47 protein-coding genes (1 of these 47 only partly in view) are annotated in these 57,243 nt (G+C 67.8%); 26 read left to right on the forward strand and 21 right to left on the reverse strand.

The features are described 5' to 3' along the window. The 5 genes from AC3WUT_RS24260 to AC3WUT_RS24280 form a co-directional block, all read left to right on the forward strand. A protein-coding gene (locus AC3WUT_RS24260; protein ID WP_492349625.1) for an indolepyruvate ferredoxin oxidoreductase family protein crosses the window boundary here: on the forward strand, nt 1–1,058 show its 3' end. It extends 2,551 nt beyond the left edge of the window; 1,058 of the gene's 3,609 nt are visible here — the last part of the coding sequence; the start codon falls outside the window, past its left edge; its stop codon occupies nt 1,056–1,058. A 117-nt stretch (nt 1,059–1,175) separates the two neighbouring features. Next, complete coding sequence (dinD, locus tag AC3WUT_RS24265; RefSeq protein WP_492349626.1) at nt 1,176–2,027, forward strand: DNA damage-inducible protein D; 852 nt, start codon at nt 1,176–1,178, stop codon at nt 2,025–2,027. A 121-nt stretch (nt 2,028–2,148) separates the two neighbouring features. After that, entirely contained in the window at nt 2,149–3,276 is a 1,128-nt protein-coding gene (locus AC3WUT_RS24270; protein ID WP_492349627.1) for a CaiB/BaiF CoA transferase family protein, read from the forward strand. Then, the gene (locus AC3WUT_RS24275; RefSeq protein ID WP_492349628.1) at nt 3,269–4,063 is read left to right on the forward strand and encodes an enoyl-CoA hydratase/isomerase family protein; all 795 of its coding nucleotides are present in this window, start codon (nt 3,269–3,271) and stop codon (nt 4,061–4,063) included. Before AC3WUT_RS24270 ends, AC3WUT_RS24275 begins: the two co-directional genes overlap by 8 nt. Before the next feature lie 30 nt (nt 4,064–4,093). Then, complete coding sequence (locus AC3WUT_RS24280; RefSeq protein WP_492349629.1) at nt 4,094–4,996, forward strand: SDR family oxidoreductase; 903 nt, start codon at nt 4,094–4,096, stop codon at nt 4,994–4,996. Between the two features lie 16 nt (nt 4,997–5,012). Here AC3WUT_RS24280 and AC3WUT_RS24285 read toward each other — a convergent pair whose 3' ends face one another. After that, nucleotides 5,013–7,730, reverse strand: coding sequence for a winged helix-turn-helix domain-containing protein (locus AC3WUT_RS24285; RefSeq protein ID WP_492349630.1), 2,718 nt, complete (start codon nt 7,728–7,730; stop codon nt 5,013–5,015). 185 nt (nt 7,731–7,915) lie between these two features. Here AC3WUT_RS24285 and AC3WUT_RS24290 point away from each other — a divergent pair, with 185 nt between their 5' ends. From AC3WUT_RS24290 to AC3WUT_RS24320, 7 genes are all read left to right on the forward strand, one after another. Further along, nucleotides 7,916–8,698, forward strand: coding sequence for an SDR family NAD(P)-dependent oxidoreductase (locus AC3WUT_RS24290; protein WP_492349631.1), 783 nt, complete (start codon nt 7,916–7,918; stop codon nt 8,696–8,698). A 102-nt stretch (nt 8,699–8,800) separates the two neighbouring features. Beyond that, nucleotides 8,801–9,991 (forward strand): acetyl-CoA C-acetyltransferase, encoded by a 1,191-nt coding sequence (locus AC3WUT_RS24295; protein WP_492349632.1) that lies wholly within the window; start codon nt 8,801–8,803, stop codon nt 9,989–9,991. 7 nt (nt 9,992–9,998) lie between these two features. After that, a complete protein-coding gene (locus AC3WUT_RS24300) occupies nt 9,999–10,799 on the forward strand; it encodes an ABC transporter ATP-binding protein (RefSeq protein WP_492349633.1) in 801 nt (266 codons plus the stop codon). Next, nucleotides 10,796–11,545: an ABC transporter ATP-binding protein gene (locus tag AC3WUT_RS24305; protein ID WP_492349634.1), complete on the forward strand. Its 750-nt coding sequence runs from the start codon at nt 10,796–10,798 to the stop codon at nt 11,543–11,545. Before AC3WUT_RS24300 ends, AC3WUT_RS24305 begins: the two co-directional genes overlap by 4 nt. A gap of 13 nt (nt 11,546–11,558) precedes the next feature. Next, nucleotides 11,559–12,431 (forward strand): branched-chain amino acid ABC transporter permease, encoded by an 873-nt coding sequence (locus tag AC3WUT_RS24310; RefSeq protein ID WP_492349635.1) that lies wholly within the window; start codon nt 11,559–11,561, stop codon nt 12,429–12,431. Between the two features lie 38 nt (nt 12,432–12,469). Then, nucleotides 12,470–13,444, forward strand: coding sequence for a branched-chain amino acid ABC transporter permease (locus tag AC3WUT_RS24315; RefSeq protein ID WP_492349636.1), 975 nt, complete (start codon nt 12,470–12,472; stop codon nt 13,442–13,444). A 28-nt stretch (nt 13,445–13,472) separates the two neighbouring features. Further along, nucleotides 13,473–14,282, forward strand: coding sequence for an enoyl-CoA hydratase-related protein (locus AC3WUT_RS24320; protein ID WP_492349637.1), 810 nt, complete (start codon nt 13,473–13,475; stop codon nt 14,280–14,282). Between the two features lie 14 nt (nt 14,283–14,296). Here the strand turns inward: AC3WUT_RS24320 and kdpE are convergent, their stop codons facing one another. The 6 genes from kdpE to kdpF form a co-directional block, all read right to left on the reverse strand. Beyond that, entirely contained in the window at nt 14,297–15,010 is a 714-nt protein-coding gene (gene kdpE, locus AC3WUT_RS24325; protein ID WP_492349638.1) for a two-component system response regulator KdpE, read from the reverse strand. Nucleotides 15,011–15,020: 10 nt separating this feature from the next. Beyond that, entirely contained in the window at nt 15,021–17,726 is a 2,706-nt protein-coding gene (locus tag AC3WUT_RS24330) for a DUF4118 domain-containing protein (protein WP_492349639.1), read from the reverse strand. Between the two features lie 119 nt (nt 17,727–17,845). Further along, the gene (kdpC, locus tag AC3WUT_RS24335) at nt 17,846–18,418 is read right to left on the reverse strand and encodes a potassium-transporting ATPase subunit KdpC (RefSeq protein WP_492349710.1); all 573 of its coding nucleotides are present in this window, start codon (nt 18,416–18,418) and stop codon (nt 17,846–17,848) included. Nucleotides 18,419–18,460: 42 nt separating this feature from the next. Beyond that, the gene (kdpB, locus tag AC3WUT_RS24340; protein WP_492349640.1) at nt 18,461–20,551 is read right to left on the reverse strand and encodes a potassium-transporting ATPase subunit KdpB; all 2,091 of its coding nucleotides are present in this window, start codon (nt 20,549–20,551) and stop codon (nt 18,461–18,463) included. 25 nt (nt 20,552–20,576) lie between these two features. Continuing rightward, nucleotides 20,577–22,376 (reverse strand): potassium-transporting ATPase subunit KdpA, encoded by a 1,800-nt coding sequence (gene kdpA / locus AC3WUT_RS24345; protein WP_492349641.1) that lies wholly within the window; start codon nt 22,374–22,376, stop codon nt 20,577–20,579. Between the two features lie 6 nt (nt 22,377–22,382). Further along, on the reverse strand, nt 22,383–22,481 hold the full coding sequence (gene kdpF, locus AC3WUT_RS24350; protein ID WP_492349642.1) for a K(+)-transporting ATPase subunit F: 99 nt from the start codon (nt 22,479–22,481) through the stop codon (nt 22,383–22,385). 384 nt (nt 22,482–22,865) lie between these two features. Here kdpF and AC3WUT_RS24355 point away from each other — a divergent pair, with 384 nt between their 5' ends. Further along, nucleotides 22,866–24,056: a GGDEF domain-containing protein gene (locus AC3WUT_RS24355; protein ID WP_492349643.1), complete on the forward strand. Its 1,191-nt coding sequence runs from the start codon at nt 22,866–22,868 to the stop codon at nt 24,054–24,056. A 99-nt stretch (nt 24,057–24,155) separates the two neighbouring features. Here the strand turns inward: AC3WUT_RS24355 and AC3WUT_RS24360 are convergent, their stop codons facing one another. Continuing rightward, on the reverse strand, nt 24,156–25,742 hold the full coding sequence (locus tag AC3WUT_RS24360; protein ID WP_492349644.1) for an MFS transporter: 1,587 nt from the start codon (nt 25,740–25,742) through the stop codon (nt 24,156–24,158). A 210-nt stretch (nt 25,743–25,952) separates the two neighbouring features. On the opposite strand from AC3WUT_RS24360, the gene AC3WUT_RS24365 reads away from it, so the two are divergent. Further along, on the forward strand, nt 25,953–27,182 hold the full coding sequence (locus AC3WUT_RS24365) for an ABC transporter substrate-binding protein (protein WP_492349645.1): 1,230 nt from the start codon (nt 25,953–25,955) through the stop codon (nt 27,180–27,182). A gap of 25 nt (nt 27,183–27,207) precedes the next feature. Next, nucleotides 27,208–28,845: a 3-(methylthio)propionyl-CoA ligase gene (locus AC3WUT_RS24370; protein WP_492349646.1), complete on the forward strand. Its 1,638-nt coding sequence runs from the start codon at nt 27,208–27,210 to the stop codon at nt 28,843–28,845. 28 nt (nt 28,846–28,873) lie between these two features. On the opposite strand, the gene AC3WUT_RS24375 is transcribed toward AC3WUT_RS24370, so the two are convergent. Then, nucleotides 28,874–29,557, reverse strand: coding sequence for a nitroreductase (locus tag AC3WUT_RS24375; protein ID WP_492349647.1), 684 nt, complete (start codon nt 29,555–29,557; stop codon nt 28,874–28,876). A gap of 199 nt (nt 29,558–29,756) precedes the next feature. Here AC3WUT_RS24375 and AC3WUT_RS24380 point away from each other — a divergent pair, with 199 nt between their 5' ends. Next, a complete protein-coding gene (locus AC3WUT_RS24380) occupies nt 29,757–30,215 on the forward strand; it encodes a CYTH domain-containing protein (protein ID WP_019575718.1) in 459 nt (152 codons plus the stop codon). A gap of 349 nt (nt 30,216–30,564) precedes the next feature. Here AC3WUT_RS24380 and AC3WUT_RS24385 read toward each other — a convergent pair whose 3' ends face one another. The 6 genes from AC3WUT_RS24385 to AC3WUT_RS24410 form a co-directional block, all read right to left on the reverse strand. Continuing rightward, the gene (locus tag AC3WUT_RS24385) at nt 30,565–30,966 is read right to left on the reverse strand and encodes a VOC family protein (RefSeq protein ID WP_492349648.1); all 402 of its coding nucleotides are present in this window, start codon (nt 30,964–30,966) and stop codon (nt 30,565–30,567) included. Between the two features lie 26 nt (nt 30,967–30,992). Beyond that, nucleotides 30,993–34,058, reverse strand: coding sequence for an EAL domain-containing protein (locus AC3WUT_RS24390; protein ID WP_492349649.1), 3,066 nt, complete (start codon nt 34,056–34,058; stop codon nt 30,993–30,995). Between the two features lie 99 nt (nt 34,059–34,157). Then, complete coding sequence (locus tag AC3WUT_RS24395) at nt 34,158–34,757, reverse strand: MarR family winged helix-turn-helix transcriptional regulator (protein WP_492349650.1); 600 nt, start codon at nt 34,755–34,757, stop codon at nt 34,158–34,160. Nucleotides 34,758–34,891: 134 nt separating this feature from the next. Next, nucleotides 34,892–35,920, reverse strand: coding sequence for a porin (locus AC3WUT_RS24400; protein WP_492349651.1), 1,029 nt, complete (start codon nt 35,918–35,920; stop codon nt 34,892–34,894). A 112-nt stretch (nt 35,921–36,032) separates the two neighbouring features. After that, entirely contained in the window at nt 36,033–37,058 is a 1,026-nt protein-coding gene (locus AC3WUT_RS24405; protein ID WP_492349652.1) for a Bug family tripartite tricarboxylate transporter substrate binding protein, read from the reverse strand. A 63-nt stretch (nt 37,059–37,121) separates the two neighbouring features. After that, nucleotides 37,122–38,135, reverse strand: coding sequence for a Bug family tripartite tricarboxylate transporter substrate binding protein (locus AC3WUT_RS24410; RefSeq protein WP_492349653.1), 1,014 nt, complete (start codon nt 38,133–38,135; stop codon nt 37,122–37,124). Nucleotides 38,136–38,559: 424 nt separating this feature from the next. Between AC3WUT_RS24410 and AC3WUT_RS24415 the strand changes: the two genes are divergently transcribed. The 9 genes from AC3WUT_RS24415 (at nt 38,560) to AC3WUT_RS24455 (ending at nt 47,739) form a co-directional block, all read left to right on the forward strand. Next, complete coding sequence (locus AC3WUT_RS24415) at nt 38,560–39,333, forward strand: SDR family oxidoreductase (protein WP_492349654.1); 774 nt, start codon at nt 38,560–38,562, stop codon at nt 39,331–39,333. A gap of 141 nt (nt 39,334–39,474) precedes the next feature. After that, on the forward strand, nt 39,475–39,984 hold the full coding sequence (locus AC3WUT_RS24420; protein WP_492349711.1) for a cupin domain-containing protein: 510 nt from the start codon (nt 39,475–39,477) through the stop codon (nt 39,982–39,984). 16 nt (nt 39,985–40,000) lie between these two features. Beyond that, the gene (locus tag AC3WUT_RS24425) at nt 40,001–40,819 is read left to right on the forward strand and encodes an alpha/beta fold hydrolase (protein ID WP_492349655.1); all 819 of its coding nucleotides are present in this window, start codon (nt 40,001–40,003) and stop codon (nt 40,817–40,819) included. Nucleotides 40,820–40,850: 31 nt separating this feature from the next. After that, a complete protein-coding gene (locus tag AC3WUT_RS24430; RefSeq protein ID WP_492349656.1) occupies nt 40,851–41,639 on the forward strand; it encodes an IclR family transcriptional regulator in 789 nt (262 codons plus the stop codon). Between the two features lie 28 nt (nt 41,640–41,667). Beyond that, on the forward strand, nt 41,668–43,341 hold the full coding sequence (locus AC3WUT_RS24435) for a thiamine pyrophosphate-binding protein (RefSeq protein ID WP_492349657.1): 1,674 nt from the start codon (nt 41,668–41,670) through the stop codon (nt 43,339–43,341). Beyond that, nucleotides 43,338–44,189 carry an aspartate dehydrogenase gene (locus tag AC3WUT_RS24440; protein ID WP_492349658.1) on the forward strand — a complete coding sequence of 284 codons (852 nt, stop codon included), beginning with the start codon at nt 43,338–43,340 and terminating at the stop codon, nt 44,187–44,189. Before AC3WUT_RS24435 ends, AC3WUT_RS24440 begins: the two co-directional genes overlap by 4 nt. 8 nt (nt 44,190–44,197) lie before the next feature. Beyond that, complete coding sequence (locus tag AC3WUT_RS24445) at nt 44,198–45,670, forward strand: aldehyde dehydrogenase (RefSeq protein ID WP_492349659.1); 1,473 nt, start codon at nt 44,198–44,200, stop codon at nt 45,668–45,670. A 34-nt stretch (nt 45,671–45,704) separates the two neighbouring features. Beyond that, nucleotides 45,705–46,484, forward strand: a complete 780-nt coding sequence (locus AC3WUT_RS24450; RefSeq protein WP_492349660.1) for an SDR family oxidoreductase — start codon at nt 45,705–45,707, stop codon at nt 46,482–46,484. Nucleotides 46,485–46,668: 184 nt separating this feature from the next. Further along, nucleotides 46,669–47,739: a PDDEXK nuclease domain-containing protein gene (locus AC3WUT_RS24455; RefSeq protein WP_492349661.1), complete on the forward strand. Its 1,071-nt coding sequence runs from the start codon at nt 46,669–46,671 to the stop codon at nt 47,737–47,739. Nucleotides 47,740–47,848: 109 nt separating this feature from the next. On the opposite strand, the gene AC3WUT_RS24460 is transcribed toward AC3WUT_RS24455, so the two are convergent. From AC3WUT_RS24460 to AC3WUT_RS24485, 6 genes are all read right to left on the reverse strand, one after another. After that, entirely contained in the window at nt 47,849–48,808 is a 960-nt protein-coding gene (locus AC3WUT_RS24460) for a PDR/VanB family oxidoreductase (protein WP_492349662.1), read from the reverse strand. A 175-nt stretch (nt 48,809–48,983) separates the two neighbouring features. Beyond that, nucleotides 48,984–50,021 (reverse strand): Rieske 2Fe-2S domain-containing protein, encoded by a 1,038-nt coding sequence (locus AC3WUT_RS24465; protein ID WP_492349663.1) that lies wholly within the window; start codon nt 50,019–50,021, stop codon nt 48,984–48,986. A gap of 27 nt (nt 50,022–50,048) precedes the next feature. Further along, complete coding sequence (locus AC3WUT_RS24470) at nt 50,049–50,276, reverse strand: recombinase-like helix-turn-helix domain-containing protein (RefSeq protein ID WP_492349664.1); 228 nt, start codon at nt 50,274–50,276, stop codon at nt 50,049–50,051. Between the two features lie 39 nt (nt 50,277–50,315). Further along, entirely contained in the window at nt 50,316–51,281 is a 966-nt protein-coding gene (locus tag AC3WUT_RS24475; RefSeq protein ID WP_492349665.1) for a VOC family protein, read from the reverse strand. Nucleotides 51,282–51,312: 31 nt separating this feature from the next. Further along, nucleotides 51,313–51,792 carry a cupin domain-containing protein gene (locus AC3WUT_RS24480; RefSeq protein ID WP_492349712.1) on the reverse strand — a complete coding sequence of 160 codons (480 nt, stop codon included), beginning with the start codon at nt 51,790–51,792 and terminating at the stop codon, nt 51,313–51,315. A 263-nt stretch (nt 51,793–52,055) separates the two neighbouring features. Then, entirely contained in the window at nt 52,056–53,066 is a 1,011-nt protein-coding gene (locus AC3WUT_RS24485) for an LLM class flavin-dependent oxidoreductase (protein WP_492349666.1), read from the reverse strand. 138 nt (nt 53,067–53,204) lie between these two features. On the opposite strand from AC3WUT_RS24485, the gene putA reads away from it, so the two are divergent. Beyond that, on the forward strand, nt 53,205–56,990 hold the full coding sequence (putA, locus tag AC3WUT_RS24490; protein ID WP_492349667.1) for a trifunctional transcriptional regulator/proline dehydrogenase/L-glutamate gamma-semialdehyde dehydrogenase: 3,786 nt from the start codon (nt 53,205–53,207) through the stop codon (nt 56,988–56,990). The last annotated feature ends 253 nt before the right edge of the window (nt 56,991–57,243 follow it).

A 57,243-nucleotide genomic window follows, 5' to 3' on the forward strand; every position in this document is an offset into this window, starting at 1 on the left:
CTGTGGCCGAATCCATTCGCAACCCCGACGCCAGCCTGCAGGTCGATCAGCTGATCGACAAGTTGGAGTTTGCGGCTGGTCCGGGCCAGCTCGAAACCTTTGACGCTCAAGCCCTGGCCGAAGATTTTCTGGGCGACACCATCGTCGCCAACATCCTGGCCATGGGCTACGCCTGGCAACGCGGGCTGGTGCCCTTGAGCCTGGCCGCCATGCTGCGCGCCATTGAGCTCAATGGCGTGGCCGTGCCCACCAACCTGCTGGCCTTCTCCCTGGGGCGCCTGGCGGCGGCCCGACCCGAGCTGTGCCAAAGCCTGCTGGAAGCCCCTGCACAGGGTTCGGCCCTGCAGGTGCCGGGCGATCTGGAGGCCTTGCGTCGGCAGGCGGGTGAGCTGCTTGGTGCCTACCAGAATGCAGCCTATGCCCGTCGGCACGATGAACTCGTGCAAGCCGTGCTGGCACGCGAGCAGGCCCTGGGCTTGTCCCCAGGCGGTGCCCTGAGCCAGACGGTGGCACGCAGCGCGCTCAAGCTCATGGCCTACAAAGACGAGTACGAAGTGGCCCGCCTTTACAGTACGCCCGCCTTTCGCGAGGCCCTGGCTCAGCAGTTCGAAGGTGAGCTGCAGCTGGCGTTCCACATGGCTCCGCCGCTGCTGGCGCGGGGGCGCAACGGTCAGCCCCCGGCCAAGCTGCGACTCGGCGCCTGGATGTTGCCCGCCATGCGCCTGCTGGCGCGCGGCAAGGCTTTGCGCGGCACCCCGCTCGACGTGTTCGGGCACACAGCCGAACGCCGCATGGAGCGCGCACTCATCCAGGCCTACGAGGCCCGGGTGCATGAACTGCTGCCCCTGATCAACGCCGAGCGACTGCCCTTGGCGCTGGAGCTGCTCGCCCTGCCGCTGTCCATGCGTGGCTTTGGCCACGTCAAGGCGCGCAACGTTGAGCGCGCCCGCCGGCGCGAGGCCGAACTGCTGCACCGCCTGGATCCACAGCGCTACCCGCGCCCGCAAGGCGGACCGCAGGCCGGCCAGTTCAAAGGCATCGAGGTGCGCGCGGCCTGACCCGCTTGACCCGCCAGCGCCTACGCTCAGCCTGCTGGCCCCGAGGGGCCAGCCGCTGGCGCATCACCATGGGGTTTTCCAAACCGAGGGCACGTGCCCTCATGCCAGGGAGCCCCCATGAAAAAGGAAGTCATTCACCAACTTCACAAGAACTTTGAGGACTGTGCGCGTCGGAAAGACGACGTGGAGTATTGGCTGGCCAGAGAGCTGCAGACCCTGCTTGGCTACAAGGAATGGCGCAATTTCGAGCTCGTGATCGACAAGGCCAAGGTGGCTTCCCAAAACGCTGGACAAGCTGTGTCCGATCATTTTGTTGACGTCAACAAGATGATCGAAGTCGGCAAGACAGCTGAGCGCGAAGTGAGTGACATCGCGCTGACCCGCTATGCCTGCTACCTCATCGCCCAGAATGGCGATCCACGCAAGGATGCTGTCGCCTTTGCCATGACCTACTTTGCGGTACAAACCCGAAAGCAGGAACTGATTGAGGTTCGAATGGCCGAATGGGAACGCCTTCGCGCCCGCGAGAAGCTGACGCTCTCGCAAAAGGAGTTGTCGGGCGTCCTGTTCGAGCGCGGCATCGACAGCCCCGGCTTCAGTCGCATTCTCAGCCGAGGCGATGCGGCCTTGTTCGGCGGCCTGAGTACCCACGACATGAAGCAGCGCTTGGCGGTGCCAGACAGCCGGCCCCTGGCCGATTTTCTCCCTACCATCACCATCAAAGCCAAGGACTTCGCCAACGAAATCACCAACACCCAGGTCAAGCAACAGGACCTGCACGGCGAGTCCGGCATCAGCCGCGAGCACATCAAGAACAACCGCGATGTGCGAAAACTGCTGACCCAGCGCGACATCGTGCCGGAGGACTTGCCGGCCGCTGAAGATGCCAAGAAGCTGGAGCGTCGCCTGAAATCCGAAGCCCAGAAGCTCCCGGGCCTGACCCCTAAGCTGGGTCGCAAGCGCCGTTGAGGCGCTGCTGAACCGCCATCACCGTTGCCGCAGTTTCGTCTGTTCCGACGATGCCAGCGCAACCGTGGCTGAACCATCATGGCGACAACAACAGCCGCCGCTGTGGCGGCAGGAGACGCACATGGCCGGTCCACTGCAAGGGCTCAAGGTGATCGAGATGGCCGGTCTGGGGCCGGGTCCTTTTTGTGCCATGTTGCTGGCCGACATGGGGGCCGAGGTGTTGCGCATCGAGCGCCCGGGCACACCGGATGCGCCGCACGACATCCTGGCCCGAGGCCGCACCCACCTCGCGCTGGATTTGCGCGCCGCTGGGGCGGCAGACCCAGTGCTCAGTCTGATCGAGCGGGCCGATGTGCTGATCGAGGGCTTTCGCCCGGGTGTCATGGAGCGCCTGGGCCTGGGGCCCGAGCCCTGCCTGCAACGCAACCCGCGCCTGGTCTATGGCCGCATGACCGGCTGGGGCCAGCACGGCCCACTGGCCCAGGCTGCGGGGCACGACATCAACTACATCGCCCTCAGCGGGGCCCTGCATGCCATCGGCCGCAGCGGCGAGGGGCCGGTGCCGCCGCTCAATCTGGTGGGTGATTTCGGGGGCGGTGCCATGCTGCTCGCCTTTGGCGTGCTCAGTGCGCTGTACGAGGCGCAGCGCTCGGGCCAGGGCCAGGTGATCGACGCGGCCATGACCGATGGCGCCGCCCTGCTGTCCGCCATGATGTACGGCTTCAAGGCGGCCGGTCGCTGGAGCAACCAGCGCGGCGAAAACCTGCTTGACGGGGGGGCCCACTTCTACGACACCTATGCCTGTGCCGACGGGCGCTACGTCGCCATCGGCGCCATCGAGCCGCAGTTCTATGCCCTGCTGCGCGAGCGCTGCGGCATCGCCGACGACCCGGCCTTCGATGCCCAGATGGACCCTGCGGCCTGGCCTCTGCTCAAGCTGCGGCTGGCCGATGTGTTCCGCACCCGCACGCGAGACGAGTGGTGTGCCCTGCTCGAGGGCAGCGACGCCTGCTTTGCCCCCGTGCTGGACTGGGACGAAGCCCCTCAGCACCCCCACAACCAGGCCCGCGGCACCTTTGTGACGGCCCAGGGCCTGACCCAGCCCGCACCGGCGCCACGCTTCAGCCGCAGCGTCCCCGAGCAGCCTGGCACCCGGTCGGCCCCCGCAGCCAGCGAGCTGTTGCGTCGGTGGGGCCTTGATGGGCCCGCCCTGAAGGCCGTTCTGCCCCCCGGAGGCCCCCGTGCCTGAGGCCGTTTTGCTGGTGCGCGAAGAAGGCGCCGTGGCCTGGCTCACGCTGAACCGGCCCGAGCGCCTCAACGCCCTCAACCCTGCGCTGGTGCAAGCCCTGCTGGCCTACTTTCAGGCCTTGTATCGCCGCACTGAACTGCGGGTGGTGGTGCTGCAAGGCGCTGGTACCGCCTTTTGCAGCGGCCTGGACCTGAAAGAGGCCCCCGATGCCCGTGCCCTGGGGGTGCCGGGCATGCTGGCGGTCCAGCGCGACCTGCGCGACATCATGATCGCCATGCGGCGTTGCCCGCAGCCCATCATCAGCCTGGTGCAAGGGGCGGCCAGCGGCGGCGGCTTTGCCTTGGCACTGGCCTCCGACATTCGCCTGGCCACCCCTGATGCTCGCTTCAATGCGGCCTTCATTCGCATCGGCCTGTCGGCCTGCGATGTCGGTGTCAGCTACTTTCTGCCCCGCATGGTGGGCAGTTCGGTGGCCGCGCACTACCTGCTCACCGGGCGCTTCATGGACGCGGCCCGAGCCCAGGCCCTGGGCTTGGTCAGCACTGTGGCGCCGGGGCCCGAGTTGCAGGCAGAGGCACAGGCGCTGGCCGACGACATGCTGCGTGCCAGCCCCCTGGGCCTGCGCCTGACCAAGGACGCGCTGGGGCACGCGGTGGACGCCGCCGGCCTGGACGCCGTGGTGGCGCTGGAAGACCGCAACCAGATCCTGTGCAGCCAGACCGACGACTTTCAGGAAGGCATTGCGGCCTTTCTGGGCCGACGCGCACCACGTTACAGCGAACGCTGACCCGACCCTGCCAACCCTCGGAGCCTGCTCATGACCCTGGACGACCTGATCTACCAACCTGGCCTCATGGCCGGCCAACGCATTCTCGTCAGCGGTGGCGGCACCGGCCTGGGCCGCGTCATGGCCGAGGCGCTGCTGATCCTGGGCGCCGAGCTCTACCTCTGCGGGCGCCGCGGCAGCGTACTGGAAGCCACGGCCCACGAGTTGATGGCGGCCCACGGAGGCCGTGTCGTGCCCCTGGTGTGCGACATCCGTGACGAGGCGGCCATCGCGGCCATGGTGCAGCAGATCTGGGATGACGGCGGCGCGCTCACCGGGCTGCTCAACAACGCGGCAGGCAACTTCGTCAGCCGCACCGAAGACCTGTCCCCGCGCGCCTTCGATGCCATTGCCAGCATCGTGTTCCGCGGCAGCTTCGTGCTCACGCTGGAGTGCGGCAAACGCTGGCTGGCGGCAGGGCAGAAGGCTTCGGTGCTGTCCATCCTCACCACCTGGGTCTGGAACGGATCGCCCTACACCGTGCCCTCGGCCATGGCCAAGGCCGGGATACATGCCATGACCCAATCGCTGGCGGTGGAGTGGGGCGGGCGCGGCATCCGCTTCAACGCCATCGCGCCAGGCCTGTTCCCCACCGAAGGCATGAGCGCCAGGCTCAACCCCCAGGGCGGCGAGCACCAGGCGGTGGGCAATCCCATGGGCCGCACCGGCCGCATGCCCGAGCTGGCCAATCTGGCGGTCTTCTTGCTGGGCCCGGGGTCTGAGTACCTGACGGGGCAGACGATTGCCATCGACGGCGCCCAGTTCCAGGCCACCGGCGGCAACTTTGCCCGCATGGCCAGTTGGACTGACGATGACTGGGAGCAGGCGCGCCGCAACATCCAGCAGCGCAACGCCGAAGACCGACGCCAGCGCCAGCCTGAAGATTCGGCTTGAGTGCCGCCAAGGCCACTCAGGGTGGGATCAGCTTGAGGCGCCGCGCCAAGGCCACCGCCTGCGTGCGGCTGTGCGCCCCCAGCTTGGCATTGATGCTGCGCAGGTGGGTGCGCACCGTACTGTCGGACACGAACAGCTTCTCGGCCATGGCGCTGTTCGAGTAGCCCTCCACCAGCAGTTGCAGCACGTGCAGTTCCTTGCGGGTGAGCGGCTCCACCAGGTCGCGCGCAGGGGTGTCCGGGTGCTCTGGGGTGCTGTCGGTCTCGCTGGGCTGGGGGCCAAAGGCCTGCAGCAGGCGTTGCAGGTAGTCGCCCAGAATCGGATCGCGCACCGTGCCGCTGTCGTGCAGCGCCTGGTAGCGCTGAACCAGGGGGCCCACGGCGGGGCCCTCGTCCAGGATCAGGCGCATGAAGCCCTCGGCACTGGCTTGTTGCAGCACCTGGCCGATCTGGGCCACCGCGGCCGGGGCGTCGCCGCTGCGGGCCAGGGCCAAGCTGCGCAGCACGCGCAGGCTCAGCACCCGGCGGTTGCGGGCCACGGCCTGGGCCGCCGAGATCTCGCGCTCCAGGGTCGGCAATGCCTCACCGGCCTGGCCTGCCGCGATCTGCCAGCGCAGCCGCGCCAGGCCCAGGTACTCGATGTCGTGCGCCAGCAGGCGCAGCCGCTCTTCGCGGGCCCACACGGTGGGGTCTTCGGCCCGGTGCAACTCGTCACGTGCGGCCGCCGTGTTGCCTTGCCTCAGCAGCAGTCGGGCGCGCTCCAGCTTGGCGCCCACCACCACCCTGGGCAGTTTGCGTTGGTGGCCCAGGTACTCCAGCTCGGTCAGGGCCAGCGAGGCCGCGTCCACGTCGCCGCTCACGAAGGCGATGCGCGAGCGCATCGCATGGCTCAGGATCATGTGGTCGGGCAGGCCCACATCGCGTGCCAGTGGCAGGTACACATTGAGCAGGTGATCGGCCTGGTCCAACTGATTGGTCTCGTACACCGCGCAGGCGTAAAACACGCCGGCCCAGGCATTGCCGTGGGTGTGGTTGTAGTTCACGGCGTGGGTGGCATCCACGGCCAGTCGGAAACGCGCCGTGGCCTGGCGCAGCCGGCCCTGCTGCAGGTCCATGAGGCCTTCGGTTGATTCGGTGTACATGCGGTGGAAGGTGCTGGAGCTGCCCTGCTCGCGTCGCGCCGCATCCAGCAGTTGCTGGGCCTCGCCCGGGTCGCCCATCACCGACAGGATGTGGGCCATCGCATTGAGCAGGGTGCTGTCGGCAAAGGGCAGGCCGGTGGGCAGGCGCTTCAGGCTTTCACGGCCGATTTCCAGGGCCTGTTCACTCTGATCCTGCATGGCCAGCAGCATCGGTCGCATGCAGGCGGCCTGGGCCTGCACCAGGGGGTCGTCCGGGTGGCGCTGCAGGGCCTGTTCCAATTCTTCGCCCGCAGCCCAGGGCCCGCGGGTGAAGCAGGTGGCCCACAGGGCCACCATCTCCAACGCCGGGCGCTGGTGCAGCAGGGGCGCGGGCACGGCGGCAAACCAGCGTGCCAGCAAACGCATGCGCCCGGCCCGCAGAAACGACTCGGCGTGCAGGTCCAGCAGATTCAGCGCCAGCGGGTGGTCGCCACCCTCGATGGCGTGGTCAATGGCGGGCACGGGGCGGCCCTGGGCCTCGTACCAGCCCGCCGCCGCCAGGTGCAGCCGGGCCACCTCGTCGGGCCACTCACGCTGCAGCTCCTTGCGCAGGTAATCGGCAAACAGGCTGTGGTAACGCCAAGTGCGCTGCTCACTGGACACGGGGGTCAGAAACAGGTGGGCCTCATCCAGGCGGGTCAGCAGGCGTTGGCAGTCGGCGCGCGGCATCAGGGCGGCGCACACTTCGGCATCCAACTGGCGCAGGATGCTGCTGCGCAGTAAAAAGTTACGCACATCGGGCGGCTGCTGCTGCAGCACGTCTTCGGCCAGGTAATCAGCCACGGCCCGGTCCGAGCCCGAAAAGCGGGCCACGAACTGCTCCACCGCCTGCGCATGCTGACCTTGTCGTTCCAGCGCCAGCGAGGCCAGCCAGAGGGCGGCAATCCAGCCCTCGGTCTTCTCGTGCAGCCGGTACAGCAGATCGGCCCCCAGGCCTTGCGGCAGGCTGCGCGCCAGAAAGGCGGCCGTGTCGTCCAGGCTGAAGCGCAGGCGCTCGGCATCCACCTCGATCAACTTGCCGCGCGCCCGCAGCCGCCCCAGCCCCAGGGCGGGCAGGCTGCGCGAGCCCAGCACCAAGTGACCGCGTCGCGGCAACTGCTCGATGATCTCGCGCACCAGGCCCAGCACGGCGGGTTCGTGTACCGCCTCGAAGTCGTCCAGAAACAGGGCAAAAGGCTCGTCAAACAAGGCCAGCGCACGCAGCGCATCGAGCCTCGAACCCGTGCCGACCGCTGCGGCCCCCAGGCGCTGGATCGCCTCGTCCAGCCCGCCCAGAAAACGCGACACATCGTTGTCCGATCGGTCCAGCGTGAGCCAGGCCGTGCTCACGCCCTGGGCCTCGAATCGGGCCTGGGCCTGCACCATGGCCGTGGTCTTGCCAAAGCCCGCCGGGGCACGCACCAGCACCAGTTGGCCGGCGCCTTCGGTGATCCGCTGACAAAGGCCCTCGCGTACCACTTGGGTGGCCGTGGGGGCGGGGGGGTTCAGCTTGGTCTCGAAAGTGCGCGCCGGCGGTGCGGGCTCGGGGTGCGGGGCGAGGGGAGCGGCATCCATGAGGGGGTTCGGGTGGGCTGGGGGCGTGGAGCATTCTGCGACACAAGTCCAGCGGCGGGAGTCACCTCGGTGCCGTCAGCCGCGACAGGGGCATTTCGTCGTTTCAGACGATGCATCAGTGCCCCCGGATTTCTAGACTTCTCTTCCATCAACCCCCTACGCCCTGCTTGTCCCGGAGCCCCACTATGCAACTCGATTCCAGCATTGCCGCCGTCGTCACCGGAGGGGCCTCCGGTCTGGGCGCAGCCACCGCCCGGCGCCTGGCCAGCCATGGCGTGAAAGTCGCCCTGTTCGACCTCCATGCCGCCCAGGGCGAAGCGCTGGCCCGCGAGATCGGTGGGGTGTTCTGCCAGGTCGACGTGACCTCTGAAGAGCAGGTGGATGCCGGCTTTGCCAAGGCCCGTGCTGCCCATGGCCAGGAGCGCGTGCTGGTCAACTGCGCCGGCACCGGCAATGCCGTCAAGACCGCCAGCCGCGACAAGGCCACGGGCGAGATCCGGCACTTTCCGCTGGCCAATTTCGACCGCATCATCCAGATCAACCTGGTGGGCACCTTCCGCTGCATTGCCAAGTCGGCCGCCGGCATGCTCAGCCTGGCGCCGCTGGCCGACGGTGACCGGGGAGCCATCGTCAACACCGCCTCGGTGGCCGCGCAGGACGGGCAGATGGGCCAGGCCGCCTACACCGCCTCCAAGGCGGGCATCGTGGGCATGACCTTGCCGATCGCGCGTGACCTCATGAACGAGGGCATCCGCGTCAACACCATCCTGCCCGGCATCTTCGACACTCCCTTGCTGCAAGGCGCGCCCGAGCACGTGAAGGCCGCCTTGGCCGCCTCGGTGCCCTTCCCCAAGCGCCTGGGCCAACCCGCCGAATACGCCCAACTGGCCGAAAGCCTGATCCTCAACGGCTACCTCAACGGCGAAAGCATCCGCCTCGACGGGGCCATCCGCATGGCGCCGCGCTGAGGCCTGCCCCCCCCTCAATATCGTCTGTTCCGACGACGCCCCGGCGTGTCGGGCGGGCGAACAATCCAGCCATCCCATCCCCTGTTTTTGAGGAAGCCCGCCATGTCCGAAGCCTATGTTGTTGCCGCTGTCCGCACTGCCGGGGGGCGCCGGGGTGGGCGTCTCGCCGGCTGGCACCCGGTGGAGCTGGCGGCCCAGGTGATCAATGCCGTGCTCGACCGCACCGGCATGGACCCGGCGCTGGTGGACGACGTGTTCATGGGCTGCGTCAGCCAGGTGGGTGAGCAGTCCACCAACGTGGCGCGCAATGCGGTGTTGGCCTCACGCCTGCCCGAGGCGGTGCCGGGCACCTCGATCGACCGGCAGTGCGGCTCGTCGCAGCAGGCGCTGCACTTTGCCGCCCAGGCCGTGATGTCGGGCGTGCAGGACATCGTGCTGGCCGGGGGCGTCGAGTCCATGACCCGGGTGCCCATGTTCAGCCCCTCGGCCCTGGCGCAGAAGGCGGGGCTGGGCTTCTACCAGAGCGAGAGCGTGAACCGCCGTTACCACGACGTGGCGTTCAGCCAGTTCACCGGCGCCGAGATGATGGCTCACAAGTACAACCTGCGCAAAGACGTGCTGGACCAGTTCGCTCTGCAGAGCCACCAGCGCGCCATCGCGGCCACCGAGGCCGGGGCCTTTGCCGACGAGATCGTGCCGGTGCCCGTGCGGCGGGCTGATGGCGACCAGGGTGGCGACCAGGACGGCAGCCTGCACAGCGTGGACGAAGGCATCCGCTTTGATGCCACGCTGGCCGGCATCCAGGGCGTCAAGCTACTGCAGGAGGGCGGGGTGATCAGCGCCGCCAATGCCAGCCAGGTGTGCGACGGTGCCACCGCCGCACTGGTGGTCAATGAGCGGGGCCTCAAGGCGCTGGGCCTGAACCCGCTGGCCCGCGTGCACCACATGAGCGTGCTGGGCCACGACCCGGTGATCATGCTCGAAGCCCCGATCCCCGCCACCGAGCGGGCCCTGCGCAAGGCTGGCCTGAACATCGCCGACATCGATCTGTACGAGGTCAACGAGGCCTTTGCCTCGGTGCCTCTGGCCTGGCTGAAGGCGCTGGGGGCCGACCCTGAACGCCTGAACGTGCACGGCGGGGCCATTGCGCTGGGCCACCCGCTGGGTGCCTCGGGCACCAAGCTCATGAGCACCCTGATCCATGCCCTGCGGCGGCGCGGCGGGCGCTATGGCCTGCAGACCATGTGCGAGGGGGGTGGCATGGCCAATGTCACGATCATCGAACGGCTCTGAGCCCGGCATGAGCACCGGCCAGCCCCTGCTGTCTGTCGAAGAGGTCACGGTGCGCTTCGGCGGCATCGTGGCCCTGGATGGCGTGTCCTTCGAGGTGCGGCGCGGCGAAATCTGCGCCCTGATCGGCCCCAACGGTGCCGGCAAGAGCACCTTGTTCAATTGCCTGTCGCGCCTGTATGAATGCAGCGCCGGGCGCATCTGCTTCGAGGGGCAGGACCTCAGCCGCTTGCCGCGGCACCGCATGGTGCGCCTGGGTATCGGGCGCACCTTTCAGAACCTGGCCCTGTTTCGCAGCATGACCGTGCGCGACAACGTGCTGCTGGGCTGTCACAGCCGACACCACGCGGGTCTGTGGCGCAACGCCCTGCGCTGGCCCGGGGTGGCGGCACTGGAGTCGCGGGCGCATGAGCGGGCCCAGCAACTGATCGATTTCGTGCAACTGGGGGCCGACGCCGACCGCACCGTGGCCGACCTGCCCTTTGGCACCCAAAAGCGCGTTGAGCTGGCGCGCGCCCTGGCGGCCGAGCCTCAATTGCTGCTGCTGGATGAGCCGGCCTGCGGCCTCAACCACGAAGAGCTGCAGGGCCTGGGCGACTTGATCCGCGACATTCGCAACCGTCTGGGCGTGACCGTGCTGCTGGTCGAGCACCACATGGGCCTGGTGATGGGTCTGTCCGACCGGGTGGTGGCGCTGAACTTCGGCCGCAAGATTGCCGAAGGCCGACCGGCCGAAGTGCGTCAGCACCCCGAGGTGATCCGCGCCTACCTGGGCGACGAACTCGAAGACCCCCGGCAGGAGGCCGCATGACACCCCGAGCCCTCGCCCCCGCCGGCGCCGAGACCCCCTTGTTGCAGGTGCGCGGCCTGCACGCCCGCTATGGCAACACCCCGGTGCTGCACGGCCTGGACCTGGACCTGCCACAGGGCCAGGTGACCGCGCTGCTGGGCGCCAACGGCGCAGGCAAGACCACCACCCTGCGGGCCTTGTGTCGCCTGTCGGTGCAGACCTCGGGGCGGGTGGCGCTGGGTGGCCAGGCCATCGAGGCCTGCAGCACCGAGCAGATCGCTCGCCTGGGCGTGGGCCATGTGCCCGACGGGCGAGGCACGTTCCTGGGCCTGAGCACCGAAGAGAACCTGCGCCTGGGCAGCCATGCCCGTGCCAGCCAGCAAGGCGCAGAGGCCGACATGGAACGCATCTATGCCTACTTTCCGCGCCTGCGTGAGCGGGCACGTCAACAGGCGGGCACCCTGTCGGGGGGCGAGCAGCAGATGCTGGCCATCGGCCGTGCGCTGATGGGTCGCCCGCGCCTGCTGTTGCTTGACGAGCCCTCGTTCGGCCTGGCGCCGCTGGTGGTGAAAGACATCTTTTCGATCATGCGGCGCATCAACCAGGAAGAGGGCGTGACCATCCTGCTGGTCGAGCAGAACGCACGCCTGGCCCTGGCCCTGGCGCACCAGGCCTACCTCCTGGAGACCGGCCGCGTGGTGCTGTCGGGCACGGCGGCCGAGCTGCGCAGCAACCCGGCCGTGCAGCGGGCCTACCTGGGCGAATGAAGCGAGGAAACCCATGAACGAGTTTCTGCACCAGATGCTGGCCGGCCTGGCCACCGGGGGCATCTACGCCAGCGTGGCACTGGCCCTGGTGATGATCTACCAAGCCACCCATCACATCAATTTCGCCCAGGGCGAAATGGCCATGTTCTCCACCTTCGTGGCCTGGGCGCTGATCGATGCGGGCCTGCCGTACTGGGGCGCCTTCGCCCTCACGGTGCTGCTGTCGTTTGTTGTGGCTGCGGCGGTCGAGTTCGTGGTCATCCGGCCCATGCACCGGGCGCCTGAGCTGTCGGTGGTGGTGGTCTTCATCGGCCTGCTGGTGATCTTCCATAGCCTGGCGGGCTGGTCGTTTGGCTACACCATCAAGCCTTTTCCGAGCCCGTTCCCGCGCGACGCCTGGTACGGCTCGACCCTGATGTCGGCGCACGAGGTGGGTGCCATCGTGGTGGCCCTGCTGATGGTGGCCTTGCTGTTCAGCCTGTTCCGCTTCACCCGTGTGGGGCTGGCGCTGCGCGCTGCGGCGCAGAACCCGGTGTCGTCGCGCCTGGTGGGCATCTCGGTGGGGCGCATGCTGATGCTGGGCTGGGGCCTGGCCGGCGCCATCGGTGCCGTCGCCGGCATGATGGTGGCGCCCGTGGTGTTCCTCGACCCGAACATGATGACCGGCGTGCTGCTGTATGCCTTCGCGGGCGCCCTGATCGGGGGCATCGACAACCCCGTGGGCGCCGTGCTGGGGGGCTTCATCGTTGGCGTGCTCGAGAACCTGATCGGCACCTACGTGGTGGGAACCGAACTCAAGCTATCAGTCGCCCTGGCCCTGATCATCGGCGTGCTCATCGTGCGCCCCCAGGGCTTGCTGGGGCGCCGTGTGGTCACCCGGGTCTGACCCCCCGCAGACTGAATCCCCGACCCTGAAAGACCCTCATGCTGAATGCGCCCAGCCCCTCCGGTTTTCTGCGCTCACGCGGGCTGTGGCTGGCCGCCTTGGCGCTGGCCCTGAGCCTGCTCTGGGTGCTCAAGGGCTACCAGTTGTTCCAGGCCACCCTGGTGCTGTCGTATGCCATGGCCTTGCTGGGCCTGAACATCCTCACCGGCTACAACGGCCAGATCTCGCTCGGCCATGGGGCCTTCTTTGCGCTCGGGGCCTATGCTGCCGGTGCGCTGATGGAGCACGCAGGCCTGCCGTACTGGGCCACCGTGCCGGCGGCCTTCTGTGTTTGCGGCGGGGCCGGCTACCTGTTCGGGCGCCCCGCGCTCAAGCTCGAAGGGTTGTACTTGGCCCTGGCCACATTTGCGCTGGGCCTGGCCATGCCCCAGTTGCTCAAGTACAAGCACCTCGAGGCCTGGACCGGCGGCGCCCAGGGCCTGGTGCTGATGAAGCCCGACGCCCCCTTCGGCCTGCCCCTGGACCCGGACCAGTGGCTGTACCTGTTTGCGCTCGCGGTGGCCCTGCTGCTGTTCTGGCTGGCCCACAACCTGCTGCGGGGCAGCTGGGGGCGCGCCTGGCGCGCCATCCGCGACCACGCCATGGCGGCCGAGGCCATGGGGGTGGACCGCAGCCATTGCAAGGCCACGGCCTTTGCGGTGTCGGCCGCCTACACCGGGGTGGGCGGGGCCCTGTCCGCGATTGCCGTGCAGTTTGTGTCGCCCGATTCGTTCTCGCTGTTCCTGTCGATCTCCCTGCTGGTGGGCATCGTGGTCGGCGGCGTGGGCACCCTCTGGGGGGCTTTGTACGGCGCGCTGTTCATCCTGTTTGTGCCCAACCTGGCCGAGAAGGTCTCCAAGGCCGCACCCTGGGCGGTGTACGGCGTGGTGCTGATCCTGCTGATGTTCGTGCTGCCAGGTGGCGTGGTCGGCGGTCTGCGCCGACTCCAGGCGCTGATGCAGCGCAAGCCTTGATGACGCCGAGCGATGCAAAGGAGACTCCATGAACACCGACCCTGATCCCGTGCTCGAAGAACGCCACGGCGCAGTGGCCCTGCTGCGGCTGAACTTGCCCCAGCGGCTGAACCCGCTGGCCTTGCCCCTGCAGTTGGCGCTGCGCGAGCACCTGGCCCGCCTGGCCGACGACCGCAGCGTGCGGGCCCTGGTGCTCACCGGGGCAGGCAAGGGCTTTTGTGTGGGCGCCGATCTGGGCAGTATGCAGGCGGCGCCTGCCGGCCAGAGCCTGGGCGAGCAGACCGCCGCCGCCATGGAGGCGCTGTCCAACCGACTGATCGAAGACCTGCGCAGCATGCCCTTCCCGGTGCTGAGCGCTGTCAACGGCCCCTGCGCGGGGGCCGGGGTGGGCCTGGCGCTGGCGGCCGATGTGGTGCTGGTGGCGCGTTCGGCCTATTTCTACCTGCCCTTCATGCCGCGGCTGGGCATCGTGCCCGATCTGGGCTGCACCTGGTTTCTGGAGCGCCTGCTGGGCCGCTCGCGGGCGGTGGCCCTGTCGCTGCTGGGCGAACGCCTGTCGGGCGAGCAGGCCGCTCAATGGGGCCTGGCCTGGGCCTGTGTGGACGATACCGACCTGGGCGAACAGGCGCTGGCCCTGGCGCAGCGCCTGGCCCGCCTGCCAGCCCATGCCGCACGCGAGATCCGCAGTGTGTACGAGCACGCCGCCAGCCACAGCCTGAACGAGCAGATGCGCCACGAGGCCGAGCGCCAGCGCGAGTTGATCGACCGGCCAGAATTCGCCGAGGGTGTTCAGGCCTTCCTGGCCAAGCGCGAGCCGGTGTTTGCCCCGCGCCGCTGAGGGCCCCGAGAGCCTCAGCCCTCGACCTGAAGCCGGTAGCCCACGGCGGTCTCGGTCAGCAGGTGGCGCGGCTGGGCCGGGTCTTGTTCGAGCTTTTGCCGCAGGTGACCCATGTAGATGCGCAGGTAGTGGCTTTGCTCGGTGTGCGAGGCCCCCCATACCTCGCGCAGCAGTTGCCGGTGGGTGAGCACGCGGCCCGCATGGGTGACCAGCACCGACAGCAGCCGGTACTCGATCGGGGTCAGGTGCACCAGCTGGCCATCGCGCCGCACCAGCCGGGCCACCCGGTCGATTTCCACGCCGCCGAAGCGGAACACCGGATCGCTGGCCTCGCCGGGCTGGCCGGCCTCGGGCGGCAGGCCGCGGGGGCGGCGCAGGTTGGCACGCACCCGGGCCATCAGCTCACCCACGCCGAAGGGCTTGGCCAGGTAGTCGTCGGCACCAGCATCCAGCGCCGCAATCTTGTCGGCCTCGTCGCTGCGCGCCGACAGCACCACGATGGGCACCTGGCTCCAGCCGCGCACATCGCGGATCAGCTCCAGCCCGTCGCCATCGGGCAGGCCCAGGTCCAGCACGATCAGATCGGGCTTGCGCGTGCCGGCCTCGATCAGGCCCCGGCGCAGGCCTTCGGCCTCGTGCACCAGCCAGCCCTCGGCCTCCAGCGCGGCGCGCACGAAGCGGCGGATCTGCGGCTCGTCCTCGATCAGGATGGCGGTGGGGCTGGGCATGGCAATCAGGTCATTCGGTGGGGTCGATGGCGGGCGGGGTGGCGCGCGGCAGGCGCAGGGTGAATTCTGCACCGCCGCCGCGCTGCGACAGATCGGTGGCGGTGATCTGGCCGTGGTGGGCCTCGACGATGGCGCGGGCAATCGCCAGGCCCAGGCCCATGCCCGGGGTGGCCGACTCGCGCTCGCCCCGGGTGAAGAGGTCGAACAGCGCGTGCTCGCGTCCGCGCATGGCCGCAGGCAGGCCGGGACCATGGTCACGCACCGTGACCCACAGCGCCTGGGGCTCGGTGCCGGCGTGGATCTCGATCGGTGGCTGGCCGTACTTGGCCGCGTTCTCCAGCAGGTTCACCAGCACCCGCTCGATCAGGGTGGCGTCAAACTCCACCAGCGGCAGTTCGGCCGGCAGCTGCACCTGCACGGGGCGGCCCGCCAGGGCCGGGCCGGCCTGGCGGATGGCCGCCCCCACCACTTCTTCGACCGATTGCCAGTCGCTGCGCAGCTTCACCGCTCCGCTTTGCAGCCGCGCCATGTCCAGCAGGTTGCTGACCAGGGTGTGCAGCTGGCGGGCTTCGTCGGTGATCGCCTGGGCCATGCGACTTTGCTCGGCATCCAGCGCGGGGCGCGAGGCCCGCAAGGATTCGGCCAGGCCGATCAGCGCGGTGAGCGGGGTGCGCACATCGTGTGAGATCGAGGCCAGCAAGGCGCTGCGCAGGCTCTCGGACTCCATCTGCACCAGGGCCTGTTGGGCCACTTCGACGTAGTGAACCCGCTCTTGCGCGATGGCGATCTGGCGCGCCAGGGTGTCGAGTTGCTGCAACTGCTCGGGGATCAGCAGCCAGCGGGCCTGTGCCGGCTGCAGGGCCAGCACGCCACGGATGCGCATCGGGGCTTTCAGCGGCAGGTAATGCCAGGCGCTGGCCGACAGCGTGCTGGTGGCCAGCCCGGCCGGCTGACCGTTGCGGAAGGCCCAGTCGGCCACGGCCAGGTCAAAGCCTGGTGGCAGCTCGGGCGGTGCCGGCAGGTGGTCGTCGGCATCGCTCAGCAGCACCCGCACCTGGCCGCCAAAACTGGCCCGCACCGCGGCCTCGCCGATGTCGGCCACCTGCTGGCTTTGCAGGGCCGACGACAGCTCGCGCGTCAGCTCGAACAGCGAGCGCGCCCGGCGTTCGCGCCCGGCCGTGATGCGCGCCTGAAAGCGCAGCCCGGCGGTCAACTGCCCGGTCAGCAGGCCCACGGCCAGCATCACGGCAAAGGTCAGCAGGTACTGCACGTCACTGACCGCAAACGAAAAGCGCGGCGGCACAAAGAAGTAGTCGAAGGCCGCCACATTGAGCACGGCCGACAGCGCTGCCGGCCCGCGCCCCAGCTTGACCGCCACCCCCACCACGCCCAGCAGGAACAGCATCACGATGTTGGCCAGGTCAAACCAGCCGATCAGGGGCGTGGCCAGCACCGCGGTGAGCACCGACACCGCCAGCGCCGTGGCGTAGCGCAGCCAGCGGCGCGGCAGCCCGGCCGGGGTCTCGTCCTCCAGTTCACGCGGCAGGGCGCTGGGCAGGCGGCGCGAGGCCGGGCTGCGGCCCACTTCCACCAGGTCCAGCTCGGGGGCGGCGTCGGCCACGCGGCGTGCCAGCGGGGCGCGCCAGCGCGGGCGGCGGCGCGGCCGGCCCAGCACCAGGGTGGCGCAGTTCTGCTGGCGCGCCAGCTTGAGCAGCTCGGCCGCGATGTCGTCGCCGGCCAGCACCGAGGTGATGGCCCCCATCTCTTCGGCCAGCTTGAGCACGGCCAGGATGCGGTCGCGCTCGGCCGAGGGCAGGCGCTGCAGGCGCGGCGTCTCGACATAGGTGGCCAGCCAGCGCGCGTTGAGCTGCCCGGCCAGCCGGGCCGCGGCGCGCACGGTCTGCTCGGCGCCCTCCAGCTCGTCCACGCCCACCAGCAGCGAACCCGAGGTGTTCCACACGGGCTGGGGCCCCTGCGACTGCTGCACCCGGTAGTGACGCACATCGTCTTCCACCCGCTCGGCCGTGCGGCGCAGGGCGATCTCGCGCAGCGCGATCAGGTTGCCTTTGCGAAAAAAGTTCTGTGCCGCCCGCTCGGCCTGTTGGGGCAGGTAGACCTTGCCGGCCTTCAGGCGCGTCAGCAGCTCGTCGGGCGTGACGTCGACCAGGATGATCTCGTCGGCCCGGTCCAGCACGGTGTCGGGCACGGTCTCGTGCACGCGCACGCCGGTGATGGCGCCCACCGTGCCATTGAGGCTTTCCAGGTGCTGCACATTGAGCGCGGTCCAGACCTCGATGCCGGCCTCCAGCAGCTCGTTCACGTCCTGCCAGCGTTTGGGGTGGCGGCTGCCTTCCACATTGGCGTGGGCCAGTTCATCCACCAGCAGGATCTGGGGCCGGCGGGCCAGCGCGGCGTCGAGGTCGAACTCGCCCAGCACGCGACCGCGGTAAGGCACTTCTTTCAGGGGCAGGCTGGGCAGGCCAGCCAGTTGGGCCGCGGTGTCGCCGCGGCCATGGGTCTCGATCACGCCCACCACGACATCGCGCCCGGCCGCCAGCTCGCGCTGGGCCGCGCTCAGCATGGCGTAGGTCTTGCCCACGCCGGCGCTGGCACCGAAATAGATGCGCAGCCGGCCTTGCGTGGCGCGCACCTCGGCACCGCGGATCTGGTCCAGCAATTGGTCGGGGTCGGGGCGACCGTCAGCGTCTAAGGCCAAGCAGAACTCCTTTGGGGGCTCATTTTGCCCGGCCGATCAGCCACCAGGCCAAGGCCATGGGCAAGGCCAGCACCGCCAGGGCCAGCAGGGCCATCGCGAGGTCTTCCAGCATGGTGCCCTCAGTGCAGCGCGTCCAGCGCCAGGTTCAGGGTCAGCACATTGACCCTGGCTTCGCCCAGGGCGCTCAGCAGGGGTTGCTCGGTGTGCTGTTCGATGAGGGCTTGCAATCGCGCCGGGTCCAGGCGGCGTGCCTTGGCCACGCGGGGCAACTGATAGGCCGCCGCCGCCGGGCTGATGTGGGGGTCCAGCCCGCTGGCCGAAGCCGTCACCAAGTCCACCGGAACCGGACTTTTCTGATCGGGGTCGGCCTCGCGCAGGGCGGCGATGCGGGCCTTCACCGCGTCCGTCAGGGCGGGGTTGAGCGGGCCCTGGTTGGCGCCGCTGGAGGCGCTGGCGTTGTAGGCCATGGGGCCGGTGGCCGAGGGGCGGCCCCAGAAGTGGGCCGGGTCGGAGAAGTTCTGCCCGATCAGGCGCGAGCCCACGGGACGGCCCTCGCGCAGCAGCAGGCTGCCCTTGGCCTGGTCGGGGAACAGGGCCTGACCCAGGCCGGTGACGGCCAGGGGGTAGAGCACGCCGGTGAACACGCTCAGGGCGATGAAAAACACCAGGGCGGGTCGGACCAGGGGAGGCATGGAATGAGACATGGCGATTCTCGTGTCAGGGTTGGATGAGGTTCAGGCGAGGTGCAGCGCCACCAGGAGCAGGTCGATCAGCTTGATGCCGGCAAAAGGCACCACCAGACCGCCCAGGCCGTAGATCAGCAGGTTGCGGCGCAGCAGGGCGGCGGCGCCGATGGCGCGGTAGCGCACCCCTTTCAGGGCCAGTGGGATCAGGAACACGATCACCAGCGCGTTGAAGATCACCGCCGACAGAATGGCCGAGCTGGGGCTGGCCAGGGCCATGATGTTGAGCGCCCCCAGCTGCGGGTAGGTCACCACGAAGATGGCCGGGATGATGGCGAAGAACTTGGCCACATCGTTGGCAATCGAGAAGGTGGTCAGCGAGCCGCGCGTCATCAGCAGGGCCTTGCCCGTCTCCACCACCTCCAGCAGCTTGGTGGGGTTGGAGTCCAGGTCGACCATGTTGGCGGCCTCTTTGGCGGCCTGGGTGCCCGAGTTCATGGCCACGGCCACATCGGCCTGGGCCAGGGCCGGCGCATCGTTGGTGCCGTCGCCGGTCATGGCCACCAGCCGGCCTTGTTGCTGGTATTGCCGGATCAGCGCCAGCTTGGCTTCAGGGGTGGCTTCGGCCAGGAAGTCGTCCACCCCGGCCTCGGCGGCGATGGCGGCCGCCGTGAGCGGGTTGTCGCCGGTGATCATCACGGTCTTGATGCCCATGCGGCGCAGGGCCTCGAAGCGTTCCTTGATGCCTGACTTGACGATGTCCTTGAGCTCGACCACGCCCACGGCCACCGCGCCGTCGGCCACCACCAGCGGCGTGCTGCCGCGGCGGGCCACTTCTTCGGCGGCGCGCACCAGCTCGGGTGGCATGCGCCCGCCCAGGGCTTCCACGTGGCGGCGCACGGCGTCCACCGCTCCCTTGCGCAGCACGCGGGTGTGGCTGCCTTCTGGCAGGTCCACGCCGCTCATGCGGGTCTGCGCGGTGAAGGGCACGGCCTCGGCCTGGCCCAGGCCGACCTGCAAGCGCTCCAGGGCCGGCGCACTCAACTTCTGCGCCGCCAGCGTCACGATGCTGCGGCCCTCGGGGGTCTCGTCAGCCTGCGAGGCCAGCCAGGCCACCTGGGCCAGGGCGGCCTCGGTGTGGCCGATGCCGGGCAGCAGGGTGGCGGCCTGCCGGTTGCCATGGGTGATGGTGCCGGTCTTGTCGAGCATCAGCACGTCCACGTCGCCCGCCGCTTCGACAGCACGGCCCGAGGTGGCGATCACGTTGGCCTGCATCATGCGGCTCATGCCGGCCACGCCAATGGCGCTCAGCAAGCCGCCGATGGTGGTCGGGATCAGGCACACCAGCAGTGCCACCAGGGCGGTCATGGTGACCGGAGCACCGCTTTGCGCCGCCTGCACGCTGAACACCGAGTACGGCAGCAGGGTCACGGTGACCACCAGGAACACGATGGTCAGCGCGGCCAGCAGGATGTTGAGCGCGATCTCGTTGGGGGTCTTCTGGCGCTTGGCGCCTTCCACCATGCTGATCATGCGGTCGATGAAGCTTTCGCCCGGGTTGACGCCGATGCGCACCACCAGCCAGTCGGAAAGCACCCGGGTGCCCCCTGTGACGGCCGAGAAGTCGCCGCCCGATTCGCGGATCACGGGGGCGGATTCGCCGGTGATGGCCGACTCGTCCACCGAGGCCACGCCTTCGATCACCTCACCGTCGAGCGGGATCACATCACCGGCTTCCACCAGCACCACGTCCCCCTTGCGCAGCAGCGGCGACTCCAGCGGCAGCCAGGGGCTGCCATGCCGCGGGTGCTGCAGCTTCTTGGCCCAGCCGGTCTGCTGGATATTGCGCAGCGAGGCGGCCTGCGCCTTGCTGCGCCCCTCGGCCAGGGCTTCGGCGAAATTGGCGAACAGCACGGTGAACCACAACCACACTGCCACGCTGAAGATGAACAGGGGCGAGGCCTCACCGTGACCGCCCAGGGCCTGCAGGCCCAGCACGGTGGTGAACAGGCTGCCCACGTAGACCACGAACATCACCGGGTTGCGCCATTGCACGCGCGGATTGAGTTTGGCAAAGGCCTGCCCGATGGCGGGCTTGACCAGCGCCGGGTCGAAGAGTGCGAAACCGTTGGATTGACTCATGATTTTGGTTCCTTCTTGGGCGGATTCAATGGGTGGGCCAGAGCATGAAGTGCTCGACCACCGGGCCCAGTGCCAGTGCGGGCACATAGTTCAGCAAGCCCACCAGCAGCACCGTTCCGACCAGCAGGACGACGAACAAAGGCCCGTGGGTGGGCAAGGTGCCGGCACTGGCCGGCAGGCGCTGCTTGCGGGCCAGCGCACCGGCCATGGCCAGCACCGGCACGATCACGCCAAAGCGCCCCAGCCACATCGCCAGGCCCAGCGTCAGGTTGTAGAACGGGGTGTTGGCCGACAGCCCGGCAAAGGCGCTGCCGTTGTTGTTGGCCGCCGAGGTGAAGGCGTACAGGATCTCGCTGAAGCCGTGGGCACCCGGGTTGGCCACACCAGCCCGGCCAGCCTCGGCCAGCACGGCCACGGCGGTGCCCGCCAGCACCACGATGGGCGTGACCAGGATGGCGATCGAGGTCATCTTCATCTCGTAGGCCTCGATCTTCTTGCCCAGGTACTCGGGCGTGCGGCCGATCATCAGGCCGGCGATGAACACTGCCAGCACCGCGAACACCAGCATGCCGTAAAGGCCTGTGCCCACGCCGCCGAAGACCACCTCGCCGAGCTGCATCATTACCAGCGGCACCATGCCGCCCAGGGGGGTGAGCGAGTCATGCATGGTGTTCACCGCGCCGCAAGAGGCGGCGGTGGTGATGACCGCGAACAGCGCACTGGCGTTGACGCCGAAGCGCGTCTCCTTGCCTTCCATGTTGCCGCCAGCCTGTTGTGCGCTGGCCAATTGGTCGACCCCCAGGGCGCTCAGCTGGGGGTTGCCGGCCTGCTCCGCGGGGGTGATCACCAGCACCGCGGCCACAAACATCAGCGTCATGGCGGCCAGCACGGCCAGGCCCTGACGCCGGTCGCCCACCTCGATGCCAAAGGCAAAGCACAGGGCCGCCGGGATCAGGAAGATGGCCAGCATCTGCAGCAGGTTGCTGAAGGCGCTCGGGTTTTCGTAGGGGTGGGCCGAGTTGGCGTTGAAGAAGCCGCCCCCATTGGTGCCCAGCATCTTGATGGCCTCTTGCGAGGCCACGGGGCCCATGGGCAGCAGTTGGGTGTCGGTGCTCAGGGCTTCTTGCACCGGCTGGCCCTGGGCGTCGAGCACGGGCTGGCCATCGGCCCCCAGCTTGGGCTGGGTGTAGGCCTGGGTTTCCAGGGTGTGCACTTCCTGGTAGGGGCTGAAGTTCTGGATCACGCCCTGGCCCACCATCACCAGCGCCAGCAGCAGTGACAGGGGCAGCAGCAGCCACACGGTGGCGCGCATCAGGTCGACCCAGAAGTTGCCGATGGCCTGGACCGAGCGTGCAGCAAAGCCACGGATCAGTGCAAACACCACCGAGATGCCGGTGGCCGCCGAGACAAAGTTCTGCACCGTCAGCGCCAGCATCTGGGTCAGGTAACTCATGGTCGATTCACCCGAGTAACCCTGCCAGTTGGTGTTGGTGACGAAGGAAATGGCGGTGTTGAAGGCCGAGTCGGGCGACACGGCGGCAAAGCCCTGCGGGTTCAGCGGCAGCCCGCCCTGCAGGCGCTGCAGGGCATACACCGCGAAAACGCCCAGCAGGTTGAAGGCCAGCAAGGCGTAGGCGTAGTGGGTCCAGCGCATCGGTGCGTCGCTGCCCCGGCCACCCAGTCGCAGCAGCGCGGCTTCGGTGCGCAGCATCCAGGCGGGCAGGCGCCCGGCACACAGGGCGGCGAGGTAGCGTCCCAGCGGCCAGGCCAAGGCCAGCAGCAGTACCAGGTACAGGGCCAGCAGGCCCCAGGCGGATGACGTCATGCCCATTCAGAACTCCTCGGCGCGGATCAGCGCCCAGATGAGGTAGGCCAGCAGGCCGACAGCGAGCACGGCGCCCAGGCCGTAAAGCCCTTCGGCGGCGCTCATGACGGTGCTCCCGTGCGGGGTTCGAGGGCTTGCAGGCCCCGGGTGAGGGCGGCCATCAGGCCTCCCAGCAAGGCTGCGCAGGCGAGCCAGGCGATGTCCATGTCGACGCTCCATCGAGGTGAATAACGATGGGCCAAGCGTAGGATTTCAGCCGTAAAAAGCGGGTTGAATTGCGTCTGGGGGCCGTATAAAAAGCGTAAAAATCCAGCCGTCGAGCGCCTGAACCTCGCACCGGCACAAGCCGCCGTGAGTCGAACGTGAGCAGGTCGCGGCCCTGAATGGGGGCCTGACAGACGACGGGCTCTGTACAAACAAGGCTGCTTCGCGCCATGATCATGGAACCCCCAGCCAGCACCCTTGCTGAGAGGGGCAGGGAGCCGTCACTTGTCCTACCTTTCCACCACATCCTGGCCCTCGGGTCAGGCGCAGTCGCCTCCTCGGGCCTCAGAGCCGGTCCCCGGACCGGCGCGGGACGCCCGTCGCATCCGGTACTGGCAATTGCAGGCCGTGGCCGCGCTGCTCTGCCAGATCGGCGGGATCCTGTTCATGGTCATTGCGGCCCGCCTGGGCCATGCCGCCTGGGCCTTTGTGCTGGTGTGGGCGCCGTTGTCGATGGCGCTCACCCTGTGGGTGCTGCTGGGCCTGTCGCTGGGGTTCGGACTGCGCTGGCGCGACCCCACCCTGACCGTGCCGCAGATCGCCTACTCGTCGGTATCGGCTGTGGCCTGCTATGCCGCCGTGGGTCCGATGCGAGGCCCCTCGTTGGCCATGGCCTGCCTGGCACTGGTGTTCAGCATCTTTGCCCTGTCGGCGCGCCAGGTGCGCTGGTTGACCGCCTTTGTGGTGTCGCTCTATGCCGTGGCCATGGCCCTTCTGCCTCACTGGCAGCCCAGTCGCTACCCGGCCGGCGAAGAGCTGGCCAACTTCATCATCGTGTTGACCGTGCTGCCCGCCTTTGCCTTGCTGGCGGGGCGCCAAAGCACCTTGCGTGCCCAGCTCAGCCAGCAGAAGTCCGAATTGCAGCGTGCCCTGGCGCGGTTGGACGAGCAGGCCGGCCAGGACGAACTGACCGGCCTGATGAACCGTCGCCGTGCCGCGGAAAAGCTGCAGGAGCGCTGCGCCCAGGCCCGTCGGGGGGGCGGCTTTTGCGTGGCGCTGGCCGATCTCGACCACTTCAAGGCGGTCAACGACCGGTGTGGCCATGCGGTCGGCGATCTGGTGCTGCGCCGTTTCGCCTCCGAGCTGGTGCCGTTGCTGCGCGAGGGCGATGTGCTGGCGCGCTGGGGAGGCGAGGAATTCCTGCTCTTGCTGGGCGTGTCCGATGCGGTGCAAGCCAGTCAGGCCCTGGAGCGCCTGCGCCAGCATGTCGAGTCTCTGACCGTGCCTTTGCCGGACGGCCAGACGCTGCGCTTCACGGTGTCTTTTGGCCTGACCGAATACCGCCCGCCCGAGGAAGGCAGTGAAGCCGTGGCGCGGGCCGACACCGCCCTGTACCAGGCCAAGGCCCAGGGGCGAAACCGGGTGGTGATGGCCGATCCGGGGGGGCCGGCCGCTGCGGCCATCCCGGAGGCTTGAGCATCCGGGGCCTGATGCCTTTGCGGTTGCTTGCGCCGAGGCGACGGTCGCACCGGGCCAGCGTTGGGCTGCGTGGTCCTGGATACCGACGCAGCGGTGTCAGCGCTCGGCGATGTAGTGCGACATGTGCACGCTTTCGCCCGGCGCCAGGTGCTGGCGCACCTCGGCCTCCAGGGCCTGGTCGGCCAGTGTGGAGCGGGCGCGTTGGTGCAGGTAGTCGGCCCAGGAGCTGACGATGAATCGCTCCACATAGCGCGAGGGTTCACCCAGGTCCTTGTAGACCCGCCAGAAGGTGGCGCCGTCGCGCTTGCGATGGGCCTTGAGTTGGGCTGCGGCGTCCAGAAAGGCCCGATCCTGGCCGGGCAGGATGCGATAGCCCAGCTCCACCGCCACCGGGCCGGCATTGGCCTCGGGTTCATGGGCCACGAACAAGTCTTCCCAGGGCGTGGCCTGGGTCACCTCATGTTGCTCTCCCATGCGCAGCGGCATCGGCCGTGCCAGCAGCAGGCTGGCCGCCATGGCCACCGCCGCGGCCGTGAGCGCTGCATTGAGCCCGGCCATCTCTGCCGCGGCCCCCCAGAAAGCCGAACCGACGGCAAACGCCCCCAGTGAGGCCACGATGTGCAGGGCCACCGCCCGCGAACGGACCCAGGGCGGTGCGCTGGCCTGGGTGGCGCTGTTGAAGGTGGACAGGGCGGCCATCCAGGCGGCCCCGCCAAACGCCATGGCGATGTACACCACGGCCGACTGGCGCACCCAGGCCGCCAGCAGCATGGCCGCGGCGAACACCGCGCTGCTCAGCGCAATCAGGGGGTCCAGGCCGAAGCGGGCTCGCACCCGCCCGATCACCAGCCCGATCAGCACCGCCCCTGTGCCCATGCAGCCCATCAGCAGGCCAAACCCCTGAGCGCCGGTGCCCAGCTGGCGCTGGGCAATCACGGGCAGCAGTGCCCACAGGGCCGAGCCGGCCGCGCTGTAGGCCATCACCCGCACCAACTGGGCCAGCACCATGCGCGAATGCCAGGCAAAGCGCAGCCCGCTCAAGGTGCCGCCCCACAGCCGTTCGGGCGGCAGGCGGGAGGGGGGATGCTGGCGTGGCGGCCAACGCCGGATCGACTCCCACATCACCGCCGTGCAGGCGACCGTGAACACAAACACCCAGCCGGCACCCAGCTGCGTGAACACCAGGCCGGCCAACGTGGGCCCGATGGCGCGTGCCGCGTTGTAGGCGATGCTGATGGCGGTGATGGCCTGCGGCCACTCCTCGCGCGGGACCGGGTCGATCACCGAGGAGTTCCAGGCCGGCGTCAACACCGCCAGGCAGCAGCCACAGACCAGGATCAGCAGCAGCACCGAGTGGGGGCCACCCCAACCGCCCAGCACCAGCATCGCCAGCAGCGCCGAGGCGGCGGCCAGCGCGATCAGTGAACCCGAAATCAGGCGCTGGCGGTCGGTGGTGTCGGCCAGCACGCCGGCCGGCAAGGCCAGCAAAAACATGGGCAGGAACACGGCGGTCTGCACCAGCGCGGCCAGAAATGACGAGCCGGTCAGCTCGACCATCAACCAGGCCGCGGCCATGGACTGCATGCCGCTGCCAATGAAGAAGATGCCGCCACACAGGCACAGGCCTCTGAACGCGGGTTGGCGCAGAGGCGCCCAGATCGAAGTGGAGGCAGCAGCAGTCATCCGGGTCATTATTCCCCAGCATGGCGTTTTCTGTGCAGTGTGGGCCGAGCGTGTGAGCCCCTGTCTTGGGGCCGGCACCGCTGCCCGGGGGCCCTTGGCAATATCGTCAGTTCCGACGATGTGAGTGCTTGAGCCGGCTTCTACGATGCCCGCAGACTGTCCGCAGGGCGCCCTGGCCCCGGCCTGCCCACAACACCTCGGAGACACCTCATGCTCACTCGCTTCCAAGCCGGCCTGCGTCGGCATTTCAAGCTGGCCGCCGCAGGCGTGCTGCTGGCCTGTGCCTTGCCCCTGGTGGCGCAGGCGCAGAAGAAATACGACCCCGGCGCCAGCGACACCGAGATCAAGATCGGCAGTCTGTCGCCCTATTCGGGGCCGGCCTCGGCCTATGGCACCGCCGGCAAGGCCATGGCCGCCTATTTCGATCGGCTCAACGCGGCCGGCGGCATCAACGGACGCAAGATCAACTTTCTGGCCCAGGACGATGCCTACAACCCGGCCAAGTCGGTCGAGCAGACGCGCAAGCTGGTCGAGCAGGACGAGGTGCTGCTCATGTTCGCCTCGCTGGGCACGGCGCAGAACATGGCGGTGCAGCGCTACCTGACGGCCAAGAAGATCCCTCAGCTGTTTGTGAACACCGGCGCCACGCGCTTTGGCGATCCGAAGAACTTCCCCTGGACCATGGGCTGGCAGCCCACCTACCAGGCCGAGGCTCGCGCCTACGCGCAGCACATCCTGGCCACCAAGCCCAATGCCCGCATTGCCGTGCTGATGCAGAACGACGACTTCGGCAAGGACTTCATGAAGGGCTTCACCGAGGCCCTCGGCGACAAGGCCAAGACCTTGATCGTGCAACACCTGACTTACGAGGTGACCGATCCCACCATCGACAGCCAGATGGTCACCTTCAAGTCATCCGGGGCCGACGTGTTCTTCAACATCAGCACGCCCAAGTTCGCGGCCCAGGCCATCCGCAAGGCCGCCGAACTGGGCTGGAAGCCCACGCAGTACCTGGTCAGCGTGTCGCAGTCCCTGAGTTCGGTGCTCAAGCCGGCGGGCCTGGACAACGCCACTGGCGTGATTTCGTCCACCTACCTGCTGGCCCCCTCCGACCCGGCGGCCAAGGGCGTGAAAGAGATGGTCGAGTATGTGGCGGTGATGAAGCAGTATTACCCGGCGGGCGACCCCGACGACACCCTCAATGTGCTGGGCTATTCGGTGGCCGCCACGATGGCCCAGGTGTTGCGCCAGGCCGGCGACAACCTGACGCGCGAAAACATCATGAAGCAGGCCGCCAGCCTCCGCTTCACCCCGCCGGGCCTGTATCCCGGCATCGAGGTCAAGACCGGCCCCGATGACTTCTACCCGATCGAGAAGAAGGTGTTGCAGCGTTTCAACGGCAAGGAATATGAAGCCTTTGGCGGCCTGTACGGCGGTTGAAGCAGCGAACCCGGAGGATCCCCCCATGCAAGGACTGATGCAAGACCGCCCGTTGCTGATCTCGTCACTGATCGAGCACGCCGCCACCTTCCACCCCGACACCGAGATCGTCTCGCGCCTGCCCGAGGGGCCCACCCACCGCACCACCTGGCGTGGTCTGCGGGATCGCGCCCGCCAGGTGGCCCAGGCCATGGAGGCGCTGGGCATCCGCCCGGGTGACCGGGTGGGCACGCTGGCCTGGAACTCGCACCGGCACCTGGCGCTGTATTACGGGGTGTCGGGCATGGGGGCGGTGTTGCACACCGTCAACCCACGCCTGTTCCCCGAGCAGATCGACTACATCATCAACCACGCCGAAGACCAGGTGCTGTTCTTCGACATCGGCTTTGCACCCCTGGTGGCGCAACTGGCGCCCCGGCTCCCATCGGTTCGTGCCTTTGTCGCCATGACCGACCGGGCCCACATGCCCGCGATCGAGGTACCCCATCTGCTGTGCTTCGAAGACCTGCTCGATGCCCAGAGCGGCGACTACGTCTGGCCTGAGTTCGACGAGAAGTCGGCTTCCTCGCTGTGCTACACCTCGGGCACCACCGGCAACCCCAAGGGGGTGCTGTATTCGCACCGATCCACCGTGCTGCACACGCTGATGGAGCTGGCGCCCGACACCTTCGGCATCAGCTCGTCCGAAACAGTGCTGCTCATCGTGCCCATGTTCCATGCCAATGCCTGGGGCACGCCCTACGCCGCGGCCATGGTAGGTGCCAAGCTGGTGCTGCCCGGGCCGCACCTGGACGGGCAGAGCGTCTACACCCTGATGCGCGACGAGCGCTGTACCTTCTCGCAAGGCGTGCCCACGGTGTGGCTGATGCTGTTCCAGTACCTGGACGCCAACCCGCAGATCAAGCCACGCGAGCTGGGGGTCAAACGCATCGGCATCGGCGGGGCGGCGGTGTCCCGTGCGGTGCTGGAGCGCTTCGAGAACGACTTTGGGGCCGAGGTGGTGCAGGGCTGGGGCATGACCGAGACCAGCCCCATCGGCGTGATCAGCAAGCTGCTGCCCAAGCATGCCGAGCTGGACCCCGATGCATTGCTCAAGGTCAAGCTCAAGCAGGGCCGGGGCGTCTGGGGGGTGGACCTGAAAATCGTCGACTCGGCCGGCCAGACCCTGCCCTGGGATGGCGTGGCCTACGGCCACCTGCATGTGCGCGGCCCCTGGATCTGCAGCGGCTACTTTTGTGGCGAGGGCGGCGAGGTGCTGGATGCCGAGGGTTACTTCCCGACCGGCGACGTCGCCACCATCGACCCCGATGGCTATCTGCAACTGGTGGACCGCGCCAAGGACGTGATCAAGTCGGGGGGCGAGTGGATCTCGTCCATCGATGTGGAAAACGCGGCCTGCTCCCACCCGGGCCTGCTGGAGGCCGCGGTGATCGGCCTGCCGCACCCCAAGTGGCAGGAGCGCCCTCTGCTGGTGGCCGTCAAACGCCCCGGCGCCGAGGTCGATGCCGCGTCGGTGCTGGCGCACCTGGGCGAGCGCATCGCCAAATGGTGGCTGCCCGACGACGTGGTGTTTGTCGACAGCCTGCCGCACACGGCCACCGGCAAGCTGCTGAAGACCCGATTGCGCGAGCAGTTCAAGGACCATCGCCTGCCCACGGCCTGAGCGGCCGGGCCCGGTCAGCCGCCGCGGCTCAGAAGCCGATGAACTCGACCACCTCGGACAGGGGTGCGCGCGCGGTCTGCAGGCGGTTCACGGGGTGTTCCGGATTGGCGTAGCCGATGGCCATGCCGGCGAACAACAGGCGCTCGGGCGGCAGCTTCAGGGTCTGAGCCACGGTCTGGGGGTAGCGCGCCCAGCATTCCTGGGCACAGCTGTCCAGGCCTTCCGCGCGCAGCAGCAGCATCACGGTCTGCAGCAGCATGCCCAGATCGGACCACTGCGGCGGGCCCATGCGACGGTCCACGCTGCAGAACAAGGCCAGCGGGGCCCCGAAGAAGGCGTAGTTGCGGGCAAACCAGCGCAGCCGGCCGGCCTTGTCCTCACGCGGGATGCCCAGTTCGGCATACATGGCTTCGCCCACCTGGAAGCGGCGCTCGCGGTAGGGCGAGACGAGATCGGGCGGGTACACGGTGTACTCGCCGGGCTCGGGCGCGGTTGTGCCCGCGGCCTCGTCTTGCAGGCGCTGCTGCATCTGGGCCTTGAAGTTCGCGAGCGGTTCGCCTGTGAGCACATGCAGGTGCCAGGGTTGGAGGTTGCCGCCCGACGGGGCGCGCAAGGCGTGCTCCAGCACGCGGCGGATCAGCGCTTCGGGGACGGGGGTGTCCAGAAAATCGCGCACCGAACGGCGCGTGGCGATGGCGTCATGCAGGTTCATGGGATCTGTGGGGCAGGGTGGGGGTGGAGTGGGGTGGCATCCATCATCGAGGATCGGCCCCCAGCGTGCCTGTCCTGCGCACGACTTTCAATCGTCGGAAGTGACGATGTGCGCGCTTTGAGGGCGGCCACCCCGGTGCCGGTGCGACACAATCGGGCCTCATTCAAAAAGCAGCGGCAGCCTTCAGGAGGAAATCACCATGGCCTTGGAAATCGAGCGCAAATTCAAACTCAGGACCCCGGCGATCCTGGAGGGCCTCAGCGGCTCCCATTTTCTGCAGGCCTACCTGGCCAAGGGCGCGGTGCTGGTGCGGGTGCGGGTGTCTCAGGACCGGGCCTGGCTCACACTCAAGAGTGCACCGCTGAGTGCCGCCACCCGGCACGAATGGGAGTATGAGATCCCGGTGGCCGATGCCCAGCAGATGGCGCGCCAACCCGGCGCCTATGCCCTGGAGAAGACGCGCTTCTTCATTGAGCACCAAGGCCACACCTTCGAGGTGGACCGCTACCACGGCGGTCTCGAGGGCCTGTACACGGTGGAGGTGGAGTTGCCCAGCGAACAGACGGCCGTCGACCTGCCCGACTGGGTGGGCGAAGAGCTGACGGGGCGCAAGGGTTGGGACAACGAGTCGTTGGCAAGGGTGGGGTGGCCTGAATAAATGGCCCCCACGGTCGTGCACTGCGTGTCACTCCCACGTGCGGCCGCGAGACGCGGACGCTCTTCGCCCTGTCCAGCCCTGCGCAGGCAGGCCTGGAGCCGCAGGACTCAGCCCCCCAGGGGGGCCGCAGCCCGCCTTCGGGCGGCCGGGCGGCGGGCTGACCTCTTCGTTTGAGGTCTGCTGGATGAAGAGAGGGGCCTTGAGGGCCCCCTTGTTCACTTTTTTCCTGTCATTGCCGCTGCCTCGGATGGCTTGGCACCGGCTTGATGGCGTCGTTGCAGGCCTGCTGATTGAAGAACGGGCCTTGTTGCCCCCTCGTTTTTGGTTCCTGGCCCTTTTTGAGGGGCGTTCATGGGGTGTCTTCGGGGGTATGGCAGGCGACGGCGAGTTTGTTGCCGTCGGGGTCTTTGAAGTAGGCGCCGTAGTAGTGGGCGTGGTAGTGCGGGCGGGGGCCGGGGGGGCCGTCGCAGGTGCCGCCGTGGGCCAGGGCGGCGGCGTGGGCGGCGTGGACTGCGGCGCGTGTGGGTGCCAGGAAGGCGGTCATCTGGCCGTTGCCGGGGGTGGGGGGCTGGCCGTCGTGGGGGCGGGCGATCACGAACAGGGGGCGTTGGCCGCCGGCGCTGTGCCAGCCGGCCCAGGGGCGCTCGGGTTCGCAGAAGCGTTCTTCGATGCCGAGGCTGGCCAGCACAGGGCGGTAAAAGCGCAGCGCGCGTTCGAAGTCGGTGATGCCGATGAAGATGTGGGACAGCATGCAGGTCTCCAGAGAGGCTCGGGGTGTCAAAGGTGTTGCCAGGCCTGGGCCTGCAGCCATCCGGCGCACCAGCCGGGCAGGTTCTGGGCGGGCATCGGGCGGGCGATGCCATAGCCTTGTACGCAGTGGCAGCCCATCTGGCGCAGCCGGGCGCCATGCTCCAGGGTTTCCACGCCTTCGGCGATCACCTGTCGGTGAAACACCCCGGCCAGCTGGATGACGCTTTGCACGATGCGCAGGTCGTCGGGGTCGGTGAGCATGTCGCGTACAAAACTCTGGTCGATCTTCAGCGTGTCCACGGGCAGCTGGCGCAGGTAGGTGAGCGAGGAGTAGCCGGTGCCGAAATCGTCGAGTGAAAAATGCACGCCCAGCGCGCGGCAGTTGCGCAGAATGTCGACAGCCTGGCCCATGTCGGCGATGGCGGCACTTTCCAGCACCTCCAGTTCCAGGTGGGCTGGGGGCACTTCGGGGTGGCGGGCCAGGGCCTCGCCCAAGCGGGCGCAGAACTCGGGCCTCAGCAGGTGGTTGGCGCTGATGTTGACGCTCACCTTCATGTTCAGCCCCTGGCTGTGCCAGCGGCTGAGTTGCGCCAGGGCGCTGGCGATGACCCATTCGCCCAGTGAGGGCTCCAGCGTGCTGCCCTGGACCAGGGGCAGGAACTCGCCTGGGGGCAGCAGGCCGCGCTCGGGGTGCTGCCATCGGATCAGCGCTTCGGCGCCGATGACCTCGCCCCCGTCAAGGTCCACCTTGGGTTGGTAATGCAGCACGAACTCGCCCTGGGCCAGGGCCCGCTCCAGGGTCTCCAGGCTTTGCCGGTGGGCCTGGGCCAGGCGATCGCTTTCAGGGTCGAACAACTGATAGCGATTCTTGCCGGCCTGCTTGGCCAGGTACATGGCCTGGTCGGCATGGCGCAGCAGGGTGTCGGGGTCGGCGTTGTCCGCGGGGTACAGGCTCACGCCAATGCTGGCGCTCACGCTCAGAGACAGTTCGGGGGGCAGTACAAAGGGCTGGCGCACCGCCAGCAGCAGGCGGTCAAGGATCAGCGTGCACTCTTCGGTGGACCCGACCTCGGACAGCACCAGCACAAATTCGTCGCCCCCTGTGCGGGCCAGCGTATCCTCGGCCCGCAGCACCTGTTGCAGGCGGGTGCTCAGCCCGATCAGCAATTGGTCACCCACCGTGTGACCATGCCGATCATTGATGTGTTTGAAGCCATCGAGGTCCAGCACACACACCGCGCTGGGATGCCCGCTGCGCTGCGAGCGCCGGATCGACTGGCTCATGCGGTCAGACAGCAGGTGCCGGTTGGGCAACCCGGTGAGCAGGTCGTAATGCGCCACCCGGTCCAGTTCGGCCTCGTGCGCCTTGAGCTGGCTGATGTCGGAAAACACGCCGATGTAGTGCAGCACCTTGCCTTGAGGGGCGCGCACCACCGAGATCGTCTCCTGGGCCACGTACAACTCACCGTTCTTGCGCCGGTTGCAGATCTCGCCGCGCCAGAAATCGTGTTGATGCAGCGAGCGCCAAAGCTCTTGGTAGAACGGCTCGCCATGCTGACCCGAGGCCAGCAAGCGGGGCGAGCGGCCGCTGACCTCGGCCTCTGAGAAGCCTGTGATGCGCGTGAAGGCCGGATTCACCTTGGTGATCAGCCCGTTCGGGTTGACCATCATGATGCCCTCGTGGCTGCTCTCGAACACCACGCTGGCCTCGCGCAGCGCCCGTTCGGATTGCTTGCGCTCGGTGATGTCGGTGTGAGTGCCCGCCATGATCAGGGGCTGCCCCGACTCGCTGCGTTGCACGATGCTGCCGCGCGACAGGATCCAGCGCCAGTCGCCTTGCTTGGTGCGGCAGCGGATCTCCACCACATGGGCGTCGCTCTCGCCTTGCAGATGGCGTTCGATCGAGCTCATGGCGGTCGGCAGGTCTTCCGGGTGCACGATGTCGGGCCATCGGTGGGTGCTGACGTCCATCTCGCCCGGCTCGAAGCCCAACATGGTCTCCCAGCGCGCACTCACCACGAAGCTGTTGCTGGGCAGGTGCCAGTCCCAGTAACCCTGATCGGAGCCCTGCAGCACCCGGGCCAGTTGCTGTTCGCGCTCGCGCAGGGCGGCTTCGCTCGTCTGCAGGCGTTCCTGGTCGGCTTTCAGGTGGGTGATGTCGCGCGCAATGCCGAACAGCCCACTGACCGAGCCAGCCTCGTCGACCACGGGGCCCTTGGTGACCATGAACACCCGCTGCTGGCCGTCCAGCGTGGTCAGGCCTTCCTCGTGTGTCTGCACCAGGGCGCTTTGCATCACCTGCTGGTCGAGTTCACGCAGGTGTTTGGTCGATGCCGTGTCGAAAAGCTGTGCATCGGTCACGCCCAACATGCTGGCCGGCGCCCGGTGGACAAAGGCCCCGGCGGCGGCATTGGCCAGCAGGTAGTGCCCCTGGCGATCTTTCACGAACACGGCATCCGACGTGCCGGTGACGACCGAGTTGAGCAGCCGGCTGCTGCGTTGCAAGCGCCTGTTGGCGCGCCGCAGGCGATCGCTGAGCAGGCTCAGCACCAGGCCGTTGACCAGCAGCAGGCTCCAGCGAAACTGGTCCTGGGGCGAGGCGGCCAGGCTGTGCAGCGCGGGTTGTGACATCAGGTCAGTGCCGACCAGCGCCACCAGGGTGGCCATCAGCCCCGGACCGAGGCCGCCCACCAGCGCGCTCAGGGCGATGGGCAGCACGAACAGAATGAATTGGGGGTGACCCGTGTCCATGGGCTTCATGGCCTGGTGCACCAGCAGCATGCACCCGGTGATCAGCAAGGCAAACCCGTAGCTGGGCCAGCGCTGACGCAGCCTGGCCTGGGTTGCGGGATCGGGCAGCCCGGCAGCGTTGACCGCTGCCTTGTCCCCCGGTACGGAGCGCAGCGCCATGAACAAGGCCGCCGCTGAGGCCAGCACGAAAAAGATGCCCTTGGCGGCCGAAAGTGCGGCCAGATCGAGCGGGTCGGTCAGCGCCAGCAACACCCGGTCCGACAGCACGATCCATCCCAGCCCGAAGAGCAGGTAAAACGCGGTTGCCCGCAGGATGTAGCCGCTGCGGCTGGGCTCACTCATTCGTCTCCTTCTGCGGGCCGAGAGGCCTGCCTGGACCCATTTGACCTGCGATGGCTTGCTCGGAAATGACGGGTTGGACGCCAGTCCATTGTCAGCACCTCAATCATCGGTGATCGTATGACCTTGATGCGGAGCGGGGCTTCGTTGCGGTGGTTGGGGTTCACTCAGCCTGTTCTGACGTGCGCATTCTGTCTGGAGCTTGTTCAGGGCCTCGTAAAGCCCTTGTCGTTCGCTCGGGCTGAGCACACGCAACATGGCGGCTTGGCGCTCGCGCGCGATGCGGATCATCTGATCGTGCAGGTCCAGGCCGGCGGGGCTGAGGCGGCACAACAGTTGGCGGGCCCGACCGCGTCCGCTGGCCTGCAGCAGTGCCAAGCCACGTTGTTCCAGCAGCTTGAGTGTGCGGCTCACCAGGGCTTTGTCGGTGCTGGAGCGCTGGGCCAGTTGAGACAGCGACAGCCGCCCTTCGTGGGCGATGAAGGCCATCATGCGCCACTCGGCCACGCTGACCCCAAAGGGCTCGGCATAGCTCAGCGTCAGGGTGCGGCGCAGCGCGTGGCTGATTTGGTTCATCCAGGAGGTGATGAAGTTGTCGACGGACAGCCCGCTGCCGTGCTCGTCCAGATCGACCCAGGGACTGGCGAGATCCGCAGTTTGAGGTTGTTTTGCAGAGGGCGTGAGGGGGCGATGACGGGGCACGTGGCTGGACACAGGCGGCGACAAAAGCCTGATTCTTTCACAGGCCAGGAATGCCTTGGGCGCAAAAAAACCTGCCGGACCCGGGGGAAACCCCGGGCCATGGCAGGCCAAGTCAACCTAGGAGAAACCTCGGATCAGAAGAAGTGGCGCATGCCCACTTCGTAGCCACTGGAGGTACCGCCCAGCGAGGTGCCGGCGGCGCCCAGGCCCTGGATGTTGATGGCGCGCTGGGCGCCGGCCTTGTTGCTGATGTGGCCGTAGCTGGTGTAAAGCTGGGTGCGCTTGGACAGGTTGTAGCCATAGCCCAGGGACACCTTGGTCCAGTCGGCGTTGTTGCCCGACGTGTCGTAGCGGCCCACCGAGGCGCGCAGTTCGCTGGCGCCGATCGGGGCGCTGGCGCCGATCTGGAAGGCCGTGATCTTGGCGGCCGCGGTCTTTTCGCTGGCCCAGATGAACGAGGGCTTGACCACGCCGAAGTCATACCAGCCGGCGATGTTGTTGGCGGTCACGTCGGCGGCGGCGGTGGCGCCCTTGAGCTTGCCGGTGGCCAGTGCCACATGGATCGGGCCCTGGCGATAGCCCCCGCGCAGGCCGCGGTAGTCACCCAGGTTGGGGGTGCTCGAGTTGGAGGCCTGGCCGCCAAAAGCCACCTGGGCCTGGCCATAGAAGCCGCCCAGGTTGGCCGGCAGGAAGTAGCTGACCGCATTGCTGATCTGGATCGGGGCACCATTCATGACAAAGGTGCCGGTGCCGCCCACGCCGTTGGTCAGGAAGGGGTCGAAGATCAGGGTGTTCAGGAAGGTGGCCGAGTCGTCGCGACCGATGCGCACCTCGCCGAAGGCGCCCATCAGGCTGGCGGTGGCGCGGCGGTTGAAGCTGAAGGCGCCGCTGCTCTTGCCCGCGCCGGTGTTCACGTCCAGGCCGCCTTCGAGCCAGAAGCCGGCGGCCAGGCCGCCGCCCAGGTCTTCGGTGCCCCGAAAGCCGATGCGGCTGATGTTGGCGCCGCTGGTGGACAGTCCGGTGCGGGTCAGGGTGTCTCCCGAGACGCGGGCCAGGCCCACGTCAATGGTGCCGAACAGGGTGACCGACGAGCTGGGTGCCGTCTGGGCCGAAGCGCTGCCAGCGGCAGCCAGGGCCGCCAGAACGATGAGGGATTTTTTCATGGGCTTCTCCTCCAAGAGATGTGCCGTTTGATGGAACGAAGCGCTGCTTCGTCGTGGGGAGGTCCGGCCAGGGCGGCCCTGGCCGGGCGGGGGAACCAGAACGGGGCGGGGTTCAATCGGCCTGGATGCCGAAGTCCTTCACTACCTTGCCGAAACGGGCCAGATCGGCCGCATTGCTCTTTTCGAGTCGGGCCGGCTCGCCACCCAGTGGCAGGCCGCCAAAGGTGCCGACTTTGCTGACCACATCGGGCATCTTCAGGATGTCGTTCATGTGGGTGTTGAGCGTCTTCACGATGTCGGTGGGCAGGCCTTTGGGGCCGAACAGGCCTTGCCATGCGGTGAGTTCGATGTCCTTGTAGCCCTGTTCGGCCAGGGTGGGCACGTCGGGGGCCAGGGTGGAGCGGTGGGTGTCGGCCACGCCCAGCAGCTTGACTTTGCCCGTGCTCAGGTGCGGCGCGACGGGGCCCAGGGTCATGAAGGTCAGGGGCACATGGCCACCCAGCACATCGTTCACGGCCGGGGCCACGCCGCGGTAGGGCACGTGGGCCAGGTCGGCGCCGCTGGCCTTGGTGAACATGGCGGCCAGGATGTGCATGGGCGAGCCGCTGCCCGGGGTGGCATAGGTCAGGGGCTTGGCCTTGGACTGGGCCACCAGTTCCTTGATGTCCTTGATGCCGCTGGCGCCCGAGGCGGCCACGAACATGGGCATGGTGACGGTCTGGATGATGGGCGTGAAGCCGTTGAGCACGTCATAGCCCGAGCCTGGGCCGGTCTTCATCACCAACTGTGCGATCGAGAAGGTGCTGGGCGCCAGCAGCAGGGTGTAGCCATCGGCCGGCGCCTTGGACACGAAGGCGCTGCCGATGATGCCGCTGGCGCCGGGGCGGTTGTCGACCACCACGGGCTGGCCCAGGCGGCCTTGCAGCTTCTCGGCGAACAGGCGCGCCATGGCATCGGTGTCGCCACCGGCCGGGTAGGCCACCACCAGGGTGATGGGCTTGTTGGGGTAAGAGCCCTGGGCCAGGGCCGGCTGGGTGGCGGCGCACAGACCGAGCGCGGCGGCGGCCAGGGCCAGGGTGTGGCGGCGGGTGAGGGCGATGCGGGGGAGGGCAAAACGGGGGGACGTGGGCGCGGGCATGGGATGGGTCCTAGGGGATGTTGTGGGGGTGGGTCGGGGAGGGGTCTTGGTGAGGACGGCCTGTCACTGGGCTTCGATCTTTCGGCTCTTGATGACGGGCAACCAGGTGGCTGTCTCTTTTCGGATGACGTCGCCAAAGGCGGCGCCTGTGGTGATCCACACAAGCAGGCCCTGTTTTTCGAGCTGGGCTTTGTTGCTTGGGCTGTTCAGAATCTGGCTGATGTCGCTGGCCAGTTGGGTGCGAACGGCTTCGGGCGTGCCTTTGGGGGCCATCACGCCGTACCACGAGGTGACGGCCACGCCACTCACACCGGCTTCGGCCAGGGTGGGCACGTCCGGCAGCAGCGGGGCGCGCACCGGGTCGGTCACGGCCAGGGCGCGCAGCTTGCCTTGCTGGATGTGCGGCAGCAGCGTGGGCAGGTTGCCCACAATCACGGGCACGGTGCCGCCCAGCACATCGTTGAGTGCGGGGGGCGAGCCTTTGTAGGCCACATGCAGCAAATCGGCGCCGCTTTGCTGCTTGAACAGTTCGCCAGCCAGGTGCAGGCCCGAGCCCACCCCCGGGGTGGCGTAACTCAAGGTGCCCGGGTGGGCCTGGCTGAGCGTGATCAGTTCGCGGACGGTGCGCGCCGGCACCGCCGGGTTCACCGCCAGCACGTTGGGGGCCTTGGCCAGCGAGGCCACCGGGCTGAAGTCGGTCTCCACGTCATAGCCCAGGCGGGGCATCAGCGTGGGGTTGATGGTCAGGTTGCCGGCCGGCACCACCAGCAGGGTGTGGCCCGTGGGGGCGGCGCGCTTGACCGCTTCGATCCCGATGTTGCCGTTGGCGCCGGTGCGGTTGTCCACGATCGCGGGTTGTTTGTAGCGCTCGGACAAGCCGTTGGCCAGCATGCGGGCCAGTGTGTCCACCGGGCCCCCGGCCGGGAATGGCGCCACCAGCGTGAAGGGCGCTGTCGCCAGACTGCGCTGGGCCTCCAGCGACTCGCCCTGGGCCGCGTGGCACAGACTGGATGTGCCCAGCACGGTAAGGCATGCCCCTGTCCAACGACGGGCCAGCGCCAGGATGGGGTACCTCATGCCAAACCCCTGCCGCAGCGGGAGCGCGGGCGAAAGAGAGCAACAGATCCGTGGGTGAACATGACTGCCTTTCGTTTTATATACGAAACAGTGATCAATAGATGAAACTATTTGAGTGAGAATACGGAGTACCCCCTGTTTTTCAAATAAGTAAAAATACGTATTCATGGGGTCGTCATGTCTGTGGTGTTGATCTGGCGCATGGACAAATGCCCCTGGCGGAAGGCTGCAAAAGCAGGTTTTGAAGTCCTGATGGGTGTTTCAAAAACCCTGTGAGATAGTCGGGATAAGGGCTGGATTGTGGGTTGGTGACACAATTGCGATTCAAATACGAATCAACGTTTCATAAGTGAGACCAAAAAGAGCCAAGCAAAAGCCCGATCACCAGGATGGGGCGGTGCACGGCAGACACAGGAATCGAAGCATGAATCAGACCAGCGTTCCCTCTCTCGAAGGCCACCGCATCCTCATCACGGGCGGTGCCCGTGGCTTGGGCGAGGCCTTTGCCCGCGCCTGTGTGGCCGCCGGTGCCCGGGTCGCCCTGACCGATGTGCTGCATGAACGGGGCGAGGCCCTGGCGGCCGCGCTGAACCAGGGCCTGGCCCAGCCCGTGGCGCATTACCTGCCCATGGATGTGTCGGACCCGCAAGCCATCGAGCAGGCCACTGCCACGGCGGCTGAACGCCTGGGTGGCCTGGATGGCTTGGTGAACAACGCCGCCATCACCAATTCGGGCGGCAAGGACATGGGCGACATCACGGTGGACACCTGGGACCGGGTGATGGCCGTCAATGTGCGCGGCCCTTGGCTGGTGACGGTGGCGGCGCAGCGCTGGCTGCAGGCCTCGGGTCGGGGCCGGGTGGTGAACATCGCCTCCGACACCGCGCTGTGGGGCGCCCCCCGTCTGATGGCCTACGTGGCCAGCAAGGGCGCCGTGATGTCCATGACGCGCTCGATGGCCCGCGAACTTGGCGCCCACGGCGTGACCGTCAATGCAGTGGCGCCGGGGCTGACCCTGGTCGAGGCCACCGAGTACGTGCCCGAGGCGCGCCACCGCCTGTACAGCGAAGGCCGGGCCATCAGCCGGGCCCAGGTGCCTGACGACGTGGTCGCCACCGTGCTGTTCCTGCTCTCCGACGGCAGCGGCTATGTGACCGGCCAGGTGCTGCCGGTCAATGGCGGCTTCGTCATGAACTGACCCCCCATCCCATCCCATCGCCCTGTTTTGCAAGGAGTCCCCATGAGCGCACCCCACACCCCTGCGGCCAATGAGCCGGTGTTCAACGAACGTGGCCTGCAGGATGCCCGCATCCCGCCCGAGGCTGAAATCCAGCAGGCCATGATGCAGGCCCCGGGCCAGAGCTTTGCCGAGTGGATGGAGTCGCGCGTGGCCCGCCGCTCCACCCGGCGCTACGACTGGGATGCCCTGAAGTTCCAGGCCGATTTCGACCCCAAGTACCGTCGCGCCCAGATGCGTTACGTGGGCACCGGTGGCACTGGCGTGTCCAGTGACAACAACACCGTGCCCTCGGCCCACTTCACGTTCTCGACCATGGTCATCCCGGCGGGCAACATCGGCCCCTCGCACATCCATTACGACGTGGAAGAAATCTTCTTCGTGATGCGTGGCGCCATGAAGGTGATCTGCGAAAAGGACGGCCAACGCTGGGAGACCGTGGTCGGTGAACGTGACCTGATCTCGGTGCCCCCGGGGGTGTACCGCGAGGAGCAAAACATCGGCGACGAAGATGCCCTGATGTGCGTGATGCTGGGCTCGCCCAAGCCGATCACCCCGGTCTACCCGCCTGATTCGCCCCTGGCCAAGATCAAGCGCGATCTGGGTCGCTGAAGCAGGCGCCAAAAACATGACCTTGCAAGAAATGGCTCAGCAGTGGCCTGTCCAGGTCGTCTCGACCGCCGGGGGCGATATCGCCTACCGTCGGGCGGGCCAAGGCCCCTTGCTGGTGCTGTTGCACGGCATTGGGTCGGGCTCGGGCAGTTGGCTGCGCCAATTGCAAGGCCTGCAGAGTCGCTTCACCGTGCTGGCCTGGGACGCCCCAGGCTATGGCCAGAGCACCCCGGTCGAGGCCGATTGGCCGACGGCCGCCGACTACGGCACGCGGGTCTGGCAATGGCTTCAGGCCCTGGGCCTGGCGCAGCAGCCGATCCGTCTGGCCGGCCACTCCCTGGGCTGCCTGATGGCCGCTGCGGCAGTGGCACAAGGCCCGGATTCGGTCGAGCGCCTGACCCTGCTCTCACCAGCCCTGGGCTATGGCTTGGCCGATCCCGCCGTGCGCGACAGCAAGCTGCGCGATCGGCTGGCCAACCTGGCGCGCCTGGGCCCGGCCGGCATGGCCGAGCACCGGGGGGCCGCCATGCTGTCGGCCCAGGCCGATGCGTCGCTGGTGGCTTACGTGAAATCGATCATGGCGGCCATCAACCCCGCCGGCTACACCCAGGCCGCGCGACTGCTCGCCCAGGCCGACCTCGACACCCTGCTGGCTGCGGTAACCTGTCCGGTCACCGTGGCCAGTGGCAGCGCTGACACCATCACCCCGGCGGCCGCCTGCGAAGGCCTGGCCAATCGGGTCGGTGCTCCCTATCTCTCACTGGGCCCGGTGGGCCATGCCTGCGCGCTGGAGGCCGCCGATGCGGTCAATGCCTTGCTGCAGGCCACCCCCTGAACACAGATCGAGAGACCAGGAGAACCAACACATGAACAACGCAAGCGACCGCTACCTCGTCCCGGGCCTGGCCCGTGGCCTGCAATTGCTGGGCTGCTTCACCCGTCAGGAGCCGCAGCTCACCGGCGCCGAGCTGTCGCGCCGCCTGGACGTGCCGCGGGCCTCGGTGTTCCGCCTGCTGCAGACCCTGGAACAGATGGGCTTTGTCGAACGTGTCAGTGACAGCCCCAACTACAAGCTGAGCATCGGGGTGCTGCGCCTGGGCTTTGAGTACCTGGCCTCGATGGAGCTGACCGAGCATGGCATTCCGATCATCGAGGGCCTGCGCGACCAGAGTGGCTATTCGGCCCACCTGGTGGTGCGCGACGGGCGCGAGGTGGTGTTCGTCGCCAAGGCCATGGGCCGCCAATCGGTGTTCCATTCGATCCAGGTCGGCGCGCGCTTGCCGGCCCACGCCACCGTGCTGGGTCGCCTGCTGCTGTCCAACCTCGACATGGCCGGCCTGTCCCAGCTCTACCCCGAGCCCGAACTGCACGCCTACACACCCAAGACGCCGACCACCCTGGTGCAGCTCAAGGCCCTGATCGACCAGGACATGGCCAATGGCTATGGCATCAGCCAGGGCGGCTTCGAAACCGGTATCTCCACCATCGCTGCCCCCGTTTTCAATGACCGCCACCAGGTGGTGGCCGCGGTCAGCATGACCGTGCCGGCGCAGCAGATCGAGGCCGATCAGGCGCGCACCCTGGTTCAACTGGTGCAGCAAGCCGCTGCCCAGGTCACCCAACGCATCAGCCATCTGCCCCAGCGCAGCGGTTGACCGTCAACCCCGTCCCACCCCCCACACCATGACCACAGCAGCCCCTCATCGCATCACCGTTGGCGAACTTGCCGCCCGATTCCTAGAGCAATGTGGTGTTCGCGCCGCCTTTGGCGTGATCTCGATCCACAACATGCCCATCCTCGACGCCTTCCACCGGCGTCAGAAGATCCGATTCGTGTCGGCACGGGGCGAGGCCGGCGCCTGCAACATGGCCGATGCCTACGCCCGGGTCAGCGGCGCCCTGGGGGTGTGCGTGACCAGCACCGGCACCGGCGCGGGCAATGCCGCCGGCGCCATGATCGAGGCCCTCACGGCCGGCACCCCGATGCTGCACCTGACCGGGCAGATCGAGTCGCCCTACCTGGACCGCGACCTCGGCTACATCCACGAAGCGCCGGCCCAACTGGCCATGCTGCAGTCGGTGGGCAAGGCGGCTTTCCGCATCCGCAACGCCGAAACCGCCCTGGCCACCCTGCGCGAGGCGGCCCGCCTGGCCTTCACCCCGCCCTGCGGGCCCGTGAGCATCGAAATCCCCATCGATGTGCAGGCCACCCTGCTCGACCTGCCGGCCGACCTGCGTCCGCTGCCGCTGCGCCCGGTGCTGCCCGAAGCCGAGAGCGTGCAGGCCCTGGCCGATGCCCTGGCTGGCGCCAAGCGCCCCCTGCTGTGGCTGGGCGGCGGCGCACGCGGCGCCAGTGCCGCCGTGGCCCGCCTGGTGAAGATGGGCTGGGGCGTGGTGACCTCCGTGCAGGGCCGCGGCATCCTGGCCGAGGACCACCCGGCCAGCCTGGGTTCCTACAACCTGCAAAAGCCCGCCGAAGACCTGTACCAGACCTGCGACGCCCTGCTGGTCGTGGGCTCACGCCTGCGCAGCAACGAAACCCTGCGCTACAAGCTCAAGCTGCCGGCATCGATCTACCGCATCGACGCCAATGCCCTGGCGCACAACCGCGGCTACAACAGCCAGTACTTTGTGCAGGGCGATGCCGAGCTCACGCTGAACGCACTGGCCGACCTGCTGGAAGGCCGCATGCAGGTCGACCCGCAGTTGGTGCCCGACGTGCAAAAGGCACGGGCTGCCGCCGCCGCCCATGTGGACGACACCCTGGGCGCCTATGTCGAACTCAAGAACCAGGTGGGCGCCGCGGTCGGCAAGCAGCTCTGGTGGGTGCGCGACATCACCTTGTCCAACAGCATGTGGGGCAACCGGGCTCCGGTGCTGGACCACCCCCGCGCCGGCGTGCACGCCCTGGGCGGGGGCATCGGCCAAGGCCTGGCCATGGCCATCGGCACCTCTGTTGCCAACACCGAGCACCAGTTGGGCCGCAAGACGGTGGCCCTGGTGGGCGACGGTGGCTTCATGCTCAATGTGGGCGAACTCGCCTGCGCCGTGCAGGAGAACGCCGACCTGGTGGTGATGCTGATGAATGACAGCCGCTATGGCGTGATCAAGAACATCCAGGACGACATCTATGGCAGCCGCCATTGCTACGTCGAGCTGCACACCCCCGATTTCGCGAACTTCTGCGCCAGCCTCAAGGCCCGCCATTTCCTGCTCGACAGCCCGGCGCGCACCGCCGAGGTGCTGGGCCAGGCGCTGGCCGCCAAGGGCCCGGTGGTGGTCGAGGTCGACATGAAGGCCTGGGGCCCGTTCGCCGCCAAGTTCGCCGGCCCCATCCTCAAGAAGGAGGCTGCATGATCCAAGCCACCACCCAAGCCACCACCCAAGCGATCACCCAGGCCCACCCCGGGCGGGAGACCCAGCCTGTCACCCTGATCGGGTTTGGCGCGATCGGACGATCCATCTTTCAGCGCCTGGCCGGCCACACCGGCGTGCGCATCACCCACATCGTGGTCCAGGCTGCCGGCCTGGATGAGGCGCGTGCCGTGGTGGGCGATGCCGCCACCGTGACCACCAGCGTGCCCGCCGAGACCACGCTGGTGCTGGAATGCGCCGGACACGCGGCGCTCATCGAGCATGTGGTGCCTGCATTGCAGCGTGGCGTGGAATGCGCTGTGCTGTCGATCGGCGCCTTGTCTGGCCCGGGCATGGCCGAGCAACTGGCCGAGGCTGCCGAGCAGGGCGCCACCCAGCTGCACCTGCTGTCGGGTGCCATCGGCGGCGTGGACGCCATTGCCGCCGCGCGCCTGGCCGGCCTCAGCGAGGTGCGCTACACCGGGCGCAAACCGCCCTCAGGCTGGCGCGGCACCCCGGCCGAAGACGTTTGCGATCTGTCCGCCATCACCGAGCCCACCGTGATTCTGGAAGCCACGGCCCGTGAGGCCGCCCAGCTGTATCCCAAGAACGCCAATGTGGCCGCCACCCTTTCGCTGGCGGGCCTGGGCCTGGATGCCACCCGGGTGTGCCTGATCGCCGACCCCACCGTGAGCGAGAACATCCACCAGATCAGCGTGCGCGGCGAGTTCGGCGAGATGGAGCTGACCATGCGCGGCAAGCCACTGGCCGACAACCCCAAGACCTCGGCGCTGACCGTGCTGTCCGGGCTTCGTTTCCTGCACAACCGCGGCGCCGCCGTCACTGTCTGAGACCCTCCATGACCGAAAAACTGCAAACCCTGCTGGCCGGGCGTTGGCGCGATGCCTCCGGCCCCGAGTACGCCACCGAATACCCGCACGACGGCAGCACCGTCGCCACCCTGCATGCGGCCACCGCCGCCGATGTGGACGAGGCGGTCCAGTACGCCGAGCGTGCCCGTCAGCAACCCGCCTGGGCGGGGCTCAAGCGGCATGAACGGGCGGCCATCCTGCACCGCATCGCGGCCGGTATCCGTGAGCGCGGTGAAGAGCTGGCCCAGCTGCAGCGCCTGGACAACGGCAAGCCGATCAAGGAAACCCGAGCCCTGGTGGCCAGCGCGGCAGGCACCTTCCAGTTCTTTGCGGCGGCTTGCGAAACCTGGGAGGACCAGCTCACCCCGGCGCGCGGCGACTACTTCACCCTGAGCGCGCACGAGCCTCTGGGCGTGGTCGGGGCCATCACCCCCTGGAACTCCCCCATCGCCAGCGAGGCCCAGAAGCTGGCCCCGGCGCTGGCAGCCGGTTGTGCCGTGGTGTTCAAGCCCGCCGAGATCACCCCGCGCATGGCCATCGAGCTGGCCCGCATCGCTGAGCAGGCCGGTGTGCCCGAGGGCATCATCAGCGTGCTGCCGGGCAAGGGCTCGATCGTGGGCGATGCCCTGGTCAAGCACCCGTTGATCAAGCGCATCGCCTTCACCGGCGGCACCACCGTCGGCCTGGGCATTGCCCGCCTGGCGGCTGAAAAGCTCATGCCCACCTCGCTGGAGCTGGGGGGCAAGTCGCCCACCATCGTGTGCGCCGACGCCGATCTGGACCACGCCGTGGCCGGGGTGCTGTATGGCATCTTCAGCTCTTCGGGCGAGTCCTGCATTGCCGGCTCACGCGCCTTTGTGCATGAAAGCGTCTACGCCGAGTTCAAGGCCCGCCTGCTGGCCGGCGTGAAGGCGCTGCGTGTGGGCGATCCCTCCAGCGAAAGCACCCAGATGGGTCCCCTGGTCAATCAGGGCCACCGTGCCTCGGTCGAGCGCTACGTGCAACTGGGCCTGGACGAAGGCGGCCAGTTGCTGGCCGGCGGCGTGCGGCCCGAGGGCGCTTTGTTCGAGCGCGGCAGCTACTACACCCCCACCGTGATCGAAGGCCTGCCCAACAGCGCCCGCATGTGCCAGGAAGAAATCTTCGGCCCGGTGCTGGCCCTGCTGCCCTGGCGTGACGAGGCCGACCTGGTGGCCCAGTGCAATGACAACGTGTTCGGCCTGGCCTCAGGCATCTGGACGCGCGACTACAAGACCGCCTGGCGCCTGGGCCAGGCCCTGCAGACCGGTACCGTCTGGGTCAACACCTACAAGGTGTTCTCGGTCAGCACGCCCTTCGGTGGCGTCAAGATGAGCGGCACCGGGCGCGAAAAAGGCCGCCTCGGCATCCTGGAGTACACGACCCAGAAGAGCTGGTACTGGGGCCTGAACGAGTCGCCCATGCCCTGGGCCACGGCCTGAAGCAGCCACCACGCTAAGCAAGGAGTAGCGAGTCATGGATCTGGGAATTTCGGGCCGCAAGGCCCTGGTGTGCGGCGCCAGTTCAGGCCTGGGCCTGGCCTGTGCCGCCGCGCTGGTGCGCGAAGGTGTGCAGGTGGTCATCGTGGCCCGCACCGAAGGGCCCCTGCGCGAAGCGGCCGAGCGTCTGAACGCCCTCGGGCCCGGCCGGGCCGACTGGGTGGCGGCCGACGTGGCCAGCGCCGAAGGGCGCGCCCGCATCTTTGCAGCGCACCCCGACTTCGACATCGTGGTCACCAACGCAGGCGGCCCACCGCCAGGCGACTTCCGCCAGTGGCAGCGCGAGGACTGGATCAAGGCCCTGGACGCCAACATGCTGGCGCCCATCGAGCTGATCAAGGCCACGCTGGACGGCATGATGGCGCGCGGCTTTGGCCGCATCGTCAACATCACCTCCAGCGCCGTGAAAGCCCCGGTGGATGGGCTGGGCCTGTCCAATGGCGCCCGCAGCGGCCTGACCGGCTTTGTGGCCGGGCTGGCGCGCAGCACCGTGGCCCGCGGCGTCACCATCAACAACGTGCTGCCCGGCACCTTCGACACCGTCCGCCTGGCCGGCAACTTCGAAGCCCAGGCGCGGCGTGAAGGCAGCACCGCCGAGGCCGTGCGCGCCGCCCGCATCGCCCGCCACCCGGCGCGTCGCCTGGGTCAGCCCGACGAGCTTGGCAACACCTGCGCCTACCTGTGCAGCGTGCATGCGGGCTACATCAATGGGCAGAACGTGCTGTTGGATGGGGGGTCTTACCCGGGGACGTTCTGACTTCTGCCCTGGGACCGGGCTTGGGTCTTTGGGGGCGCGAGTCTGAGCTGGGCAGCCCGATGGGCCGCGCAGTCATTTGCCAGCCCCCTTGATCCTGTCGGGCCTGAGAACCATGGCGAGCGCATGCGTTGGCAGCCACAGACTCCTTGCATTCTTGGACGATCGCCCAGCAAGGAGCAAGCGCATGAAACAAGTGCCCGCCTCGGACTCTGTATCCCTGTCAGGTCTGCTGGACGTGTTGCGGGACGCCATTCACCGCGGGCGCCGTCAAGCGCTGCGGGCGGTGGACGTGGTGCAGGTGACGACCTGTTGGGAGATCGGGCGCCACATCGTTGAATTTGAGCAAGGTGGCACCTCTCGGGCCGCATATGGCCAAAGGTTGCTGCCCCGGTTGGCTGAGACCCTCAGCCGCGAGTTTGGTAAGGGCTTTGACGTCTCCAACCTCAGACACATGCGTGGCTTCTTTCTGGGCTTCCCAATTCGCGACGCACTGCGTCGCGAATTGAGTTGGACCCACTACAGAATGCTCTTGCGCGTGAGCGATCAGAAAGCTCGCCGTTGGTACATGACAGAAGCGGCCAGCCAGAATTGGAGCTCACGGGTCCTTGATCGGCAGATCGATACCCTTTACTACGAGCGACGTTTGCTCGACACCGATCAAGTCATGGCCCCCGCTGATAACGGGCCTGCCCCCGCGCCAGAGCCCAGACCGCGGGACTTTGTGCGAGATCCTGTGATGTTGGAGTTCTTGGGCTTGCCTGGGTCGGGCCGGTTGCTGGAGTCCAGCCTAGAGCAGGCCTTGATGGACAAGTTGCAATCCTTCTTGCTGGAGTTGGGGCAAGGATTTGCCTTCGTCGCACGTCAGCAGCGGCAGCGGGTGAGCACTGATTTTCAGGATTTCTATATTGATCTGGTGTTCTACAACTACCTGCTCAAGTGTTTTGTACTGATCGATCTGAAAACCGGTCGATTGACCCATCAGGACATTGGGCAGATGGACATGTATGTGCGCATGTACGACGAACTCAGGCGTGGACCTGCCGACAACCCGACTGTTGGCATTCTGTTGTGCGATCAGAAGGATCTGTCGGTGGCACGGTATTCCGTCTTGAAGGGCAGCGAGCAGATCTTCGCATCCCAGTACAGATTGGTTTTGCCGTCGGAAGATGAATTGCGCGAGGCCATCGAACAGGAGCGTGCGAGCTGGGAGGACATGGCGCCCAGGACGCGCAGGCCGCCCCGTCGCGAGACCTGAGTCACCTCGGGCTCCCATCATGGGGCACGTTGTCGAAACGTGCCCCGCCGAGGATGCGCACGCCCGTGCGATCCTCTTGCATCACTTCAAACGGTTGGCTGAGGCACGCTCAAAGATCCAGCACCAGGCGCTCGCTCTTGCAGCCCGACACGCAGATCATCATCACCTTGTTGGCCGCGCGTTCCGCGGTGCTGAGCACCGAGTCGCGGTGGTCGGGCTGGCCCTCCAGCACGCGGGTTTCGCAGGCGCCGCAGATGCCTTCTTCGCAGCTGGTCACGCAATTGATCTTGGCGGAGTTCAGGGCCTGCAGCAGGCTTTGGCCGGCCTCGACGGTGATCGACTTGCCCGAGCGCTTGAGCTCGACCGTGAAGCTTTGGCGCGCATCGGAGGCGGCGGCCACCTCGACGGCAGTGAAGCGTTCGATGTGGGCGTTGGCGTAGCCCAGCTCGGCGCAGAACTTTTCAAAGGCGTCGAGCATCACGGCGGGGCCGCAGGCGTAATAGTGGGTGTCCGCCTGGGCGGGCCGGGCGGCCAGCAGGGCTTTCAGGTCAGGGGGGCCGCTCTGTTCGTCGTCGAAGTGCAGGTGCAGCGGTGCGCCCAGGGCCTGCAGCTCGGCGATGAAGGCCGCGCTCTTGCGCGAGCGGGCAAAGTACAGCACTTCGAATGAGCGACCCAACTGCTTCAGCCGGGTGGCCATGCACAGGATGGGCGTCACACCGATGCCGCCCGCCACCAGCACCGAGTGGCCTGCGTCTTCGTGCAGCGCGAAGTTGTTGCGCGGTTCGCTGATGGCGATGGTCTGGCCCACGCGCAGGGCTTCGTGCACACAGCGGGAGCCGCCGCGGCTGCGCCGGTCTTTCAGCACGCCCAGCACATAGCGGTGGCGCTCACCGGCGGCGTTGAGCAGCGAGTAGCTGCGCACCAGCCCGTTGGGCAGGTGCAGGTCGATGTGGGAGCCGGCGGCGAACTCGGGCAGTTCACCTCCGCCGGCGCGCCGCAGTTCGACGCTGTGGATGTCCTCGGCCTCGTAACGAAGCGCGTGGATGTAGGCATTGAGTAGATTCGACATGGCCGTGACGGGGGCTGTGGGTGGGGTCGGGAGGGCTTGAGTTTAATGTCGGTCACAGAGCGCTGCGCCCCCGAGGCAAGCTGGTAGCCAGGGCTTGCCAGGTGCGGTCGGGGGCGCTTGTCAGTCGCTTTGAGGCCGCTTTGAGAGCGTGCCGGGCGGTTCAGGCCGCTTGCGCTCAGGCCGGGGTGGCGGTGCGGTCGATCTGGGCCTGGGCCAGGCCCTTCAGGTGACGGCGCAGGCGCACGATGCCCATGTCGTGGGCGTACAGGAACTCGCGCTGGTTGGCATCGGGCTCCATGGTCTCGACGGCCACACGGTCTTGCTCCAGCACATTCCAGTGGCGTTGCTCCAGGCGGTTCTTGTACAGGAAGCGCCAGGTGTCGCGCTGCCAGCCGTCCACCTTGCGGCAGCGCCAGTGGAACACGCCCGAAGCCTGGCGGCTGATGGGGGTGTAGCTGCCGATGATGGCAAAGTTGCCGCCAGGGCCGCCGGTCTTCGGGTACGGGATCTCGAGGCGCATCAGGTGGATGCCGGTGTCGATCCACTCGGTCCAGTCGAAGTTGACGTTGCGCTGGCCCTTTTTCTCGAACACGAAGCCGGTGTCGGTGTCGCGGATGTGGAATTCGGCCGTCACATCGCCTTCGTACATGGTGTGCGACTGCTTGTGCAGGAAGGTGCCGTGCATGGGGTCGATCACGTTGTCGATCACATAGCGGTAGTCGCAGCCCCACTCGGTGTAGCAGAGGAACGAGGACCACTCGGGCGAGGTCAGCTCTTCAGGCAGGCGCAGCGGCGGCGGGGTGTCGATTTGCGGCTCGGTCGAGTTGAACAGGAAGATCGCGCCATTGCTTTCGACCGCATGGAACATGCGGGTGGTACGCGAGCCTTCCAGCTTGCAGCCGGGCATGGCGGGCACGCTGGTCACGGTGCCGTCATGGCTCACTTCCACGCCGTGGTAGGGGCAGGCGATGCGATCACCCAGGATCACGCCCAGCGACAGCGGGGCGCCGCGGTGCGGGCAGTGGTCTTCGAGCGCGTGGACCTTGCCTTCATGGTCGCGCCACAGCGCGATCTTGTAGCCCATGCGGCGCAGCGAGATCGGGTCGTTCTTGAGGAAGGACGAGGGGCAGATCGGGAACCACAGGTCTTTCAGGCCCACGGCCAGGGCGGCGTCGACCGGGTCTTGCTGGAAATAGACGTTGGACGTTTGCATCTTGAGGTGCTCCAGGGTGAGGGGGGATCAGGCGCCGAGGCGGGCCATTTCGGCCTTGAAGGTCTCAACCGTCCAGGGCTGGCTGTTGGGGCCGGCGGGGCCGGCCTTGTTCAGGTAGTCGATCAGGGCTTCGATTTCGTGCAGGCCTTGCGCGAAAGCACGTTCGATCGAGTCGCCCAGCAGGGTCTCGTAGGCCGTGGGCGGCGCTTCGCGGTGCTGGTGGGTTTCGTTGTAGAGAGGGGGGGTGGCGCTCATCAATAACCTCCGGAGGGTTCGTGGGGTGATCTGAGGGAATCAGTCTTTGGGGCGATCGGTCATGAAGCGACCGCTCGGTGCATCGGCGTTGACCTGGCGTCGTGTCTGGCCGTCGATGCCCCCCTTGATGGCCCATTCCGCAAACACGGTGGGGCCGGGGGTGAAATCGCGGGCCTGCCAGTCGGCGGTCAGCTCGTCTTCGTCGGTGTAGTACTCGACCAGGGCACCGGCCGGGCTGATGAAGTACCAGAACAAGGCCGACGAAATCGGATGCCGGCCCGGGCCGAGCTCGGTGCTCCAGCCACAGCGCGACATGTGCATGCCGCCGCCAATCACTTCGTGCAGGTCACGCACGGTGAAGGCCACGTGGTTCAGGCCGGCGCGGGGCTCGGGCAGTTGCAGCAGGAACAGGTCGTGGTGGCCGCCCTCGAGGGCGCAGCGCATGAAGTGGCCGCGACCCGGGTAGCGGTCGGACACCACGAAGCCCAGGTGTTGTTCATAGAAGGCGGTGGTGGCTGCGAGGTCTTTCACGAAGAACACCACGTGGCCCACTTCGACCGGCGTGGCGCGGTCGTAGGCCGGGCTGGGCTGGTTCACCCGGCCGCGTGTGGCCCAGGTGTTGGTCTGCGCGCAGGGCAGGTCCAGCACGCGCTTGCGCGTCACCTGCACCCGCACGGCCAGGCCGTTGGGGTCGGTGCAGCCGATGCGCTGGCCATCGTCGACGTAGCCGGGCTGGCCGGCCAGGCGCGAGCGCAGCACGTCCAGTTCGGCGTTCGAGCCCACGGCCCATACCACTTCACGCAGTGTGGGGTCGGCCTCGATGCCGGCGGGCAGGCCAGGCTTGTCGGAATGGGCCACCTTCACGCGGCAGCCGTTGAGCGACTCGAACACCAGCTCTTGCGGCTCCTCGGACACCAGGTGAAGGCCCCAGTCGCTGAAGAATTGGCGGCACTTGGCCAGGTCCGCCGCACCGAAGGTGATTTCGTCAATGCCCTGAACACTCATGTTGTTTCCTCGTGGGTGGCTGGCCAGGGGCTCAGCGCTTGACCTTGGCCAAGGGGTGGCTGGGCGGGTAGGTGGGGGTCACCGGCTTGGGGTTGCCGATCATCACGCACATCAGGGCTTCTTCGTCACCGATGTTGATCACGCCGCGGTACACGCCCACGGGCCAGGAGATCAGGTCGCGTTCGCCGGCTTCCATTTCCCAGGTTTCACCGTTCAGTTCGGCAATCAGCTTCACGCGGCCGCGCATCACGAAGAACACTTCTTCGGCATCGGTGTGGATGTGCAGCGGGCCTTCGGCGCCGGCCGGCAGGATCATGGTGGAGAAGGTGAAGTGCTCGGCCACCACCGTGTTCTCGTCGCTGTCCACGCCGGTGGCACCGGTGCCGATGTAGCGCATCTGGGCACGGGCGTACTTGGGGTCGAAATCAGCCTGGAACTTCAGGGCCTCCCAGTCGTAGCGGCGGGTGGCGCGCGTGGCCACACGCGACTTCAGCCATTGCCCCAGATCCATGCCCTCAGGCGGTTGGTACGCGGTTTGCACGCCTTCGGCGGCCGCAGATGCACTCATGACGTTCTCCAATCCGGTTCGTTTCTTAGGTAAAACATAGTTTCGTGATTGAAACGAGCCAAGTCTATAGCAGAGTGGCCGAAATTCAAAGAATTTCAGATCAATGCTTGAGTGGAAAACTCGGGGCCTGGGCCGCGCAGCCGGCGGGCGGGCTCAGGCCTGTCGGGGGGCGCGACAGGAGGTGGGCGCGTGGCGCCCGGGGCGGCTCAGCCCTGTCGGGCCGCTGCGGCAATCTCCAGCGAGCGCAGGCGCAGGGTGGGATCGAACACGTCGCTGACGAGCATGAATTCGTCGGCCTGGGTCAGGTCGGCCAGCCGCGCCAGGCCCTCACGCACGGTGCCAGGTCCGCCCACCACGGCGGCGGCCAGAAAGTCGTCGACCGCGGCGCGTTCTTGGGGTGCCAGCTGGGCACGGAAATGCGGCAGCGGGGGCTGAAGGCGGCGTCGGTCACCGGTCAGGATGCCCAGCACCCTTTGGTAGGTGCTGCTGGCGAGGAATTCGGCCTCTTCATCGGTCGGGGCTGCAATCAGCGGCACGCCAATCACCACATACGGCTTTTCAAGCGTGGCCGAGGGCTTGAACAGGCGCCGGTACAGGTCCACCGCCTGCAGCAGCAGGCGCGGCGCAAAGTGCGAGGCAAAGGCATAGGGCAGACCGCGCTCGGCCGCCAGCTGGGCCGAAAACAGGCTGGAGCCCAGCAACCAGATCGGCACCTGGGTGCCGGCGCCCGGCATGGCGATCAGGCGCTGGCCGGGCTGCACCGGGCCCAGCAGGCGCTGCAGTTCGGCCACATCGCGTGGAAAGTCTTCTTCGGTCTCCACCCGGTCCCGGCGCAGCGCCCGCATGGTCAGCCCGTCGGTGCCCGGTGCGCGGCCCAGGCCCAGGTCGATGCGGCCCGGGTAGAGCTCGGCCAGGGTGCCGAAGGCCTCGGCCACCACCAGCGGTGCATGGTTGGGCAGCATCACGCCGCCCGAGCCCACGCGGATGCGCTCGGTACCGCCAGCGATGTGGCCCACCAGCACGGCGGTGGCCGAGCTGGCGATGCCACTCATGTTGTGGTGCTCGGCCAGCCAGTAACGCTTGAAGCCCAGCTTTTCGGCGTGCTGGGCGGTGCGCAGGGCGATGGACAGCGCGTCGGCCACGGTGCCGCCTTCGCGAACCGCCACCAGATCGAGCATGGACAGGGCAATGTCTTGCAGTGATTTCATGCCGTCCATTGTGCGACGCTCGCATGACCTGCGCACTGAAGGTGAATTGCCTGGTGATTTGTTCATTCAAATCGAATAAATATGGATAAACATTCGGCGTTAAGGCTTGGAAGATAGCGCAATTCACCGAATCCAAGGAGCCTCGCCATGTCAGTCCGTCCGCCCCTCAGTGCCGATGCCGACACCTGCATCCCTTTCCAGCCGTTCACGCCAGGCCTGCTGTCAGCGGACCCGCTGCGGGCTGCCATCACCGCAGCCTGGCGCCGGCCCGAGACCGAGGTGGTGCCCGAGTTGCTCAAGCAAGCCCGCCTGCCCCAGCCCTTGGCCGACGCCACCCAGCTACTGGCCCAGCGTCTGGCCCGCCATCTGCGCGAGCGCAAGAGTGCCGGCGGCCGGGCCGGCCTGGTGCAGGGCCTGCTGCAGGAGTACGCACTGTCGTCCCAGGAGGGGGTGGCCTTGATGTGCCTGGCCGAAGCCTTGCTGCGCATCCCCGATGCCGCCACCCGCGATGCCCTGATCCGGGACAAGATCGCCCATGGCGAATGGGCACGCCACCTGGGCAAAAGCCCTTCGTTGTTCGTCAACGCAGCCACCTGGGGCCTGCTGCTGACGGGCAAGCTGGTCTCCACCCACAGCGAAAGCGGCTTGGGGGCGGCGCTGGGGCGGCTGACTGCGCGCGGCGGCGAGCCCCTGATCCGCAAAGGGGTGGACATGGCCATGCGCATGATGGGCGAGCAGTTCGTGACGGGCGAAACCATCGCCCAGGCCCTGCGCCATGCCGCCACTCTGGAGCCCCAGGGCTTTCGCTACTCCTACGACATGCTGGGCGAGGCCGCACTCACCACCGCCGATGCCCAGCGCTACCTGCGTGACTACCAGCAGGCCATCGAAGCCATCGGCCGGGCCTCGGCCGGGCGCGGCGTGTATGAAGGCCCCGGCATCTCGATCAAGTTGTCGGCGCTGCACCCGCGCTACAGCCGGGCCCAGCACGACCGCGTCCATGCCGAGCTGTACCCCGTGCTGCGCCAGTTGGCGCTGCAGGCGCGTGGCCAGAACATCGGTCTGAACATCGACGCCGAAGAAGCCGACCGCCTGGAGCTGTCGCTGGAGTTGCTTGAGCGCCTTTGCTTCGAGCCTGCTCTGGCGGGCTGGAACGGCATCGGTTTCGTGATCCAGGCCTACCAGAAGCGCTGCCCGCAAGTGATCGACTGCGTGATCGACCTGGCCCGGCGCAGTGCTCACCGCCTGATGGTGCGCCTGGTCAAGGGCGCCTACTGGGACAGCGAAATCAAGCGTGCCCAGCTCGATGGCCTGAGCGACTACCCCGTGTACACCCGCAAGGCCTATACCGACGTGTCCTACCTGGCCTGCGCCCGCCGCCTGCTGGCTGCGCCCGAGGCCATCTACCCCCAGTTCGCCACCCACAACGCCCACACCCTGGCCGCCATCTACCAGTTGGCCGACCCGGCCCGCTACCAGCCCGGTCAGTACGAGTTCCAGTGTCTGCACGGCATGGGCGAACCCCTGTACGAGCAGGTGGTGGGCCCGGAAACGGCGGGCCGTCTGAACCGGCCCTGCCGCATTTATGCGCCCGTGGGCAACCACGAAACCCTGCTCGCCTACCTGGTGCGCCGCCTGTTGGAGAACGGTGCCAACACCTCGTTCGTGAACCGCATTGCCGACACCAGCCTGCCGCTGGACGAACTGGTCCAGGACCCGGTGCAGACCGTCGAGCAGATGGCGCTGCGCGAAGGCACGCTGGGGCTGCCCCACCCATCGATCGGTACACCGCCCGAGTTGTACGGCGCGGCCCGCCGCAACTCCAAGGGCGTGGACCTGGCGTGCGACACCGCGCTGCAGGCCCTGCAGGCCGACCTGTTGCGCAGCGCCCACGTCGAATGGCAGGCCCAGCCGCTGCTGGCCGGACCTGAGGCCCAGGCCGAGTGGGCCGAACCGGCCCAGCCGGTGCTCAACCCGGCTGATCTGCGCGACCCCGTTGGCCGGGTGCAGGAAACCACCCTGGCCGGCGTCGAATGGGCGCTGCAGGCGGCCACCGAGGCCGCACCCGGCTGGGCCGCCACGGCCCCGGCTCGGCGGGCCCTGGCCCTGGAGCAGGCCGCTGACCTGATGGAGCAACAAATGGGCGTGCTGATGGGCCTGCTGGTGCGCGAAGCGGGCAAGACCTGCGCCAATGCCGTGGCCGAGGTGCGCGAGGCGGTCGATTTCCTGCGCTATTACGCCGCCCAGGCGCGCCGCGATCTGGCCGATCTGCCGCACCGTCCGCTGGGCCCCGTGGTCTGCATCAGCCCCTGGAACTTTCCGCTGGCCATCTTCACCGGCCAGGTTGCCGCCGCCCTGGCCGCCGGCAACCCGGTGCTGGCCAAGCCGGCCGAGCAGACCCCTTTGCTGGCCGCGCAGGCCGTGCGCCTGCTGCGCCAGGCCGGCGTGCCCGACGCCGTGCTGCAACTGCTGCCCGGCCGCGGTGAAACCGTGGGGGCCACCCTGGTGGCCGACGAGCGCATTCAAGGGGTGATGTTCACCGGCTCCACCGAAGTGGCGCGCCTGCTGCAACGCCAACTGGCAGGCCGCCTGAGCCCCGCCGGCCGCACGATACCGCTGATCGCAGAGACCGGCGGTCAGAACGCCATGATCGTGGACTCGTCCGCCCTGGTCGAGCAGGTGGTCACCGACGTGCTGGCCTCGGCCTTTGACAGTGCGGGCCAGCGCTGCTCGGCCCTGCGCGTGTTGTGCGTGCAGGAAGAGGCCGCCGACCGCGTGCTGCAGATGTTGACTGGCGCCATGGCCGAGTTGCGCCTGGGCCGCCCCGATCAGCTGCACACCGACGTGGGCCCGGTGATCGATGCCGAAGCCCGGGCCGGCCTGCTGCGCCACATCGATGCCCTGCGTGCCCAGGGCCGCCGGGTGCAGCAGCCCCTGGGTCGGGGCGGGTTGGACGACACTCGGCACGGCCATTTCGTGCCGCCCACCGTGATCGAACTGAACAGCCTCAGCGAACTGCAGCGCGAGGTGTTCGGCCCCGTGCTGCACGTGCTGCGCTACCGCCGCGAAGCCCTGCCCGAGTTGCTCGACCAGATCAATGCCACCGGCTACGGGCTGACCCTGGGCCTGCACACCCGCATCGATGAAACCATCGAGCGCGTGGTCGCCGGGGCCCATGCCGGCAATGTGTATGTGAACCGCAACATGGTGGGCGCGGTGGTGGGCGTCCAGCCCTTCGGTGGCGAAGGCCTGTCGGGCACCGGGCCCAAGGCAGGCGGTCCGCTGTACCTGTACCGCCTGCTGGCCCAGCGCCCTGAGGCGGCTCTGGCGCGCAGCCTTGACGACGAGGGCGCCACGGTGTCGGCGGACCCCGCGTCGGCTGCACTGTCGGCGCCTCTGCAAGCCTTGGCCGAGTGGGCCGAACGCAACGCCCAGCCGGCCGTGGCGGCGGCCTGCGCGCAATGGGGGGCGCAGGGCCAGACCCGCCGTGCGCGTTGTCTGCGTGGCCCGACCGGCGAGCGCAATGTCTACAGCCTGTTGCCGCGTGAGTCCGTGCTGTGCCTGGCCGATCAGGACAGCGACCGCCTGTGTCAACTGGCTGCCGTGCTGGCCGTGGGCAGCCAGGCGGTCTGGCCTGACAGCGCCCAGGCGCTGTTGCAACGCCTGCCCGAAGAGGTGCAAGGCCGGATCGTGTTGTGCAGTGACTGGACCCGCCCGGAAACCCACTTTGATGCCGTGCTGCACCACGGTGAGCCCGCTGCCCTGCGCCAGGTGGGCTTGCGAGTGGCCCAGCGCCCGGGCCCTATCGTGGGCATCACCGGTCTGCTGCCGGGCGAGGCCGCGATCCCCCTGGAGCGGCTGTGGGTCGAGCGAGCCCTCAGCGTCAACACCGCGGCGGCCGGCGGGAACGCCAGTCTGATGACGCTGGCCTGAGCCCCCGGAGGGGAAGGCCCTCGGGCGCCTCCCTTTGACCCCTGGAGTCGCCGGGCGGGCTTGCGGATTTCGTATCGGATTGTTACATTCGAAGGGCTTTTCAGCTCATTTGTCGCCAAGCCGTCTCAGACGGTAGATCCGGCCGCTGAAGGGCTGACAAGCATGCAGGGAAGAATGTGGGCGCCGATGGGCCGCCCCGGGTCGTCGTCCGGAGTCGCGCCAGCGAATCTTCGCTGTCCGGAATGACCGATCC

Source organism: Curvibacter sp. EU05-FHT14A10, assembly GCF_058791075.1.

Bases quoted from the DNA above. Each gene is read 5' to 3' on its own strand.
- AC3WUT_RS24320 (WP_492349637.1), top strand. From the start codon at position 13,473: ATGAACACCGACCCTGATCCCGTGCTCGAAGAACGCCACGGCGCAGTG.
- putA (WP_492349667.1), top strand. From the start codon at position 53,205: ATGTCAGTCCGTCCGCCCCTCAGTGCCGATGCCGACACCTGCATCCCT.
- AC3WUT_RS24380 (WP_019575718.1), top strand. From the start codon at position 29,757: ATGGCCTTGGAAATCGAGCGCAAATTCAAACTCAGGACCCCGGCGATC.
- AC3WUT_RS24475 (WP_492349665.1), bottom strand. From the start codon at position 51,281: ATGAGTGTTCAGGGCATTGACGAAATCACCTTCGGTGCGGCGGACCTG.
- kdpB (WP_492349640.1), bottom strand. From the start codon at position 20,551: ATGAGTCAATCCAACGGTTTCGCACTCTTCGACCCGGCGCTGGTCAAG.
- AC3WUT_RS24300 (WP_492349633.1), top strand. From the start codon at position 9,999: ATGAGCACCGGCCAGCCCCTGCTGTCTGTCGAAGAGGTCACGGTGCGC.
- AC3WUT_RS24480 (WP_492349712.1), bottom strand. From the start codon at position 51,792: ATGGATCTGGGGCAATGGCTGAAGTCGCGTGTGGCCACGCGCGCCACC.
- kdpC (WP_492349710.1), bottom strand. From the start codon at position 18,418: ATGCCTCCCCTGGTCCGACCCGCCCTGGTGTTTTTCATCGCCCTGAGC.
- AC3WUT_RS24430 (WP_492349656.1), top strand. From the start codon at position 40,851: ATGAACAACGCAAGCGACCGCTACCTCGTCCCGGGCCTGGCCCGTGGC.
- AC3WUT_RS24450 (WP_492349660.1), top strand. From the start codon at position 45,705: ATGGATCTGGGAATTTCGGGCCGCAAGGCCCTGGTGTGCGGCGCCAGT.
- AC3WUT_RS24415 (WP_492349654.1), top strand. From the start codon at position 38,560: ATGAATCAGACCAGCGTTCCCTCTCTCGAAGGCCACCGCATCCTCATC.
- kdpE (WP_492349638.1), bottom strand. From the start codon at position 15,010: ATGCCCAGCCCCACCGCCATCCTGATCGAGGACGAGCCGCAGATCCGC.
- AC3WUT_RS24435 (WP_492349657.1), top strand. From the start codon at position 41,668: ATGACCACAGCAGCCCCTCATCGCATCACCGTTGGCGAACTTGCCGCC.
- AC3WUT_RS24270 (WP_492349627.1), top strand. From the start codon at position 2,149: ATGGCCGGTCCACTGCAAGGGCTCAAGGTGATCGAGATGGCCGGTCTG.
- AC3WUT_RS24285 (WP_492349630.1), bottom strand. From the start codon at position 7,730: ATGGATGCCGCTCCCCTCGCCCCGCACCCCGAGCCCGCACCGCCGGCG.
- AC3WUT_RS24465 (WP_492349663.1), bottom strand. From the start codon at position 50,021: ATGCAAACGTCCAACGTCTATTTCCAGCAAGACCCGGTCGACGCCGCC.
- AC3WUT_RS24305 (WP_492349634.1), top strand. From the start codon at position 10,796: ATGACACCCCGAGCCCTCGCCCCCGCCGGCGCCGAGACCCCCTTGTTG.
- AC3WUT_RS24445 (WP_492349659.1), top strand. From the start codon at position 44,198: ATGACCGAAAAACTGCAAACCCTGCTGGCCGGGCGTTGGCGCGATGCC.
- AC3WUT_RS24290 (WP_492349631.1), top strand. From the start codon at position 7,916: ATGCAACTCGATTCCAGCATTGCCGCCGTCGTCACCGGAGGGGCCTCC.
- AC3WUT_RS24425 (WP_492349655.1), top strand. From the start codon at position 40,001: ATGACCTTGCAAGAAATGGCTCAGCAGTGGCCTGTCCAGGTCGTCTCG.
- AC3WUT_RS24410 (WP_492349653.1), bottom strand. From the start codon at position 38,135: ATGAGGTACCCCATCCTGGCGCTGGCCCGTCGTTGGACAGGGGCATGC.
- AC3WUT_RS24460 (WP_492349662.1), bottom strand. From the start codon at position 48,808: ATGTCGAATCTACTCAATGCCTACATCCACGCGCTTCGTTACGAGGCC.
- AC3WUT_RS24420 (WP_492349711.1), top strand. From the start codon at position 39,475: ATGATGCAGGCCCCGGGCCAGAGCTTTGCCGAGTGGATGGAGTCGCGC.
- AC3WUT_RS24310 (WP_492349635.1), top strand. From the start codon at position 11,559: ATGAACGAGTTTCTGCACCAGATGCTGGCCGGCCTGGCCACCGGGGGC.
- AC3WUT_RS24280 (WP_492349629.1), top strand. From the start codon at position 4,094: ATGACCCTGGACGACCTGATCTACCAACCTGGCCTCATGGCCGGCCAA.
- AC3WUT_RS24370 (WP_492349646.1), top strand. From the start codon at position 27,208: ATGCAAGGACTGATGCAAGACCGCCCGTTGCTGATCTCGTCACTGATC.
- kdpA (WP_492349641.1), bottom strand. From the start codon at position 22,376: ATGACGTCATCCGCCTGGGGCCTGCTGGCCCTGTACCTGGTACTGCTG.
- AC3WUT_RS24365 (WP_492349645.1), top strand. From the start codon at position 25,953: ATGCTCACTCGCTTCCAAGCCGGCCTGCGTCGGCATTTCAAGCTGGCC.
- AC3WUT_RS24455 (WP_492349661.1), top strand. From the start codon at position 46,669: ATGAAACAAGTGCCCGCCTCGGACTCTGTATCCCTGTCAGGTCTGCTG.
- AC3WUT_RS24440 (WP_492349658.1), top strand. From the start codon at position 43,338: ATGATCCAAGCCACCACCCAAGCCACCACCCAAGCGATCACCCAGGCC.
- AC3WUT_RS24470 (WP_492349664.1), bottom strand. From the start codon at position 50,276: ATGAGCGCCACCCCCCCTCTCTACAACGAAACCCACCAGCACCGCGAA.
- AC3WUT_RS24295 (WP_492349632.1), top strand. From the start codon at position 8,801: ATGTCCGAAGCCTATGTTGTTGCCGCTGTCCGCACTGCCGGGGGGCGC.
- AC3WUT_RS24375 (WP_492349647.1), bottom strand. From the start codon at position 29,557: ATGAACCTGCATGACGCCATCGCCACGCGCCGTTCGGTGCGCGATTTT.
- AC3WUT_RS24390 (WP_492349649.1), bottom strand. From the start codon at position 34,058: ATGAGTGAGCCCAGCCGCAGCGGCTACATCCTGCGGGCAACCGCGTTT.
- AC3WUT_RS24405 (WP_492349652.1), bottom strand. From the start codon at position 37,058: ATGCCCGCGCCCACGTCCCCCCGTTTTGCCCTCCCCCGCATCGCCCTC.
- AC3WUT_RS24485 (WP_492349666.1), bottom strand. From the start codon at position 53,066: ATGGACGGCATGAAATCACTGCAAGACATTGCCCTGTCCATGCTCGAT.
- AC3WUT_RS24385 (WP_492349648.1), bottom strand. From the start codon at position 30,966: ATGCTGTCCCACATCTTCATCGGCATCACCGACTTCGAACGCGCGCTG.
- AC3WUT_RS24360 (WP_492349644.1), bottom strand. From the start codon at position 25,742: ATGACTGCTGCTGCCTCCACTTCGATCTGGGCGCCTCTGCGCCAACCC.
- dinD (WP_492349626.1), top strand. From the start codon at position 1,176: ATGAAAAAGGAAGTCATTCACCAACTTCACAAGAACTTTGAGGACTGT.
- AC3WUT_RS24400 (WP_492349651.1), bottom strand. From the start codon at position 35,920: ATGAAAAAATCCCTCATCGTTCTGGCGGCCCTGGCTGCCGCTGGCAGC.
- kdpF (WP_492349642.1), bottom strand. From the start codon at position 22,481: ATGAGCGCCGCCGAAGGGCTTTACGGCCTGGGCGCCGTGCTCGCTGTC.
- AC3WUT_RS24315 (WP_492349636.1), top strand. From the start codon at position 12,470: ATGCTGAATGCGCCCAGCCCCTCCGGTTTTCTGCGCTCACGCGGGCTG.